50 protein-coding genes, 5 pseudogenes and 1 riboswitch (1 of these 56 cut by a window edge) are annotated in these 51,974 nt (G+C 53.0%); of the genes and pseudogenes, 12 read left to right on the forward strand and 43 right to left on the reverse strand.

Features of this window, described 5'->3' with window-relative positions; translation table 11 throughout:
* Positions 1 to 146, forward strand: partial view of a LysR substrate-binding domain-containing protein gene (locus BSZ31_RS03805; RefSeq protein ID WP_105027623.1) — the 3' portion only. 724 nt of this gene lie to the left of the window's left edge; the window shows 146 of its 870 coding nt (coding positions 725-870); its start codon lies beyond the left edge, outside the window; its stop codon occupies positions 144 to 146.
* 6 nt (positions 147 to 152) lie between these two features.
* On the opposite strand, the gene BSZ31_RS03810 is transcribed toward BSZ31_RS03805, so the two are convergent.
* From BSZ31_RS03810 to BSZ31_RS03880, 15 genes are all read right to left on the reverse strand, one after another.
* Complete coding sequence (locus BSZ31_RS03810) at positions 153 to 1,202, reverse strand: Fic family protein (RefSeq protein WP_105027624.1); 1,050 nt, start codon at positions 1,200 to 1,202, stop codon at positions 153 to 155.
* A 98-nt stretch (positions 1,203 to 1,300) separates the two neighbouring features.
* Positions 1,301 to 1,840, reverse strand: coding sequence for a DUF3455 domain-containing protein (locus tag BSZ31_RS03815; protein ID WP_105027625.1), 540 nt, complete (start codon positions 1,838 to 1,840; stop codon positions 1,301 to 1,303).
* Between the two features lie 75 nt (positions 1,841 to 1,915).
* Positions 1,916 to 2,752, reverse strand: coding sequence for a sulfite exporter TauE/SafE family protein (locus BSZ31_RS03820; protein ID WP_206018544.1), 837 nt, complete (start codon positions 2,750 to 2,752; stop codon positions 1,916 to 1,918).
* Positions 2,740 to 3,645 carry an acyltransferase domain-containing protein gene (locus tag BSZ31_RS03825; RefSeq protein WP_105027626.1) on the reverse strand — a complete coding sequence of 302 codons (906 nt, stop codon included), beginning with the start codon at positions 3,643 to 3,645 and terminating at the stop codon, positions 2,740 to 2,742. The genes BSZ31_RS03820 and BSZ31_RS03825 overlap by 13 nt, the downstream gene beginning before the upstream one ends.
* Positions 3,642 to 4,520 (reverse strand): triphosphoribosyl-dephospho-CoA synthase, encoded by an 879-nt coding sequence (locus BSZ31_RS03830; RefSeq protein WP_105027627.1) that lies wholly within the window; start codon positions 4,518 to 4,520, stop codon positions 3,642 to 3,644. The genes BSZ31_RS03825 and BSZ31_RS03830 overlap by 4 nt, the downstream gene beginning before the upstream one ends.
* Positions 4,517 to 5,215 (reverse strand): malonate decarboxylase holo-[acyl-carrier-protein] synthase, encoded by a 699-nt coding sequence (gene mdcG, locus BSZ31_RS03835; RefSeq protein ID WP_105027628.1) that lies wholly within the window; start codon positions 5,213 to 5,215, stop codon positions 4,517 to 4,519. The genes BSZ31_RS03830 and mdcG overlap by 4 nt, the downstream gene beginning before the upstream one ends.
* A gap of 18 nt (positions 5,216 to 5,233) precedes the next feature.
* Complete coding sequence (gene mdcE / locus BSZ31_RS03840) at positions 5,234 to 5,959, reverse strand: biotin-independent malonate decarboxylase subunit gamma (protein WP_105027629.1); 726 nt, start codon at positions 5,957 to 5,959, stop codon at positions 5,234 to 5,236.
* Positions 5,956 to 6,855 carry a biotin-independent malonate decarboxylase subunit beta gene (locus BSZ31_RS03845; RefSeq protein WP_105027630.1) on the reverse strand — a complete coding sequence of 300 codons (900 nt, stop codon included), beginning with the start codon at positions 6,853 to 6,855 and terminating at the stop codon, positions 5,956 to 5,958. Before BSZ31_RS03845 ends, mdcE begins: the two co-directional genes overlap by 4 nt.
* Positions 6,845 to 7,168, reverse strand: coding sequence for a malonate decarboxylase acyl carrier protein (gene mdcC, locus BSZ31_RS03850; protein WP_369907257.1), 324 nt, complete (start codon positions 7,166 to 7,168; stop codon positions 6,845 to 6,847). The genes BSZ31_RS03845 and mdcC overlap by 11 nt, the downstream gene beginning before the upstream one ends.
* Positions 7,169 to 7,180: 12 nt before the next feature.
* Complete coding sequence (mdcA, locus tag BSZ31_RS03855; protein WP_105029732.1) at positions 7,181 to 8,839, reverse strand: malonate decarboxylase subunit alpha; 1,659 nt, start codon at positions 8,837 to 8,839, stop codon at positions 7,181 to 7,183.
* Positions 8,840 to 8,859: 20 nt separating this feature from the next.
* The gene (locus BSZ31_RS03860; protein ID WP_105029733.1) at positions 8,860 to 10,203 is read right to left on the reverse strand and encodes a TRAP transporter large permease; all 1,344 of its coding nucleotides are present in this window, start codon (positions 10,201 to 10,203) and stop codon (positions 8,860 to 8,862) included.
* A 1-nt stretch (position 10,204) separates the two neighbouring features.
* Positions 10,205 to 10,756: a TRAP transporter small permease subunit gene (locus tag BSZ31_RS03865; RefSeq protein WP_105027631.1), complete on the reverse strand. Its 552-nt coding sequence runs from the start codon at positions 10,754 to 10,756 to the stop codon at positions 10,205 to 10,207.
* A 66-nt stretch (positions 10,757 to 10,822) separates the two neighbouring features.
* Complete coding sequence (gene dctP, locus BSZ31_RS03870) at positions 10,823 to 11,842, reverse strand: TRAP transporter substrate-binding protein DctP (protein ID WP_105027632.1); 1,020 nt, start codon at positions 11,840 to 11,842, stop codon at positions 10,823 to 10,825.
* Between the two features lie 98 nt (positions 11,843 to 11,940).
* Entirely contained in the window at positions 11,941 to 12,693 is a 753-nt protein-coding gene (locus BSZ31_RS03875; protein ID WP_105027633.1) for an Asp/Glu racemase, read from the reverse strand.
* 34 nt (positions 12,694 to 12,727) lie between these two features.
* Entirely contained in the window at positions 12,728 to 13,447 is a 720-nt protein-coding gene (locus BSZ31_RS03880; RefSeq protein WP_105027634.1) for a haloacid dehalogenase type II, read from the reverse strand.
* Positions 13,448 to 13,615: 168 nt separating this feature from the next.
* On the opposite strand from BSZ31_RS03880, the pseudogene BSZ31_RS03885 reads away from it, so the two are divergent.
* A pseudogene (locus BSZ31_RS03885) lies at positions 13,616 to 14,286 on the forward strand (GntR family transcriptional regulator).
* 8 nt (positions 14,287 to 14,294) lie between these two features.
* Here the strand turns inward: BSZ31_RS03885 and BSZ31_RS03890 are convergent.
* Positions 14,295 to 14,906, reverse strand: a complete 612-nt coding sequence (locus BSZ31_RS03890) for a flavin reductase family protein (RefSeq protein ID WP_240605639.1) — start codon at positions 14,904 to 14,906, stop codon at positions 14,295 to 14,297.
* Positions 14,907 to 14,978: 72 nt separating this feature from the next.
* Between BSZ31_RS03890 and BSZ31_RS03895 the strand changes: the two genes are divergently transcribed.
* Positions 14,979 to 16,316, forward strand: a complete 1,338-nt coding sequence (locus BSZ31_RS03895) for a dicarboxylate/amino acid:cation symporter (RefSeq protein ID WP_105027635.1) — start codon at positions 14,979 to 14,981, stop codon at positions 16,314 to 16,316.
* On the opposite strand, the gene BSZ31_RS03900 is transcribed toward BSZ31_RS03895, so the two are convergent.
* From BSZ31_RS03900 to BSZ31_RS03910, 3 genes are read right to left on the reverse strand one after another with little or no spacing between them, the layout of a single operon-like run.
* Positions 16,317 to 16,841 (reverse strand): YaeQ family protein, encoded by a 525-nt coding sequence (locus tag BSZ31_RS03900; RefSeq protein ID WP_105027636.1) that lies wholly within the window; start codon positions 16,839 to 16,841, stop codon positions 16,317 to 16,319.
* A 56-nt stretch (positions 16,842 to 16,897) separates the two neighbouring features.
* Positions 16,898 to 18,235, reverse strand: coding sequence for a DUF1329 domain-containing protein (locus BSZ31_RS03905; protein ID WP_105027637.1), 1,338 nt, complete (start codon positions 18,233 to 18,235; stop codon positions 16,898 to 16,900).
* A gap of 26 nt (positions 18,236 to 18,261) precedes the next feature.
* Positions 18,262 to 19,722, reverse strand: a complete 1,461-nt coding sequence (locus tag BSZ31_RS03910; protein ID WP_146106583.1) for a hypothetical protein — start codon at positions 19,720 to 19,722, stop codon at positions 18,262 to 18,264.
* 101 nt (positions 19,723 to 19,823) lie between these two features.
* On the opposite strand from BSZ31_RS03910, the gene BSZ31_RS03915 reads away from it, so the two are divergent.
* Entirely contained in the window at positions 19,824 to 20,483 is a 660-nt protein-coding gene (locus BSZ31_RS03915) for a TetR/AcrR family transcriptional regulator (RefSeq protein ID WP_105027639.1), read from the forward strand.
* 13 nt (positions 20,484 to 20,496) lie between these two features.
* Here BSZ31_RS03915 and BSZ31_RS03920 read toward each other — a convergent pair whose 3' ends face one another.
* The 3 genes from BSZ31_RS03920 to BSZ31_RS03930 are packed head-to-tail and all read right to left on the reverse strand — an operon-like array spanning position 20,497 to position 22,750.
* A complete protein-coding gene (locus BSZ31_RS03920; RefSeq protein WP_168426835.1) occupies positions 20,497 to 21,372 on the reverse strand; it encodes an FAD-binding domain-containing protein in 876 nt (291 codons plus the stop codon).
* Positions 21,282 to 21,875 (reverse strand): deoxyribodipyrimidine photo-lyase, encoded by a 594-nt coding sequence (locus BSZ31_RS03925; protein ID WP_146106585.1) that lies wholly within the window; start codon positions 21,873 to 21,875, stop codon positions 21,282 to 21,284. Before BSZ31_RS03925 ends, BSZ31_RS03920 begins: the two co-directional genes overlap by 91 nt.
* 17 nt (positions 21,876 to 21,892) lie before the next feature.
* The gene (locus BSZ31_RS03930) at positions 21,893 to 22,750 is read right to left on the reverse strand and encodes an undecaprenyl-diphosphate phosphatase (RefSeq protein ID WP_105027642.1); all 858 of its coding nucleotides are present in this window, start codon (positions 22,748 to 22,750) and stop codon (positions 21,893 to 21,895) included.
* 177 nt (positions 22,751 to 22,927) lie between these two features.
* On the opposite strand from BSZ31_RS03930, the gene BSZ31_RS03935 reads away from it, so the two are divergent.
* The 7 genes from BSZ31_RS03935 to BSZ31_RS03965 all read left to right on the forward strand — a co-directional run bounded on the left by BSZ31_RS03935 (position 22,928) and on the right by BSZ31_RS03965 (position 33,714).
* A complete protein-coding gene (locus tag BSZ31_RS03935; protein WP_105027643.1) occupies positions 22,928 to 24,046 on the forward strand; it encodes a DegT/DnrJ/EryC1/StrS aminotransferase family protein in 1,119 nt (372 codons plus the stop codon).
* Positions 24,039 to 25,184: an acetyl-CoA carboxylase biotin carboxylase subunit family protein gene (locus BSZ31_RS03940; protein ID WP_146106586.1), complete on the forward strand. Its 1,146-nt coding sequence runs from the start codon at positions 24,039 to 24,041 to the stop codon at positions 25,182 to 25,184. The genes BSZ31_RS03935 and BSZ31_RS03940 overlap by 8 nt, the downstream gene beginning before the upstream one ends.
* Before the next feature lie 24 nt (positions 25,185 to 25,208).
* Entirely contained in the window at positions 25,209 to 26,351 is a 1,143-nt protein-coding gene (locus tag BSZ31_RS03945) for a Gfo/Idh/MocA family protein (protein ID WP_105027645.1), read from the forward strand.
* A 19-nt stretch (positions 26,352 to 26,370) separates the two neighbouring features.
* Positions 26,371 to 28,296, forward strand: a complete 1,926-nt coding sequence (locus BSZ31_RS03950; protein WP_105027646.1) for a hypothetical protein — start codon at positions 26,371 to 26,373, stop codon at positions 28,294 to 28,296.
* Between the two features lie 151 nt (positions 28,297 to 28,447).
* Entirely contained in the window at positions 28,448 to 29,656 is a 1,209-nt protein-coding gene (locus tag BSZ31_RS03955; RefSeq protein WP_105029734.1) for an ATP-binding protein, read from the forward strand.
* A 9-nt stretch (positions 29,657 to 29,665) separates the two neighbouring features.
* Positions 29,666 to 31,453: a hypothetical protein gene (locus BSZ31_RS03960; RefSeq protein WP_146106587.1), complete on the forward strand. Its 1,788-nt coding sequence runs from the start codon at positions 29,666 to 29,668 to the stop codon at positions 31,451 to 31,453.
* Positions 31,450 to 33,714 carry a hypothetical protein gene (locus BSZ31_RS03965; RefSeq protein ID WP_168426837.1) on the forward strand — a complete coding sequence of 755 codons (2,265 nt, stop codon included), beginning with the start codon at positions 31,450 to 31,452 and terminating at the stop codon, positions 33,712 to 33,714. The genes BSZ31_RS03960 and BSZ31_RS03965 overlap by 4 nt, the downstream gene beginning before the upstream one ends.
* On the opposite strand, the gene BSZ31_RS03970 is transcribed toward BSZ31_RS03965, so the two are convergent.
* The 15 genes and pseudogenes from BSZ31_RS03970 to BSZ31_RS04040 all read right to left on the reverse strand — a co-directional run bounded on the left by BSZ31_RS03970 (position 33,715) and on the right by BSZ31_RS04040 (position 47,371).
* Entirely contained in the window at positions 33,715 to 34,263 is a 549-nt protein-coding gene (locus BSZ31_RS03970) for a histidine phosphatase family protein (RefSeq protein ID WP_105027649.1), read from the reverse strand.
* Positions 34,260 to 35,093, reverse strand: coding sequence for an adenosylcobinamide-GDP ribazoletransferase (cobS, locus tag BSZ31_RS03975; protein WP_105027650.1), 834 nt, complete (start codon positions 35,091 to 35,093; stop codon positions 34,260 to 34,262). Before cobS ends, BSZ31_RS03970 begins: the two co-directional genes overlap by 4 nt.
* Positions 35,094 to 35,099: 6 nt before the next feature.
* Positions 35,100 to 36,151 (reverse strand): annotated as a pseudogene (gene cobT / locus BSZ31_RS03980) (nicotinate-nucleotide--dimethylbenzimidazole phosphoribosyltransferase).
* Between the two features lie 21 nt (positions 36,152 to 36,172).
* A pseudogene (locus BSZ31_RS03985) lies at positions 36,173 to 37,635 on the reverse strand (cobyric acid synthase).
* Positions 37,632 to 38,627: an aminotransferase class I/II-fold pyridoxal phosphate-dependent enzyme gene (locus tag BSZ31_RS03990; protein WP_105029735.1), complete on the reverse strand. Its 996-nt coding sequence runs from the start codon at positions 38,625 to 38,627 to the stop codon at positions 37,632 to 37,634. Before BSZ31_RS03990 ends, BSZ31_RS03985 begins: the two are co-directional and overlap by 4 nt.
* 37 nt (positions 38,628 to 38,664) lie before the next feature.
* Complete coding sequence (gene cbiB, locus BSZ31_RS03995; protein WP_105027651.1) at positions 38,665 to 39,609, reverse strand: adenosylcobinamide-phosphate synthase CbiB; 945 nt, start codon at positions 39,607 to 39,609, stop codon at positions 38,665 to 38,667.
* Between the two features lie 11 nt (positions 39,610 to 39,620).
* Complete coding sequence (gene cobO / locus BSZ31_RS04000; RefSeq protein WP_105029736.1) at positions 39,621 to 40,202, reverse strand: cob(I)yrinic acid a,c-diamide adenosyltransferase; 582 nt, start codon at positions 40,200 to 40,202, stop codon at positions 39,621 to 39,623.
* Between the two features lie 17 nt (positions 40,203 to 40,219).
* Entirely contained in the window at positions 40,220 to 41,011 is a 792-nt protein-coding gene (locus BSZ31_RS04005; protein WP_369907282.1) for an ABC transporter ATP-binding protein, read from the reverse strand.
* Positions 41,012 to 41,016: 5 nt separating this feature from the next.
* A pseudogene (locus BSZ31_RS04010) lies at positions 41,017 to 42,001 on the reverse strand (FecCD family ABC transporter permease).
* Positions 41,998 to 42,855, reverse strand: coding sequence for an ABC transporter substrate-binding protein (locus tag BSZ31_RS04015; RefSeq protein ID WP_105027653.1), 858 nt, complete (start codon positions 42,853 to 42,855; stop codon positions 41,998 to 42,000). The pseudogene BSZ31_RS04010 and the gene BSZ31_RS04015 overlap by 4 nt, the downstream one beginning before the upstream one ends.
* Positions 42,852 to 43,421, reverse strand: a complete 570-nt coding sequence (locus tag BSZ31_RS04020; protein WP_335618673.1) for a bifunctional adenosylcobinamide kinase/adenosylcobinamide-phosphate guanylyltransferase — start codon at positions 43,419 to 43,421, stop codon at positions 42,852 to 42,854. The genes BSZ31_RS04015 and BSZ31_RS04020 overlap by 4 nt, the downstream gene beginning before the upstream one ends.
* Before the next feature lie 23 nt (positions 43,422 to 43,444).
* Positions 43,445 to 45,304, reverse strand: coding sequence for a TonB-dependent receptor domain-containing protein (locus BSZ31_RS04025; RefSeq protein ID WP_105027655.1), 1,860 nt, complete (start codon positions 45,302 to 45,304; stop codon positions 43,445 to 43,447).
* A gap of 64 nt (positions 45,305 to 45,368) precedes the next feature.
* Positions 45,369 to 45,572: riboswitch (cobalamin riboswitch) on the reverse strand.
* Positions 45,573 to 45,658: 86 nt separating this feature from the next.
* Positions 45,659 to 45,880, reverse strand: coding sequence for a TIGR02450 family Trp-rich protein (locus BSZ31_RS04030; RefSeq protein ID WP_105027656.1), 222 nt, complete (start codon positions 45,878 to 45,880; stop codon positions 45,659 to 45,661).
* Positions 45,881 to 45,883: 3 nt separating this feature from the next.
* A pseudogene (locus tag BSZ31_RS04035) lies at positions 45,884 to 46,428 on the reverse strand (lipocalin family protein).
* Between the two features lie 70 nt (positions 46,429 to 46,498).
* The gene (locus tag BSZ31_RS04040) at positions 46,499 to 47,371 is read right to left on the reverse strand and encodes an AraC family transcriptional regulator (protein WP_105027657.1); all 873 of its coding nucleotides are present in this window, start codon (positions 47,369 to 47,371) and stop codon (positions 46,499 to 46,501) included.
* Positions 47,372 to 47,580: 209 nt separating this feature from the next.
* On the opposite strand from BSZ31_RS04040, the gene BSZ31_RS04045 reads away from it, so the two are divergent.
* Positions 47,581 to 48,318 (forward strand): SDR family oxidoreductase, encoded by a 738-nt coding sequence (locus BSZ31_RS04045; RefSeq protein WP_105027658.1) that lies wholly within the window; start codon positions 47,581 to 47,583, stop codon positions 48,316 to 48,318.
* A gap of 1 nt (position 48,319) precedes the next feature.
* Here BSZ31_RS04045 and BSZ31_RS04050 read toward each other — a convergent pair whose 3' ends face one another.
* The 6 genes from BSZ31_RS04050 to BSZ31_RS04075 all read right to left on the reverse strand — a co-directional run.
* A complete protein-coding gene (locus BSZ31_RS04050) occupies positions 48,320 to 48,682 on the reverse strand; it encodes a hypothetical protein (RefSeq protein WP_146106589.1) in 363 nt (120 codons plus the stop codon).
* A gap of 50 nt (positions 48,683 to 48,732) precedes the next feature.
* Positions 48,733 to 49,191, reverse strand: coding sequence for an SRPBCC family protein (locus tag BSZ31_RS04055; protein ID WP_105027660.1), 459 nt, complete (start codon positions 49,189 to 49,191; stop codon positions 48,733 to 48,735).
* A 79-nt stretch (positions 49,192 to 49,270) separates the two neighbouring features.
* Positions 49,271 to 49,795, reverse strand: coding sequence for a nucleotidyltransferase domain-containing protein (locus BSZ31_RS04060; RefSeq protein ID WP_105027661.1), 525 nt, complete (start codon positions 49,793 to 49,795; stop codon positions 49,271 to 49,273).
* 17 nt (positions 49,796 to 49,812) lie between these two features.
* Positions 49,813 to 50,565 carry an NYN domain-containing protein gene (locus BSZ31_RS04065; protein ID WP_105027662.1) on the reverse strand — a complete coding sequence of 251 codons (753 nt, stop codon included), beginning with the start codon at positions 50,563 to 50,565 and terminating at the stop codon, positions 49,813 to 49,815.
* A 42-nt stretch (positions 50,566 to 50,607) separates the two neighbouring features.
* Complete coding sequence (locus BSZ31_RS04070) at positions 50,608 to 51,198, reverse strand: LysE family translocator (protein ID WP_206018641.1); 591 nt, start codon at positions 51,196 to 51,198, stop codon at positions 50,608 to 50,610.
* 221 nt (positions 51,199 to 51,419) lie between these two features.
* On the reverse strand, positions 51,420 to 51,974 hold a 555-nt coding region (locus BSZ31_RS04075; RefSeq protein WP_206018545.1), incomplete at its 5' end, for a DNA alkylation repair protein.

Below are 51,974 nucleotides of genomic sequence, written 5' to 3' on the forward strand. Positions count from 1 at the left end.
ATCAACTTGCCTTGCGCCGCGTAAAACGCTTTGCACTGGGTTCAGAAAAAATGGAACGCCCCTTGTTCAGGCTGCGCTTGCCACACAGACCACTGAGCAATGCAGCACTGGCGTTTGAGGCTTTGTTGGGGGCTCCCAAGCACTGATCAATTCTATTTAAGCCGGTACCACGCACCACGCCCACTGCCTAACTGCTCCAAATGCCCTGCCTCAGTCAGATTTCGAAAATGTTGTTTCAAGGTATTTCTGCTGGCGCCAGTCAAGCGGACCATTTCGCCGATGGTGACACGGCCATGTTCTTTGGCGAACTCGACAATACTTAACGACCAGGGTGGCAAAGCGGCAAGCACAATTCTTTCGCGTTCAACTTTCTTTTCCAATCGACGCACTTGCTCAGCCAAGGAACGCAAAAAAAACACAATCCAGGAATTCCAGTTCGGAGACTCGGATCGAATGGTGCCTTGAGTTTGCCGCAAGGCCAGATAATAGGCCTCTTTGTTCAGCTCGATCACACTTTCAAGCGAGCTGTAAGGAACATAGGCATAACCTGCCTGCATGAGCAGTAAGGTGGTTAGCACCCGGCTTAGTCGGCCATTCCCATCTTGAAACGGGTGTATTTCAAGAAACACCACAGCGAAAATGCCGATGATCAGCAAAGGATGCAGCTCGCCTTTTTGGCGCTCTTCGTTGACCCACTCAATCAATTCGGCCATCAAGCGGGGGGTATCAAACGGAGTCGCTGTTTCAAAAACAATTCCGATTTGCACACCACTAAGGTCAAACGCAGCCACACTGTTGGAGCTGGTTTTATAAGCGCCGCGATGTCGGCTGTCTTTGTTGCTGTGCTTGAGCAAAACCTGATGCAGTTGCTTGATGTGATTTTCGTTAAACGGAATGTCTTGCCAAGCGGAAAACACCAAATCCATCAGCTCTGCGTAGCCGGCAACTTCCTGCTCGTCTCGTGAATCAAAAGACTGAATAGAGAGATTGGAAAGCAATCGCTCTACATCGCGATCGCTCAGTTTGCTGCCCTCTATTCGAGTGGAGGAACCGATACTTTCAATGGTTGCAATTCGTCGCAAGGCGGAAAGACGGTCTGGCGCCAGTGTACCCAAAGCACGCCAAGCGCCTTTGAACTCGTCGATGCGAGCAATCAGGCGCAAAATTTCGGGAGAAATTTGAAGTGAGTGTGTGTTCAGCATTGCCCATTATTACACCCATTTACATCCAATTAATAGCCAATTACAAATTATTGGGTGCAAATAGGCTTTTAAATGGTTGTATAAGCTGATCTTTCGAATCAATTCGCCTTCCAAAATCGGTACTCCGCCTTGTAACTCACCTCGGCTTTTTCACCATCATTGTCAGCTGAACACTTTTTGGCTGGCGCCACACCGCCTTGTGTATTCACACGCTGCACATAACTGACTCCGGTCAAGGCGCCTTGCCCGCCGGCCACATCCGCTTTCACCAGTTGAAGGGGAATGTTTTTGCTACCGTTGGGCGACACAGCCACTTGCGAACCAGTGACAAAAGAGCCGTCTTTGTGGGCCCAGCGCGCTGGGGGGCCGGAATAGTCGCCAATTTTTTCACCACCTCGACTGCTCAACTCGGCTTTCGGGCCAGCCATGGTCCACTTGTAAGTGGTCAGCGGGTCTTTTTCTTTGCTGCACTGGTATTCAATGGTTCCGCTGGCTTTGGTCTCAAGCACCAAGGTGTTGGCAGTGGCCACCTGAATGAGAGCGGGCAAGCCTTTTTGCGCAGAATCGGTTTGTGCATAAGCAGCTGGCTGTGCGCAAAGCGCGGCCAAACCCAACGTTAATAAACCGGTTTTTTTCATGTGTATTGCCTCGTACTGCATTGTTTCTTCAACTATGTCTAACGTGGGCAAAACCTCATGGGTTTACAACAGGGCTTAGAACACACCCCGCATCATGTTCACCGCAATGCCAAACACCACCGCCGCAAACACTTTTCGAAGCAGGGGCGCAGGCAGAATGTGTGCCGCCTGCGCACCCCATGGGGCAAGCAACACGCTGGCCACCACCGTGAACAACAAGGCGGGTGTGTATACAAAACCGAGGCTGCCTGTGGGCAGGCCGGGTGCAGTCCAGCCATTGAATATGAAACCGATGGTGCCACCCAAAGCAATTGGAAAACCCATGGCCGATGCGGTGCCAATTGCATTTTTAATTGACACATTGCACCACACCAAAAACGGCACGGTGAGTGCGCCGCCACCCACAGCCACCAGCGAAGATGCTGTGCCAATAAAGGTAGCCACACCCATTTGCCCATTGCGCCCTGGCAATACACGGCCGGGTTTGGGCTTGTATTCAAAAAACATTTGAAACGAAGCAAGCCCCATGAACAAGGCAAAGAACACAATCAAGAATGTGGTGGACACATGCCGCGCAAGGAAGGTACCAAACAAGGTTCCCAATAAAATGCCTGGAATGAAATTTTTCACGACATCCCAGCGCACAGCACCATGAAGGTGGTGCGAACGCACACTGGAAACCGAAGTGAACAAAATGGTGGCCATGGAAGTGCCGAGGGCCAAACGGAAGTTCCACTGCCCGGGCAATGCGGCCAGCTTAAAAGCCCACACCAATGCAGGCACCAGCACACTGCCCCCGCCCACGCCCAAAAGGCCCGCCAGAAAACCGGCAACAATGCCGATTGCAATGTACGCAGCAACTGCCTGCACTGTAAAAATTTCGGCGAACAGTGCTGCGTTCAATTCAACCAATTCAATGCACCTTCAAGGGTTTGAAACTCAGATAGAGAACGCGCTTGTGCTGCGGGAAATCGCTCACGAACCATGCGGGTCAGCGTATTGCCAGGCCCCACTTCGAAGTAAACTGTGGCACCCATTTCAGAGGCCAAATCCAAAGTACGCGACCACTGAAGGGGTTCAGAAATTTGACGTGCAAGGCAATCGATTGCGCCATCGCGATTCTCTACGGGGCTTCCGTCCAGCGCGCTGAGCACCGGGCAATCGAATCTGCGCCAACTGGCCGCATCCAGTGCATTCTTGAATTGCGCACTTGCATCCCTTAACCACGCGGTGTGCGAAGGCACTTGCACATTCAAGTGCACCACATGTGCGCCCAGTTCGCGCTCCATGCCTTTGCAAATCGACTTCATCACCGCCGTGGGGCCGGCGAGCACAGCATGCTGTTCATCATTCACAATCGCCACGGCCAAGCCATGCTCCTGTGCGATTGCCCCTAGCCTGTCAATTCGAACTCCCTTCACGGCCATCATGCCGTGGGCTGCGGGTGCCGCCTGGTCCATGCACTGCGCGCGCTTTACAGCCAGGCCCACTCCGTCCAACGCCTGCAAACTGCCGGCCACCGTGTGGGCGGTTAACTCACCAATGCTGTAACCCGCGCTTAAATCAGCATGAATGCCATGCGCTTTCAGAGCCTGCGCAACTGCGGCGCCTGCGGCCACAATCAAGGGCTGGGCATGTGCGTTCACAAAACACAATTCGGAATTCTGCGACACCGCCATGGCATCAAAAGGCATGGCATCCAACAAAGGTTCCAAGTGTGGAGCAATCAATGGCTCACCCAGCAAACGTGGCAACATGTCGACGGTTTGGCTACCCTGCCCCGGGCACAAAATACACAAGGTCATGAGCGTGCAACCATGAAGTTGGGCAGCTCACAATTGACTTGTACCAAGGCCTGCACAAACAGCGCAGCAGACAACAAATCAGCACTGCCACCCGGGCTTAACCACTGCGATTCAAATTGCGCACACAGGTGTTGTGCCCGGCTTTTCCAACCGGGCGCAAATACGCCACCCTCGGCCAGAAACTGATCCACTCTGCCCTGCGCCCATTGCAAACCTTTCAAACCGCCGCGATGCGCAAGGTTGGTGTCGGGCAGCTTGCCAATGGTGCACACCAGGGCATGTAACTGCGCTTGCTCTTGCGAAAGCCCTTCAGACAAAGCCCAGCGAAGTTGTGGCACCGTGGTCCAGAACAGCACCGGGAAACCATCGGCTGCCTGCTCGCGCGCGCCGGGCAAACCAAAGGCATCTTTCACCCGCCTGCCGTGCGTGGGCGAGTCGCTGTGCTGTACCTGGTCTTGCACCCCGGCCAACAATATATTCACGCCCCATTTGGCCGCCACCAACCTGCCCAGGCTGATCGGGTCGAAATACCCATGTTCACGAAACTGGGCACCCGCTGCACCCGCCAACAACCCCATCAGGAAAATGGCGCCTTTGTGGGTGTTCACACCTTCGGTGGCCTTGAACATGGCTTTCTCGGCGGCCAGGCCATGCGCCTGCAGTGTTCTGAATTCTGCACCCTCAATACCCGCCGCAAAACAGTTTCCGAAGTACCCCTGCAAAGCGGCAATGCTGCGGTAGAAGGTGGTGCAATTCATGTCAGCATGGCTGCCATTGTTGCCGGGGCACACCAAGCCAGGTTTGTACTCCAGGTCCACTTCCTGTCGAAGGGCTTCGCAGGCTGCTGCATCAATTCGCGCGACCAGTTCTTTCATGCAGCACTCCCAACCGGGCACCGGAAACCGGATCGGTAAATGCTCAAACCAAGAAGTTTCACGGCGTGATTGGTTTTCACCATCAACTTCGAATTGGGATCGGAAAAGCTTCGATGCAATTCACGCCACTGCACAGCCTGACCACTTGGGTTGAGCACTTCGCCATCCACCTTAAACTCGGGGTATTCAGTTTGAAGTGCAATTAGAAAAAGACACAGCTTTTCAGCCTCAAGCCAACTCACTGGTTTGAACAGCACATCAAGATCAGAACTCTCAGTAAGGCATGGCGAACCGGTCAAGACCTGCACAGCACTTGAACCGTACACATGTGCAGCAATATTGTGCTTATCCAAAAACCCCAGCAAGGAAACAGCCCCCGCGTGCCAATACTGTGGCAAGCCTGGCAACACACTGGTCAGGTTTGGTCCTTGCTGGTGCTTTTCAATGCCTTGACTATTCACGATGAAGGACAAGCGCTTTTTGCCCCAAGAGGGTGGCTCGGCCAAACCCACCCGCAGACAATGCGGCAAGACATCCTCTTGACGCGCCACAATCAACGGGTGTCCACTGAGCACCCACCGATGCAAAAGCGACAATGCGCGGATGGGCTCCATAGGTGCTGGCCCGGCATACTCAGCATGCCTTACTGCATCCAGTTTTAACCACACCAGGTCGTGGCGATTGAATGTGATCATGGGGTGCTCATCGGCCTGTCATCGATTGGCTAAAACACGCTCAACAACCACACCTGCGGCCTGTCGCCCACCGCGTTCCACGCCCCGTTCAATGCGAAGGTCTTTGCCAATTTCCTCGCGCGATTTGGCCTGCAAACTTGCGATGGATGCAGCCAGCTGCGCCGCATAATCACCTTGCCACACAGCGTCCAGGTGACCCATGCGCAAATAATTTTCCACACCGGGCGAGAACACGGGCGACTGCTTGGCCAGCGCTTGCAAATGATCCAAAGGAATTTTGGTAATGCGCGACATGGCAGGCAAATTCATCACCTTGATTTCCGCATCGGCCAAGGCATAGCAAGCGTCTGCCATCATGCCAGTGCTAATGTAACCACCGCTCACTGCCTCGCCATACACCACACTCACAATCACATGGCCTCGCTGGCGTGCCAGCTCAACTGCTTTGGCTAGGTGTGCCATGTAGCCATTCAAACCCATGAGTTCATCCCGGCGGCGAAGGCGTTGGCCCTGCGTATCCAGCAAAAAGACAATCGGTTCGCCCGGGCGCTGCTTGATGGTTTCAATCACCACACGCGCCATGGTCAGGGCCATGTCTGCACCCACTTCGGCTTTCTCAGATGTGCCAATCACGGTCACTTCCTGATTGGCAACCCTGGCGCGACCGTAAAAATGATCCGCCTCGAGGTAATCCGCTTTCCAGCCATCGGCAAACAAGGCATTCAATACCTGGTCCCTGTTCATTGCACACCCCTTGCTACGTTGCGTGCGCTGTCAGTTGCGCGTACGAATTCATCTGCTGGCATCAACGCCAGTTCTTCGGCGCTGGGTAGCCCCAAGCGTTGCCAGATTTCCTTCGCATCCCGGCAGTCACCAAACTGTTCAAGCCGTTGCGTCAACATGGCATGTTCAGCTTCCAGATTCTCAAGATCAAAACCAACCTTGCCTGAATCTAGTGCAGCCAAAGCGGCGTCGCGAAACGCATCCACTTCATCGACCACCAGGGCTTGAATGTCGCCCATCACATAACGATGCTTGCCACCGCTGACCCGCCACACCAGGGCGCGATCGCGTGAATCGAATTCTTCCACGCCATACACTGTTTCAATCACCTCGGGGCCGGACATCGCCAGGCGCCCTTCTTCAGACATGATCAACACATCGCAGCAACGGGCAATCAAGCCGGTACCACCAAAGCAACCTGCAGCACCACCAATCAAACCAATGAACTGCACACCTTGTGCACGGGCTGCGCACACCGCACGCATAATTTCAGACACGGCAATTAATCCGGCATTGGCCTCGTGCAAACGCACACCGCCGCTTTCAAAAATCAACAGCACTGCGCGGGGCTTTTCCTCAATGGCCTTGGCAATCAACGCAGTAATTTTCGCGCCATGCACTTCGCCAATGGCACCGCCCAGAAACTCACCTTCCTGGGCAGCGACCAGCACAGGTGCGCCACCCAAAGTGGCTCGCCCAATGACCACGCCATCATCAAATGCTACGGGTTGTTCCAGCAGCGCCATGTGAGGGCTGCTGATGCGATCCGACGGTTTCAGGATTTCCTGAAAACTACCCTCGTCGCACACGGCCTGCACACGCTCGCGTGCACTGGCTTCCAGAAAACTATTGGCCATGCTGGTTCTCCCATGCCTCTATGGCTTGATCCAGGCGCAGACTGACCACAGCGGGTGTTGCGCCCACATCGTGAATTTCAATTTTCAAACCGCCTGCATTTTTGCGCTCTGCAAAGTCGTTCAACACAGCCTGCCAGATTTGTCCAAATCCGCGTGCTGAAGTTTGAATGTCGACTGAACAATGTGCGGTGTCCTCTCCTTTTTCGAGCAACACTTCGCAATTGCCACTGGCAGTGACGCCCACCAGCACTGCGTCGCGATGTGTTTGCTGAACCTTGCTGGGCAAGTTGTATTTCAGTTGTTCCATGCTCATGATGAAAGCCCCTTACCAGTTGCGGAAACGGCTGGGTGGGTTATACAAACCGCCCGAAGCACGCACCAAGTCTTTCACGGTTTTTGCGGCCAGCAAATCGCGCGTGGCATCGCGCCGGGCAATGCCCAAATCTTCAGCGCGTTTAATCACGCCTCGGGCACGCAGTTCTTCCACCTTTTTTTTGTCGCGGGCCATGCCCACTTCGGTGTAGCCCGCCACGCCACGAATGGCCTGTTCGCGCTCCTCTTCACCACGGCACAAAAGCAAATTCGCAATGCCTTCTTCGGTCACGATATGGGTCACATCATCCCCAAAAATCATCACTGGCGGGTTGTTCAAACCCATGCTGTCGGCCAGGTCCCAGGCATCGAGGCGTTCAACAAATGCGGGCGCCATGTGCTCGCGGAATGTTTCCACCATTTGTACCACCAGCTTTCGGCCGCGCGGCATGTGCTTGGGGTTGGCTTGCGCTTCTCGCCCCGCCTTCACCCAGGCTTCACTTTCATGGCGACGACCACGCGCATCAGCACCCATATTGGGTGCACCACCAAAACCTGCAATACGCCCTTTCGTGGCCGTGCTGCTGTTGCCGTAGGTGTCAATTTGCAAAGTAGAACCAATGAACAGGTCGCAGGCGTAATGCCCTGCTGCCTGGCAGAATGCGCGGTTGCTGCGCATGCTGCCATCATTGCCAGTGAAAAACACATCGGGCCGCGCAGCAATGTATTTCTCCATGCCCAGTTCACTGCCGAAGCTGTGCACACTTTGCACAAAACCGGCTTCAATGGCGGGTATCAATGCCGGATGCGGGTTCAGCGCCCAGTTGGTACAAATTTTTCCCTTCAAGCCCAGTTGCTCGCCATAGGTGGGCAACAGCAACTCGATGGCTGCAGTATCAAAGCCAATGCCGTGGTTCAAACGCTTCACACCGTACTCGGCGTAAATACCCTTGATCACCATCATGGCCATCAACACCTGTATTTCAGAAATCTGTGCAGGGTCGCGCGTAAACAGCGGTTCAATGTAATTTGGGCGCGGCGCATGAATGACAAAATCCACCCAATCCGCGGGTACATCCACACGTGGCAGTGTGTCGCGTATTTCATTGACCTGCACAATCACAATGCCATTCTTGAATGCAGCTGCTTCCACAATGGCGGGTGTGTCCTCGGTGTTCGGGCCGGTGTACAGGTTGCCCTGTGCATCGGCAGCCTCTGCAGCGATCAGGGCGACATTGGGCGTTAAATCTACAAAGTAACGACCAAACAATTCAAGGTAAGTGTGAATCGCATTGATCTTGATTTTGCCAGCCGCCACCAAGTTGGCCAGGCGGGCACCTTGCGGACCAGAAAAAGAAAAATCAATTTCCTTGGCAATGCCTTTGTCAAACAAAGCCGTGTGTTCGGGCAAAGCCACCACCGATTGCAACAAGTGCAAATCATGCACCTGTTGCGGATTCACTTTGGCCAAACACTGCGCCAGAAAATCAGCTTGCTTCTGGTTGTTGCCTTCCAGACAAACCCGGTCACGCGGCTGAATCACACTTTCAAGCAAAGCCACTGTTTGCTCAGCGTTCACCACCTTGCCGGAACTTCCACCGACAAGGTGTGAAGCGCGGCCCAACCGGGCCGCCTTGGATTGTTGCCCTTGGCGCCACGCAGTGTTGGTCATGCTCATTTTTTATTTCCTGCTTAATAGTCGTAGAACATGTCGGGCAAGAACATCACCACTTCCGGAAACACCGACAAGAAGGCGATGTAGCCTGCAATGATCAGAATGAACGGAACAATGCCGCGGAAAATTTCGCCGAACTTGATGTCGGGCGCAATTCCGTTGATCACGAACAGGTTCAAACCCACAGGTGGAGTAATGAGCCCCAGCTCCATGTTGATGGTCAAGATGATGCCGAACCAGATTGGGTCGAAACCCGCAGCCAGAATGGGTGGCAAAATAACCGGTGTGATCATCAGGATAATGGCCACGGGTGGCAGGAAGAAGCCCAGCACCAGCAACAACATGTTCACCCAGAACAACAAGGCCCACTTCGACATTTCCAGTGCCACCAGCCATTCCGCCATGCTTTGGCTGATACGCAAATAGCTCATCACATAAGTGAACAGGAACGACATGGCTATGATCATCATCACCATGCAGCTTTCTTTCGCAGTGCCCGTGAAAATGGCGCGAAGATCGTTCCACTGATAGCACTTGTACAGCGCAATCACCAAAATCAACGCAGCCACTGCACCCACACCCGCCACTTCAGAAGGCGTACCAAAGCCGCCGTACATGGCTCCCATGATCAAGCCAATCAGCAAGAGGAAAGGCAGCAGTCGTGGCAACGACTCCATTTTTTCCTTCCAGGTGAAATGTTCCTTTTGGGCTACCTTTGCGATTTCTTCCGGGCTTGCGGTTTTCATCCATTCGTGGCGATCACGAATGAATTTGAAAACAACCCAAACAGAGAACAACACGGCCAGCAAAATGCCAGGCACGATACCGGCAATGAACAACTTGCCAATCGATTGCTCGGCCATCACACCATAAATAATCAACGTGATGCTGGGCGGAATCAAAATGCCCAACGTGCCGCCTGCAGCAATCAAGCCCGAGGCCAAAGCACCGCTGTAACCACGTTTGCGCATTTCCGGAATACCCATGCCGCCAATGGCTGCACAGGTGGCGGGGCTTGAACCACACAAGGCTGCAAAAATGGTACAGCCAGCCACGTTCGCCACGCCCAGGCTACCCGGCATGCGATACAACCAGCGGTATGCCGATTCATACAAATCAACCGCTGCCCTGGTTTTGCCAATGGCCGCACCCATCAAAATGAACAGCGGAATGGTGAGCAAAGTGAAGTTTTCAAGTTCACCGAAAATGGTTTCTGCAATCAAATGAATATTGGTTGCAGGCATGAAAAAATACATGATGATCACTGCCGACGAGCCCAATGCAAACGCAATGGGCATGCCAGAAAACAGCAACACCAAGGTGAGGGCCGTATAAATCAGGCCAATTTCGACAACACCCATGTCAGCCCCCTTGTCCGCTTGTTGTAGTTGCATGTCCGTGTGAAGGAAGATCAGGCTCTTTGCCCATCAAACCTTCAACGATTTGCACAATGAATTGCAGTGTCAGCAGAAGCATGCCGAACGACATGAAGAAGTACGGTATCCACAATGGTGGGCCCCAGGTGGAACTGGTGGTCCAACCCTGATCCCAGGCTTCGTGGCAATACACTGCCGACAAATAAGCCACCAAACCACAGAACAGCATCGAGAGAATGTCGCCGAAGAGCAAACGGATCCGGCTGGCGCGTTTGGACATCACTTCGTCCAGAATTTCAATGCCCACATGCCCACGCTCGCGTTGCGTGTGCGCCGCTGCCAGAAAGGTGGCTGCGATCAACATGAAAATGCTGAGTTCGATGACCCAGTCATTGGAAATATTCAGAATGTAGCGGGTGACCACTTCGTACACCAGCACGAGTGAACACACGAGAATCAGGGATGCAGACAGGTACGCCATGGCCTGGTTGATGCCGCGCACGGTGCCGCTGAACAGTCGCCACAATGGGTTGTTCATAGTTGTCTCCGAATGGAACTTGAACACCAAACCCTCATCAGTGGGGAGGGTTTGGTGCGCTTTGCTTTACTTAACTGCAGTGGCCATGTCCAGCCACTTCTGGCCGTCTTTCACTTCTTCAGCGAAATCTTTCCAGGCTGACTTCTCTGCAACTGCGCGCCACTTGGCAAATGTTGCATCGTCCATGGCATAGGCTTTCTTGCCTGCTTTCTTCCACACTTCGGCAGCCATCATGTCGTCTTTCTTGGATTCTTCAATGGAGAACTTCTCAAGGCTCGCGCCCACTTCCATCACGGCCTTTTGCTGTGCGGGTGTCAGGCGATCAAAAGTAGACTTGGCCATCAAGAGGGGTTCGAACATGAACCAGAATGAATTCTGGCTTGCGTCTGTCAGGTGATCGCCCACTTCTTCCAGACGGAAAGAAATGATGGACGTGCTGGATGTGACAGCAGCGTCCAACACGCCAGTTTGCATGGCGCTGTAAACTTCGTTCGATGGCACGTTGGTGATTGAACCGCCTGCGCCCTTCAACATCAAATCCATGTGCTTGGACGCACCACGAATTTTCACGCCCTTGACATCATCAGGTGCCAATACTTTTTTCTTGGAAGCGATACCACCCGCTTGCCAAATCCATGTCACCACTTTCACACCTTTGCTTTCCAGAAGCTTTTCCAGCTCCTTGCCGATTGGCTGGCCTTTCCAGCGGTGGCCTTGTTCGTAGCTGGTAATCAAGCCTGGCATCAAGGTGATGTTGACTTGTGGAATCTTGCCGCCTTCGTAGGCCAGCGGGTACAAAGTCATGTCCACTGAGCCGTTTTGCAAGGCACCAAACTGCGCAAAGGTTTTGACCAGCGAGCTGCCTGGGTAAATTTCAAACTTCAGGCTGCCATTGGTTTTCTCAGCCACTTCGCGCGCGAACTTGCGCACCAGGCGATCACGGAAATCGCCTTTTTCTTCGGTGCCGCCTGGGAACTGGTGCGATACCTTGATGGTGGTTGTTTGCGCTGAAGCGGTGGTTGCAAAACCAAAGGTCAGTGCTGCTGCAGCCATGCCGGCCACGAGGGGTTTGAACATAAATCGCATGAGTAAGTCTCCTCTTTGCTTCTAATAATTGAACGTTGTTGAATCAGGTGAGTGATTCGCAAACGCTTTCCACATCCGAACGAAATTTCTGGGTTCGTTCAATATTTCCCGGACAACAGCGAACCGAAGCCCGGGGCATAGGTCTTCAGACCCAATTTCTTTAACATCATGTAGGTGGTGGCCACCGAGGATGACAGCACCGGCATGCCCGCGCGGTCTTCAATCGGCTGAATGGAACCCAGCGATGGCATTTGAACGCAGGCTGACGCCACAATCGCATCTACATTGGCCGTGTTCAGTTTCTTGGTGTGTTCAATCGGCGCCAGCGGGTTGAGTAAACCCACTTCCAGATTGTTCGACACCTCCAGCGAAATACTGTCGAGCACTTCAATGCCCTCGTTTTCGATGTAATCAATCACCAGGCATGTCAGCGGTTTCATGTAGGGCGTCAGAATGGCCACTTTCTTGGCGCCGATCGCTTTCAAGCCATCGACCAAGGCACCTGCACTGGTCACCACAGGCGCAGGGCCACCGGCTTCCACGGTGCGGCCATGCAAACGTTCTTCCGATTTTTTGTGATAACCCAAACCCATGCTCATAATGGCCACCAGGCAGGCATATCCCAGTACATCCACGCGGGCGTCGGCCAACTCCAAGGCACACCGATCCGAATCGGCGTCCATCTTGGCCAACTCTTCTTTGGTCACATGCTGCATGCGCATGCGGCTGGAGTGAAACGTGAAACGCTCCGCCTCTACGGCTTCGCGGGCCCGCAAAATTGCGGGAATTTCCGTTTCCATGGTGGTGTTTGAACTTGGCACAATCTGGCCAATCCGGTAAATCTTGCTCATTCAATGCTCCGTGTAGGTGGACCTAAGTTGCCAACTAAGTAGCCAGTTGCCGGGCCAGGTCCACAAAGTCTTGTGCGACAAAATCAAATTCGCCCGCTTCCACTTTGGGCAAGGGCACATGCTCGCCAAATTCAAAGGGGCGCATCACATAGGCTGTTCGCATGCCTTGCGCCTTGGCAGCACGCAAATCACTGGGGTGGCTGGCGCACAGCATCACTTGCTCAATGGGCAAATTCAGCAGGCCGGCTACACCGTGGTAAGTTTCGGGATCGGGTTTGTAATGCTTGAACAGTTCGGCCGATACGATGCAGTCCCACGGCAAACCGGCATTTTTTGCCATCGCGGTCAGCAAAGAAAAATTGCCATTGGACAGGGTGGTAATCGTGAATTGTTTTTTCAGGGCATGAAGGCCTGCAACAGTGTCGGGCCAAGGGCTAAGGCGGTGCCACACTTTGTTCAGGTTTTCGCGCTGTTCATCGTTTAATTTGGCAAGGCCAAACTGCTCAACGATTGAATCCAGAATCATGCGGTGCAGGCTGTCAATGTGCATCCAGGGCAGCTCACCCTTGCGCACACGGTCCATGGCTGGTGCATAACCCGCGCGCCAGGTATCGGCAAACGCCAGCGCATCCACCTGAATATTCATGTGTTTGGCAATCATCGCAACTTCGCGTGCAACACTGCCGCGCCAGTCTACAACGGTGCCAAAAACATCAAATGCAAGCGCTTTGACTGCGCTGGCTGCGTGATTCATTCCTGTCTCCTCGAGGGGTTGCCGAAACTGATTGTGTTTGGGCGGGCGCTCTCTTATGATTGTATGTAGAGCATCGCATTTTGCATGCGTTATTTGATTTCTTGTATACAAGACTAATTGCGGTCGTATACATTGTCAATAACGCTGATTCATTTTTTTTATTGCCCCATGAAGAAAAAACTGTCAGAAGACGTACGGGACCAAATTGAAGAACTGATCGCTTTTGGCAAACTGCCGCCTGGCGACCATCTAGACGAAACCGAACTGGCAGAGCGATTTGGCGTGTCCAGAACCCCAATCCGAGAGGCTTTGAACCAACTGGCCACCGCTGGCTTGGTCGAGCTGCGCGCACGTCGAGGCGCTGTGGTGGCGCAATTCACAGCCCAGCAGCTGGTCGAAATGTTCGAGGTGATGGGTGAGTTTGAAGGCATGTGCGGCAGGCTTGCCGCCCGGCGACTGACCGATGAAGAGCAAAAAGAACTGGTGGCCACGCACGAAGAATGCAAAGCGGCAATGGCCAAAGGCGGAGACCCCGATGAGTACTACCAGCTCAATGACAAATTTCACGGTGTGATTTACCGGGGCAGCCACAATGAGTTTTTGATGGAACAGGCCTGGGGCCTGCGCAGAAGCTGCGCCCCTATCGCCGCTTGCAGTTGCGTGTGCGCGGCCGCATCCCGACCTCGCTGGATGAACACGACGCAATCGTGAAAGCGATTCTGGCCGGAGATGGTGACACAGCCAACGAATTGCTGCGCAGCCATGTGATGGTGCAAGGCCAGCGCTTCGCTGACCTGGTGGCTTCATTGCCCTTGCTAAAAGCGCGCTCGGCGGCCTAAAACCCGGTTCATTTAAACCTTCGGCCTGGCCAAATCAAAATTGCTGCGGGTGGTGCAATACCCATCACCGCCAGTTTGCCCACGGCATCCAGTAGGTCATTGGCGATTCGACCCTCTCGCATCGCAGTGTCGCTCACCTCCACACCCAACACATCCAGCAACATCATCGAGCCGCCCATGGCGCCTTCGCCAATCAGCTTGACCTCGCGCAAATTGCATTCAAAACGCACCATTGCATCTTCCACACCGGGTGCTGTCACCGCTTTGCTCAGCGATTTTTTCAAACCCGCCTTTTCGAATTCATCGACTTCGGGTGGGTAGTCGCCGCAACTGGTGTTCATCGCATCCACCAGCACATGACTCACAATATTCACCACGCATTCCTTTGTGGTTTGCAAATTGGTCAGGGTGTCTTTCTCGCTGCGGTCGCGCGGGTTCACCTGCACCACGCACAGCACGGGTGGCTTGCAACTGGCAACTGTAAAAAATGAATAAGGTGCCAAATTGGCAATGCCTTGTTCACTCAGCGTGCTAACCCAGGCGATGGGTCGTGGCACCACTGCACCAGTCAGCAACTGATAGTTTTCACGGGGGCTGATCTGGGTCGTATCAAAGTACATGCAGGGCGTCCAAAATGTTGATTTTCCATGTGCTGTTATAGTTTAGCCTGAACTAGCAAGTGGAGTGGGAACATGAACCTGACAGTCAAAGTGATCGTGGGCATGGCGCTGGGCATTGTTGTTGGCCTGGCAATCAACTTTTCTGGCCTGAATTCAGAGGGCAGTTTCGTACAGGAGTTCATCACTGGCGGACTGTTTCATGTCGTGGGCAAAATGTTCATCAATGCATTGAACATGATGGTGGTACCACTGGTTCTGTTCTCCCTGATTTGCGGAGTGTGCGGCATAGGCGATGTGAAGTTACTGGGGAAAATTGGCACCAAGTCGTTTGGTTTCTACGTGATGACTACTGCTGTGGCGATTGCCAGTGCCATTTTGATAGCCGGGGGATTGGGTATAGGCGAGGGCATGAATGCCAGCAGTGAAGCAAACTTCACGGGACGTGAAGCACCGCCACTCAGTGACGTGCTCATTAACATCATTCCCACGAACCCCATCAATGCAATGGCGCAAGGGGAAATGTTATCAATTATTTTCTTTGCAATTCTTTTCGGTATCAGCCTCTTGATGGTGGGGCGGAAAGCCACCAAGCTCATTGAACTGATTGAAATCCTGAATGAGGCGATGATGAAGATGGTGACCATCATCATGGCCCTCGCACCTTACGCTGTGTTTTGCCTGCTGGCCAAAGCCATGGCCGAGTTGGGCGTTGAACTTTTCACCCAACTGATTGGTTATGTGGTGGTGCTGGCTGGGGTATTGATGTTTCACCTGTTTGTCACCCTGTTGCTGTTTCTCAAGGTTTTTTCTGGTCTTAGCCCTGCGACTTTTCTGAAGAAAATTCGCAATGTGCAGGTGTTCGCATTCAGCACGTCCAGTTCCAACGCCACCATTCCAGTGACTTTGCGTACCGTGACCGAACGCATGGGTGTGAACAATTCAGTGGCCTCTTTCACGGTGCCATTTGGTGCCACCATCAACATGGATGGTACGGCCATCATGCAAGGCGTAGCCACCGTGTTCATTGCAAACATGTACGGTGTCGACTTGGGTATAGCGGGCTACCTCACCGTAATCATGATGTCGGTACTGGCCTCAATCGGCACAGCGGGAGTGCCCGGTGTCGGGCTGATCATGCTGTCGATGGTGTTTTCACAAGTGGGATTGCCACTGGAGGGCATCGGCTTGATTCTGGGTGTTGACCGGCTGCTTGACATGCTGCGCACTGCGGTGAATGTCAGTGGTGATGCCGTGGTGTCACTGATCGTCGCGAAGAGCGAAGGGAAGCTGGATGAAGATGTCTTCAACAACAAGAATCTTGAAGACAGCGACAGTGGCAACATTCATGTCAGCAGTGAAATTGGCCGTGATTTTGCACAGGCGATTTCAACTGCTTACAAAGGCAAATAATCAGGGCTTCAGGATGACAGGCTGCACCGCAGCCTCTCCCAGGTACACCATGCCTTCCTGAATGGTACAAGCCAGGTTCATGTTGCGTTGTGCAAGGCTTGCCAGCGTTGCGCCATCTTCCACGCTCAGCTGCAGCACCTGGACTTTGTCCAGTTTGTACAACCAGTCCTGATTTTGTTTCCACCACACTTCTGCTGAGCGGGTGTAGCAGTAAATCACCACACGGTCTGAACGGCCACAGGCTTTTTTAATGCGGCTTTCATCGGGCTGGCCCACATCAATCCATACCTTGATTTGACCAGTGGGGTCGACCTCCCATACCGCAGCTTCGTCTTCCGCCGACAAACCCTTGCCAAACTGAACATCCTGCCCGGCATGCATGGCAAAGGCCAGCAAGCGAACCATCATGCGCTCTTCGGTTTCGGAAGGGTGCAAGGCAAGCGTGAGCGGGTATTGGGCGAAATGGTTGCGATCCAGGTCGGACACATCCAGTTGAACTTTGTAGACAGTGGCTCTAAGGGCCATGGGGCGACTCGCGGTTTGAAACATTCAAACCGCGATTATCGCTGATTACTTGCTACTTAACGACCCATGCGGCGCAGGGCTGCTGTCGAGAAGTCGGCAGGCGTGTACTTCTTGCCAAACTCGGCAAACTTTTCCTCGTTGGTCAAACCACCCACCAGGTAGCGGCGAGACTGCAAGTCGTAAATAACCTCACCGGCAGACGCAAACGCAGGTGCATGGTAAGCCTGTGTGCCGTACACCTCACGAACACGCCACAGAGTGTTGCGGCTGTCGTACTGGTCAGCGTGCAATACACCCCATGAGTCTTCATCAATGTAGAACACGCGTTTGGCATAGATATGGCGCTTGCCGGGCTTCAGTGTGGCCTCAACCACCCAAACGCGGTGCAACTCATAGCGCACCAAATCAGGATTCACGTGGCTTTTCTGGATGATGTTGCTGTACTTCAAGGTTTGATCAGCCAGCTTGTAGTTGTTGTAAGGCACGTACATTTCTTTCTTGCCCACCAACTTCCACTCATAACGGTCTGGGGAGCCGTTAAAGCCGTTCAAGTCGTCGTTGGTACGCAGGCCATCTGCGCCAATACCGGGTGAGTCGTAAGCCAGTTCAGGCGCACGAATGACACGACGTTGTCCGGGGTTGTACTGCCAGGCCAAACGCGGCTCAGCCACCTGATTAATCGGTTCATGCACCAAAGCAACTTCACCGGCCGCGTTGGCTGGCGCAGTAATCTGGTTCATGAAGTACAAAATCCGGTTGGGCTCTGGGCTGTCCATGTGAGAGGCCAAGGACACGGTCTCGATTCGCTTGCCCACTGTGAATGATCCATCGGTCTGAACCGGGAAATCTGCGGAGTAGCGAGTGAATGAACCACCCAAATCGCGGAAGTTATGATTCCAGATCACCTCAACACCGCTCTTGGGCACGGGGAAAGGAATGTTGGACTTCTTGATGCCTTCCACGCCATTGCCGCCATCGACCAGCTTCACATTCGGTGCTTCAGCCTTTGCGTTGTCATAGACTGACTGGCGATACCCGGCTGTACGGTGTGTTTTGTACACATTCATTTTGTAAGTGGGGTAACGCTTCATCATTTCCATTTGGCCCGGTGTCAAATTGGCTGCGTACTGCGCCATGTTTGCCGCGCTGATGGTGAACAGTGGTTTTTCATCTGCAAAAGGATTGATATAGCCTTTTGCCGGATCAAACCCTTTGGGTACAGTGACCAGACCACCAGTCCATTCCGGAATGGTGCCAGCCGCATTGCCTTTTTTCTCGGCGCCCACTGGGGTCAGGCTTTTGCCCAGTTCAGACAGGTCATTGGCCAGTGCTGCGCCACTCCCCAAAACGATCGCTGCGGCCAGCAACCCGTGTTTCAACTTTTGCACTGCCATTTCGTAGTCTCCTCAAGTATGAGTGGTTATCGATTGGTGTTTTGATCTTGTTCACACAGGGCGAACACCTCGCCACTGCGATTGCTTTGTGTAAAAACGTTTGGGTCGCAATAAATGCCGACAGGCGCGAAATCTTTCATGACGTCGGCCAATGCCTCACCCTTCTCCACATTCTGGATCGCCTCAGCGAATCCCGGATTGTGCAGCATGTGGCGATACAACAGGAGTTGATCAGGATACGGCCCCCAAGGCAACCACAGGAATCCGTTCTCGGCTGTGGCATTGGCCGGTCGATCAGCTGGATCGGAAATCACCACCGTGAAAAATCCCTGGTCATCCAATGGCACTTGAAAATCGGCTGCGCAATCGGTGAAGCGTTGTGTGGCAAATTCATTGCCGCACAATGACCAGTACCGCAACTGCTCTTGCCCAAACTCCACGCCGGGCTGTCCACGGTAGGTGGGGGCTTTGGCTCGCACCATGGCAATGCTGCCGTAGCGGCGGGCAAAACCAGTGCTGGTGTAGGCATTGTGTACATTGCTCAAAAAGCCGCCCGAGCCTGAATCGACCCGGCCGCCCAGCATGCTGGTGTCTTGACCGGTTACATTGCCTGCAATTCGAAATGCGGTGTCACCCAGGCTAAAAAATTTCAGTGTATTGGGCGGATTGGTGGCCGTTGGGAAAGGTAAAGCCAACTGATTGGGGTAGTCCAGCCCCAGCAATACCTCATTCAGGCCCAGGGGTGGCGCAGCACCTCCAAAATTCGGCAAGAATGGTTCAGCACAATTTGGCAGTGTTCCCAACTCACGACTGCCGTCTGCAGTTTCCAGCGTGAGCGCGGGCAAACCCACACCACCATCAAAAAACTCGCCGGCATTCGACACATACACCCGATAAATGAACACCGCCAAACCGTTTGGAATATTCAATGGGCCCAAACCAATTTCACCGGTGTAAAAGGTGTTGGGTTTGCGTTGTACCTCCGGGTTTTGAACCGGAGATGCACCATATTCCAGATAAGCCGTGTAAGCACCACCTGGCTTGGCACCCTTGCGCGCGAAGGGATTGCCTTCACGACCTTGATCAGAAGGTGTGAGTTCAAAGTCGGCCACCGCATCTGTTGGGCGCAGCGCCGCATCGTATGCGTTGTAGGAAAAATAACGGGCATCCGGGTAACGGCCATCAATCCTCAACCGGGTTTGGGGCGACACAGGGGCAGCCGCCACCCAGTACTTGGCCTCACTGTCAGGAAACGCAATATTCGCTTTGTCGGGATCGCTGGCCGCAATCCACCCGCACCCCAGGCCCAAGGGAGTCTCGCTGCCACCCATGGCCTGGGCCAAGGATTCACTGCTAAGCACATTGCTGCTGGCCGATGACGATGCCGAGGGGCCAGTTGCCACAGTCCCGTCTTCAGACGAACAGGCACCCAGCAAGCCAAGAGCTGCACCTGCAACCACCGCCGTGAATACTTTTGAAAGTTTCACGCATGTCTCCTGATTTTATGGTTATATTGTATTTAATCACTCTAGATTAATACTTTGGTATTAAATCAGGCAAGCGGAAATTTACTCACAAAAACAAACACATGAACAAATCTGCCGACGCCGCACTTCTCATTGATACTCGCGAACAGCTGTTACGGATTGCGTTGAATGAATTTGCACAGCATGGCATTGAAGGTGTCACCTTAAGCAAAATTCGGCAGATTTCAGGTCAGGGCAACCGGTCGGCGTTGCACTATCACTTCAAAACCAAAGATAGATTGGTGGAAGAGGTGGTGGATTTTGTGACAGGTCAGCTTGATGTTCACTGCAAGCAGGCCCACACCGAATTTGCACGCAACGCGCCCGAACACAAAGAATGGACCCGCCTGTGCGAACTGATTTTTGATCCCTTTGTGCAACTGTTTTCAAGCGGCGAAACCGGTGCGGTGTGCATACAGTTTTTGTCCCGCCTCACTTGGCAAACCGGCGAACAGGGACAGCGGTTTCTGACCCGCTACTTCAACCCCTACATGGATGTGTTTGCGCCCACTTTGCTTGAATTTTTCCCGCAATACTCTGAGGCACAGCTGCGTTTTAAGGTGCATTTGGCCGTGAATACGGCCATTCATGGTCTGGCCGACTTTTCAATGGTGATGCACGATGAAAGGCTATTGCCCTTGGTCAACCAAAGCGGTGGTTTGAAGGAAATGCGACGGCTGTTTCACGAATATATCAGTGCGGGGCTGAAGGGGTACTCCTGACGCACAATCCTATTTAATCGAGCCGGCTCTGGCGCATGGCATGCAAGCGCGCCTTGCCCAGCTTTAACGATTCCGCATTGTCGACGATAGGCGCTGGGTAATTGGCAGTGCCATGTTCCGGCAACCAGCGCTTCACAAACTCGCCTTTGGGGTCTTGCTCGGCCTGTTGTTTCAAGGGGTCGTACACCAGCATTTGCGAAAAGTGGCTGGTGCCACTTGCAATGCGCACCTGACCATAGTGAATGGCGGGCTCGAAATCGAGAAACTGCTGTGCCAAATACAAAGCCACGGGCTGCCAGGGCAAACCCAATTGCACGCACGCAAACGACACCAACATGGCCCGCGCCCGCATGTTCAGCCAACCGGTTTGTTGCAAAAAGCGCTGGCAAGCGTCTACGTAGGCAAAACCCGTTCGGCCCTGCTGCCAGGCATTCAAGAATTCCTGATTCACCTCTGCTGGTTCATCGCAGTAAAAAGCATCGGTTTCCAAACCCGTGTGGTTCTCCAACTGCTGCAAATAACCTTGCCGCCAAATCAGCCTGTCCACATAAAACCGCGCAGCATCTTCAACCTTTGCAATGTGTGTCGCATCACCCTGCCCATGCACCCTGTTCACCAAGGCATTGAGTTTTTGCAGCACCTCGCGGTCGCTCACTACACCATAAGCCAGATAAGGCGACAGGCGTGAACAACCACTCCATGCTTTCAAAGGGCTGGAAATTGAGAAGGGATAACTTCTCAACTTGGCGGGTGTAAAAAATTTCGCGGCCACTGCCCGGGCCTGCGCACGGCCACCTATCATGCGCAATGGTTTGTCATCGCCCACAGCCTGCGGCACAGTGGCACGGTTGAGTTCAACAGCGGGTTGGGGTGCGAAGAAGGCCTGCAAATTTCGCCCGGCCGGGTTTTTGATTTCTTCTTGGGCGGCCCGGTCCAGGTAAGTTTGAAAATTAATTTTTCAGCAAACGGATTGGCCATGAAAGTGGCACGCTGCACATTGTTTTGGGGCAATTCATGAAGCGCCACACCCATGCTTTTGCACCACGCCGCCACGGCTTGATCGCGTCGGTATTGTGCAAGCTGCGTGGTTTCCTGGTGTGCCCAAACGTGGGTAAATTTGAACTGTGCATGCAGGCGGGCCAACACATCCACCGCCTCGCCCAATTCTTCATGCAAATAACCACCCACCTGTGCAAACTGCTGCTTCAAATCATCAAGGCACTCATGCACAAACAACTGGTGTTGGCGCGCGGTGTGCGCATCTACAATTTGGCTGGGTTCGTGAATGTACAAGGGCAGCACAAGCCCGTGATGCTTGGCATTGCGCATGGCTTCAAACAGCGGAAGGTGATCGCTTAAACGCAAATCCCGTTTGAACCACAACACCTGCATACTGCGTTCCTGCAACTTTAAAGCGGCTGCAACACCCCGGCAGCCAACAGCGCCAACACCACCACACCCAGCACCACACGGTACACCACAAACAGGCCGTAGCCACGCGTACTGACCAGCTTGAGGAACCACACAATGACGGCATAGCCCACAAAGAAGGCAATGAAGGTTGCCAATGCCGTGTTGGCCGGGCTGACCGGGCCGGCCACGCCCCAGCTTTTGTACAACTGGTAAAAACCGGAAGCAAACACCGCGGGCACCGCGAGCAAGAAGGAATAACGCGCGGCTGCCTCTCGGGTGTAGCCCATCAGCAAACCTGCGGTGATGGTTCCGCCTGAACGGCTCACACCGGGAATGAGTGCCAAGGCTTGCGCAAAACCAAACACAATACCGTCGCGCCAGGTCATTTCCCTCAGCTCGGTTTGGCGCCTGCCCACCTTGTCGGCAAAACCTAGGATGAGGCCAAACACAATCAACATGATCGCGGTGAGGTACAGGTTGCGCAGATAGGTTTCAATCAGGTCTTGAAACAACAGACCCAAAACAGCGATGGGCAAGGTGCCCACAATTACCAGCCAGCCCAAGCGGGCATCGGGACTCATTGGCACACCACTGGCGGCATTGCGTTTGAAGGACCCACACCAGGCGAGAAAAATTCGGGCGATGTCCTGCCGAAAATACACCAGCACCGCGAGTTCTGTTCCCAGCTGGGTAATGGCCGTGAAAGCTGCGCCGGGATCGAGGCCTGAGGGCAACATGGGTCCAATGATACGCAAATGCGCACTCGATGAAATGGGCAAAAATTCAGTAAGCCCCTGGATAAGCCCCAAAATAACGGCCTCAGGCCAACCCACACCGTTGCCGGCAACAAACATGGTGAATTCCCGGTAAATAGATCAATAAAGGCCGTTTTCAAGCCAAATTCAATGCGAACTATAGCAAGCCTGAATGGGGGAAAACATTTTTCTGAAGGGGAAAGAGGCCTGATATTTAACAAATGATTGTGTAATCCAGCCGGGATAATGAAGAAAATCAAATAGAAAGGCTTGGGTATGGATCATCGGAAAATTTATGTGACGCAGCCAGCGCTGCCGCCGCTTGCGGAGTTCATACCCTACCTGGAACAGATTTGGGACAGCAAAACCCTGACCAACAACGGCCCCTATCACCAGCAGCTTGAAAAGGCGCTGTGCGAACATTTGGGTGTGCCTTTCATTTCCCTGTTTTGCAATGGCACCATTGCTTTGATGACTGCGTTGAAAGCCTTGCGCATTCAAGGCGAAGTGATCACCACGCCCTATTCATTCGTGTGCACCAGCCACTCGCTGCTGTGGAATGACCTGCAACCGGTGTTTGTCGATGTGGATCCGATCACTTTGAACCTGGACCCCCGCCGCATTGAAGAAGCCATCACGCCGCAAACCAGTGCCATTTTGCCGGTACATTGCTATGGCCTGCCCGCCAACACCACCGAGATTCAACGCATTGCGGATGTGTATGGCTTGAAGGTGATTTACGACGCGGCCCACGCCTTTGGCGTGAAGCAAAACGGCGAGAGTATTTTGAATGCCGGTGATTTGTCAGTGCTTAGCCTGCATGCCACCAAAGTGTTCAATACCTTTGAAGGCGGTGCCATTGTTTGCAAAGATGCAAAAACCAAGCAGCGCATTGATTACCTGAAAAACTTCGGCTTTGCCGACGAGGTCACCGTGATGGCACCGGGCATCAACGGCAAGATGAGCGAGCTGAATGCCGCCATGGGCATGCTGCAATTGAAGTATGTGAACCAGGCCATTGAAAAGCGCCACCGCATACAGGCCCTGTACCGCGAATTGCTGGCCAATGTCCCCGGAATCGAACACATGGCCGTGCCCGAGAATGTGGAATGGAACGGCGCTTACTTTCCGATTTTCGTGAATGCCCACTACCCCATTACGCGCGACGCGCTGTACGCCCGTTTGCAAGAGCACGGTGTCAATGGTCGCCGCTATTTTTTCCCATTGATCAGCAGCATGCCCATGTACCGCGGTTTGTCCTCGGCTGCGCCACGCAATTTGCCCAACGCCCACAAAGCAGCGGAACAAGTGCTGTGCCTGCCGATTTACCCTGACCTGCCACTGGAAGATGTGGCGCGCATTTGCGTGATTATCGACGAGGCCAGCCGTGGCTAAAGTGCTGTTGGTGGACACCAATTTCTCGTCAGGGCCTATCCTGAATTACCTGCGCAACGCCGGGCACACAGTGATGTTTGCGGGTGGAAAGCCCAACGACTTTTTGGCAAAAGCCACGCCGGGCTACCAGCAACTGGATTATTCCAACCCCGCTGAATTGGCCGATTTATGCACCCAACTGGGCATTGAGTACCTGGTGCCGGGTTGCAATGATCGCTCGTATTACTCCTGCGCAGAAGTGTCGGAAACCTTGCACTTTCCCGGCATTGATCGCCTGGAAGCCACAGAGACCATCAACCACAAGCAGAAGTTTCGCAGCTATGCGCAACGCGAAGGTTTGTCGGTGCCGCGCGTGTTTGACAACGATGAAACACCCGCTTGCGCCGTGATTGTAAAACCGGTCGATGCCTACAGCGGCCGCGGTATAACCGTGGTGCAGGCCGGCGAAACCAGCCAGCTGCACAAGGCGATTGACACAGCCAAAGCCGAATCGAGAAGTGGCGATTGTTTGGTCGAAGAATATGTGGAGGGCCAGCTGTACAGCCATTCTGCATTTGTAGTGAATGGCCGCGTGGTGCAAGACTTTGTGGTGATAGAACATGGCTCGGCCAACCGATTTGTGGTGGACACCAGCCACCTGGCCATCGACTTTCCGGTGGAGGTGCACACCCGTATTCGCCGCGAAATTGAACATTTGGCCCAAAGCCTGCGCCTGTGCGATGGTTTGGTGCACACGCAGTTTTTGCTGAAGGGCAATGAATTCTGGCTGGTTGAAATTACCCGCCGTTGCCCTGGCGATTTGTACAGTCAGTTGATTGAACTTTCAACTGGCTTTCCCTATGTGGCCAGCTACGCCAAAGGCTTTTTGGGGCAGCGTGCTGCGCCTGGCCCCTTGAAGCAGAATTTCATTTTGCGCCACACACTGACCCTGCCGCACGAAGGCTTGTTGCAACACCTGCACTTTAATCACCCGGTGCACATGGAGCGTTGGGTGCCCATTGCCGCCACTGGCGACTTCATTGCGCCAAGCCCGGTGGGCCGCATGGCCCTGCTGTTTGCACGCTGCGCCAACGCAGCCGACCTTCAAACACTGGCCAGCCTTGCCACACAGCGCAGGCTTTACACCTTCAATGGTTAAAGCCACACGCAAAGGACATTGAACATGAGCAAATACAACACACTGAAACCACTGCACAAACCCATCAAAGTGGCCATGATAGGCGGTGGTGTAAATTCAGCCGTGGGCCGCGTGCATGAAATTGCCATGAAAATGGACAATGAATTCGACCTGGTGGCGGGGTGCTTTAGCCGCAACCCGGAATTCAATGCCGAGTCTGGCCGCCAGTACAATGTGCCGGCCAACAAACTGTACCCCAGCGCGGAAGCGCTGATCGATGCTGTAGCGCACGAAGTGGATGCGGTGGTGATTGCCACGCCAATCAAATCGCATGCGCAGTACATTCATTTGGCACTCGACCACAACTTGCGGGTCATCTCCGACAAGCCCCTGTTGGCCAATGTGCAGGAATGCAAGGAACTGTTGGCCCGCATTCACCCCGACAACACCCAGGTGTTTTCAATTTTCAATTACACCGGCTACCCCGCTGTGCGCGAGATGAAACGCCGCGTGGAAAGCGGGGCGATTGGCAGCGTGTTCAAGGTGATGGTCGAAATGCCGCAAGACTCCTACATGCGGCTGAGCAACCAAAACAAAACCCACGCTATTCAGGCATGGCGGCTTGAAGACGGCGACATCAGCTGTGTGTCGCTCGACCTGTTTGTACACCTGCACAGCCTGGTGAATTTTGTGTGCGGCAATACGCCAGTTGCCGTGAACGCCTGGCAACGCGCAATCACCAACGTATCGCCGGGGCTGATTGATGAAGTGGATGCTGTCATTCAATACAGCAACAACCTGATGGTCAACGCGTGGTATGGCAAAGCCGTGTTGGGTTATCGAAACGGCTTGCGCATACGCGTGTTTGGTACCAAGGGCAGTTTGCAATGGCATCAGGAAAGCCCGGAAATGATTGAGGCTGCCGATGAAGCAGGCAACCGCATGTTGCTCGACCGAATTTCAACGGGCAGTGAAATAACCGCACAGCCCCGCTACAACCGCTTCAAGGCCGGCCACCCCTCGGGTTTTATCGAGGCGTTTGCCAACTACTACGCCGACATTGCGCAAGCCATGCGCGATGAAAAGCTGAATGCCTACACTTTGTCGACTGGCGTTGCTGCAGAAGGCCTGGCCTTGAGCCAGGCGATTGCACAAGCCTCGGCCACTGGCCGCACCGTTCAACTTTAAGTTTGAGATTGTCTAAGCCATGACCACAGCCAGCCTGGAAGAACAACTACAACCGCTGTTTGATGACATTGATGCAAAACTGCAAAACATCGAGAGTGGGGTATTCATTCAACAGCAGGACGCAGAAAAAACCATCAACCAATTGGCACTGCTGGTGAATGAATGCCAGAACAAACCCTATGCCAGCTTGATGCAATTGAACATACAAGGCACAACCGAATTGTGTACGCGGTTTGCCGCGCTGTACGTGAATGTGCTGACCGATCTGAAGCACACCCTGAGCCTGAACAGCCTGTTGGTGCTGACCAAACAAAAGCGCTTCATGAGCCATGTGTTTGAAGTTTCCGGCTATGGCAACAGCCGCGCCGTGCTCAAGCTGTTGTTGAACAAAGCGCACGAGCGCAAAGCCAAACAACTGACTGACAACCCCGCCTTGGTGCGCGCCCTGCTGCTGGCCAGCGTGGGCGACCTTGACCCAGCCGACCTGGTGGAACTGACCCTGGAAAGCACGGAAACCTCGGCACTGCTGGCGATTGGGCTGTTGCTGGACCGCCTGCCCTTGACTGTGACAGGCGACGCTGGCCGCACCTTCCTGCTGGAAGAGTACAACCCCTACAGTGCGCTGCGCCCCTTGGACCAATACCGCGCATTGATATCGAATATCTGGATGCTGTGCAGCTACAGCACATCGCCTAAAAAACATGAAATCAAAAAACACCTGAACCAGTGGTTCAAACGTGTGCACAAGGCCAAAGGCATACAGGCCAAACCTGCTGGCAGCGTGCGGCATGCAGGCAATATCGACAACAAACCCGTGATGGTGGTGATTGCCGAAACGTTCAAGTCGGTGCACGCCATGTACCGTTGGTATGCCCCCATGATCAAACGCCTGAAACGCGATTACTACCTGGTGATGGTGTCAATGAAAGCCGATGTGGATGATCAATCCATCGGCCTGTTCGATGAATTCATTGAAATACCCGAAGAAGAAATGAACTTGCAACCGGTGTTGAACCAATGCACCCCCGACATTGCCTGGTTCATGAGTGTGGGTATGCGCTCTTGGGGAATTTCACTCGCAAACCTGCGCTGGGCCCCACTACAAGCCATGAGCTTTGGCCACCCGGCCAGCAGCTTTAGCAGCGAGATGGACATGGCGTTTGTAACCACCCGCGTATTTGGTGGCCCCGGCGTGGTGAATGAGAACATGCTGATTCTGGAGAGTGAAATTGGCAATGTGGCCGAGGCCCACAAAGACTTGAAACTGCCACCACCCGCAGTGCTGGATGACGCTGTGGTGTCGATTGCGGTGCCCTGCAACACCATGAAGATCAACCTGGGCTTCATGACTGCGCTGAAGGAGATTGAACGCCTCTCGGCCAAGCCGATTCGCTTCACCTTCTTCCCCAATGAATATGGTGTTGGCCACCTTTCAACCGAGAAACGCCTGCGCAGCTTCTTCCCCACCGCCGTGGTGGCCCGCCGCACGGGCTATGAAGCCTACCTGAACATGCTCAACCAGCACCACCTGGCACTCAGCCCCTTCCCGTTTGGCAACGCCACCAGCACCATCGATTGCATGGTGTTGGGCCTGCCCGTAATCAGCCTGATCGGTGCCGAACCCCATTCGCGCAGTGACTACGACATTTTGGCTTCGCTAGGACTGGCTGAATACTGCGTGGCCGATTCAGTTGAAAACTACGTGCATGGCGTGGTGCGTTACATCAACGAGCCGGGCCTGCTTGAGGAATTGCGCGCCATGGTGGCATCCAAACAGTTCATGGATTTGCATCAGCAACACGAAAACGAGTTTTCAGATGAAATGTGCAAGGCCTTGAACTGGGCCTATGCAAACCAGAATGAAGTGCGTGGGCCAAAGGGTTTGGTCTTTGAAGGGGCCGGTAGGTGGGTAGAACGGACAACGCATGGGAAACAGTCAAAATAAAATACTCATTTAGAAACAACTCCTTATAAGATATTTTAATAAGCGGAATTTTGTATTACAATACTGAGTAAATTTACTCAATATTGTCAAAATGTACAGTCGCCATCAAATATCAACACTTCGGCAAAGGCTTCAGGAAACACCCAAGTTCATGATTGCCGTCACCGGTCCCCGGCAGGTGGGAAAAACCACCATGGTCAATCAGCTTCTTGATGAACAGCCAGCTGCCCACAGGTTGTTTGTGGCAACAGACGAAGCGGAAACCATTTCAACCAACTTCACACAGTTCGACTTCGATTCAAATGATGGTTCAGATTACGCCCCTCCACGTAGGTCAGAAGAATGGCTTGTTCACACCTGGAACAAAGCAAGAGCCATGGCGCGGCGCATCAACGACGGTACACACTATATTCTGGCAATTGATGAAATACAGAAAATTCCGAACTGGTCAGAAGTTGTAAAAGGGCTGTGGGACAAAGATCGAATTGAAGAATTGCCAATGCATGTGGTGCTACTAGGATCATCGCCATGGCTGATGCAAAAAGGCCTGACAGAAAGCTTGGCAGGCCGTTTTGAGCGCATTCATTTAAGCCACTGGTCGTTTCGTGAAATGCAAGAAGCATTCGACTTCACACTGGATCAATATATTTATTTTGGTGGATACCCCGGCTCAGCCAGCCTGATCGGTGACGAACAACGCTGGAGGGCTTACATACGGAATTCGCTGATTGATCCGATCATCGACAAAGATATTCTTGAACACAACCGGATTCACAAACCCGCATTGCTGAAGCAACTGTTTGAGCTGGGTTGCGGGGCCTATTCAGGTCAAATTCTGGCACTTAGTAAAATTGTTGATGGAGGGCTTCTGCAAGAAGCAGGCAATACAACAACGTTGAGCGATTACATTGGTCTGCTGTCGGCCGCAGAACTGCTCAGCGGGCTTCAAAAATACGCCAGCAAAGAGCATCGCAAGCGAGCCTCACCGCCCAAATTCAATGCACACAACACGGCGCTGATGTCGGCACTTTCTGGCTACACTTTTGAGGAAGCCAAGGCTGACAGAAGTTATTGGGGGCGTCTTGTAGAAACCAGCGTGGGAGCACATTTGATGAATACGGCACACGACGAGTGCGATGTTCATTATTGGCGTGAAGATGGACATGAGGTGGATTTTGTTTTGAGCAGACCTGCAAAGCTGCTGGGCATTGAGGTAAAGAGCGGAAAAACAGGAATAGCGCATAAAGGACTGCAAGCGTTCAGTCAAACCCACACTGGATCAAAAACACTGCTGGTTGGCGATGCTGGAATTCCTGTCTACGAATTTTTGAGTGCGTCCGCAAATCATTGGTTGGGGTAGAAAAAGCGCATGTTCATTCCACGCACAGTCACCGAGTATCAGTTGAGAAACGACTCTCCGCACTTACAACGTAAAGTCATACCGCTGGCCGAACTTCGAGAAGTGAAGTCGTGGGTTCTTCTGGGCGAGCCGGGATCCGGGAAAAGTACTGCATTCGAGACGGAATGCGAAAGTACCGGTGGAGAAGTAATGCGAATTGGCATTTTTCTTGAATCAGAAATTACAGATCTACAAAAACTTCCGGTGATTTATCTGGACGCCTTAGACGAAGAACGGAACACCACGACAGAAAGCAGAAATCTACTAGGGAAAGTCGCCAAGAAACTGATTAATTTAGGCTGCCCGCAATTCAGAATTTCATGCCGCGCGGCAGACTGGTATGGCGAGCTGGACCATGACCAACTAAAACGGGTTAATCCGGCACTGCGGGTGTTCAAGCTCGATGAACTGACAATCGACGATGAATTCGTGCAGCAATACATTGCGGAGGCATTGGATTCAAAACCGGGGAATATGCCAGCCCAAGAATTTCTGAACCGGGTTGAACAACAGAACTTGAATCCCTTACTTTGCAACCCCTTGTTAATCAAGCTGCTGATAGAGGCTATTCACGAAAAAGAATTTCCAGAATCCAGGCGCGAAGTTTTCGAATTCGCCGCTGCGAAACTGGCCAAAGAACACGATCCCTATTACCAACAATTCGCTCTAAATGAAAAATACTCCACTGAACGAATAGTAGATCGAGCTGGCTACTTGTGCAGCATCATGCTGTTCAGTAAACGCGCTGGCTTAGCCATCAACGATGGTAAAGGAAACCGCAGTACCCATTTACAAACCGATGAACTGGGTGGGCTTGACCAACTAAGCTTGCGCGCACTGCGAAGTGCACTTTTTCGCCCGTCGAACTTACAGGACACTGTTGAACCTATTCACCGAACAGTTGCAGAATTTCTGGCAGCACAATGGATAGCAAAACAGATTGAACAACACGCCTTGCCAGTCGGGCGCGTTTTGCGCTTGTTTGAAGGGTTCGATAAAAAAACAGTTTCCAGCCTGCGGGGATTATTCGCCTGGGTTGCCACGCTTAGCCTGAGTGCTTTTCAGCGCATGGTTGAAATTGATCCGCTGGCTATTGCAATTTATGGCGATGCGGCCTGCCTAAGCACAGCACAAAAGAAAGAAGTGATTCTAGGGCTCCAAAGGGAAGCTCAGTCTTATTTTGGCTTTAACTGGCAAGTGCAATTCAAAAGCCCACTTCAAGGCCTTTGGGATCCGGAATTTGAATCATTTTTTATCGAAAATTTCACAAATACATCCCGAGAGAAAACCCACCAAGCATTCATACGTGAGTTACTCAACATATTAAAAAATAACAATATAAGCGAGGAATTGGCATGTGCTTTAGAGAATATTATCGCAGACCACAGTTTCTGGGACAGTATTCGAAGCGCGGCGCTTGATGTACTGTTGGTTGCACCCGAACAGCAAAGCCGTGTTTTGTCATTGCTTGATCGAATTAAGAATGATGATATCGAAGATGCAGAAGACCAATTATTGGGCACATTGCTGAGTACACTCTACCCCTTGGCAATACCCTCAGCATCGATTCTTGGTCACCTTCATCGTGCCAGAAATCCAAATTTAATCGGCGACTATCTTTATTTTTGGGAACATGAATTACCAAAAATGTGCCGAAGGGTGATCTTCCAGTTTTGCTGGACCAACTGGCCAAACGACCTGATTTGCCATGGTCGAGAACAGAAAGCCTTAACCTGCAAAGGATGTGCGGCAAGTTGATATTGCGCGCACTGAATGAAATTGGTGATGACGTAAATGATGAACAATTATTCACATGGCTTGGTATTGGCCAGGATGAATATGGTCATGTACAAAGAAACGCAGAAAACCAAGAGCAAATTGGCAGGTGGTTTGCTGAAAGGGAAGGTCGATACTTTTCATTCCTTGGAAAAGCCGTTGAGAAATCACTTTCAAAAAAACATCCTTACCATGCCTACCACAAAAAAAAAGGGTGGGTTTGCATCAATCAATTGCCCACCCAATTGGGCTTATGGCATTTGAAACAAGCGCAGTCCGCAGCCATCCGCGCTGCCGTTGAAATTCACCTGACAGAAGCCATACGCTGCATTTCATTCCAGCAGGGCAATGGAGGGCTTTCGCTGGAGATGATCGAAGACTTTTCGTTAAAACACCCAGAGCACCATAACTACATTCAATCGCACTTTTTTCATGAACGCTCAGACGCAGAACTTGAGCTGGCCAAACGTCAAAATAATTCAATACATACAGCCAATGAAAGAAAAGCTGAAACCACGAAAACACTTTCAAGCAATTTAGAAGCAATTAAAGCTGGCACCGCCAATTTAGGAATTTTTTATAACCTTGCAATTGTTTGGCTGGACCTTGCCACTGATGTACGTGGCAGCAACCCACAACAGCGATTCGACAGCCTTTGCTTCAATGGCACGGAAGTTTATCAGGCAGCCAGAACAGGATTTACAAAATTCATTCTGAAGTCGACTTTTGCAAACTACACTGAAATTATCGAGTCGTATGCAAACAGCAAAAGGCCTTGGAATCACTTCCCTGTAATTATTGGCCTGGAAGTTCTTTTCGATGAAAGCCCAAAAGCCTTTACATCAATCGAAGAAGAAAGATTGAAAAGTTTTGTTGCCACGCAACTGGCTTATGGCTTGGAAGAAAAGCCCACGTGGCTGGCATATCTTGCCCACATCAATCCACAACTGGTTTCAGAAGTTTGGGTTCGTTTTATGCTGGCCAGCTTCAAGAGGGTTCAACTTCAAGGAGCAAACATTTCCGGAATTTGCGATTGGCCTGAATACCGGGAAGTTGCATTAATTGGTGTACCCCAGGTGCTTGAGAAATACCCGGTTAAAAGTCGTGTGGATCAACTTGGCAATTTACGGCGTTTGCTTTACTTTGCCATCCAAAACCTGCCCGAAAAATTGCAGCCCATGCTCAAAAACAAGTTGAACAGCAAAAGTATGGATGCTGGCCAGCGTATTTACTGGATCATGACTGGTCTGGCAATTGACACGCCTGCCCATGAAAACCTGTTGATCGCTGAAGTAACAACTTCACAAACCAAGGCGAATTATTTTTTCCAATTCATAGAACACAATTCAAACGAGAACAATTACATACCAAGTACGTCGGCCATGTTTTTATCCCGTTTGGTTGAAGTGATTGCAACGAATACGAACCCTGAAATTGAGAATGGGGGACATACGACTAGCCGTTCTGGTGAGTTGTGGTGGAGCTTGCGCCGCTTGATTACGCAGCTTGGTGAAAGCGAAGACCCTACTGCGCTGACTGAACTTCGACGGCTACAACAATTGCCTGAACTTGAAAAAATTCATTTTTATCTCGAACACACTGCGTACGATACACAAATTCGCATTCGGGAAAAGTCATTTGAATTCCTGAAACCGGAAAGCCTGATCAAGGTGCTGAAGAATCGCGAGCCTGTTGATGTCAAAGACTTACAGCAATTGGTTGTGGAACATCTGGATGACTATGTAGAATCAATCCATAAGGACAATGCCAACATTTACGCGCGCTTTTGGGATACCTATAAAGAACGCCGCCCGAAAGATGAAAACGATTGTCGAAATATTATTTTCAGTGAGCTAAAAAGCAGGCTGTCACCGCACGGTGTGGAATGTTCACCTGAAGCCCAGTATGTCAACAGCAAACGTGCAGACATTCGGGCCTCTTTCAGCAACAAATTTTCTGTTCCACTAGAATTCAAATGCGACTGGAACAAAGACCTTTGGACTAGCCTGCGCGACCAATTGATTAACAAATATTCAATTGAAAAAAATGCGGATGGGCACGGCATTTACTTGGCGCTTTGGTTTGGAAAACATTCGCGGGGAAACATACCGAAAACACTCAATGGCTCACCAACACCTCAAACGCCCAACCAGATTGAAGACTATCTTTTGAGCCTGCTGAACCCAGAGGAAAAACAACGAATTCTTGTGCGTGTAATCAACCTTGAATGGACAAGCATCTAATTAACCCCGAATTTCCACACTATACAACCCACCTGGCTCCACCACCGTTTTCGGCCAGTTTTCAGCCTTTTGAACAGGTTCAAAACCGTGTTCAACAATCCACTGCACCGCACGAATGACGCCAGCGTGGGTAATCCACAATTCATCGTTCTGCACGCCACTTAAAGCTTTCCCCACGCGCTGCAACACCAAATGTGTGCTTTCAGTACCGCCAAAACAATGGTGATCAAAATCAGCCAGCCAGGCGTCGAATTCGGTTTGTGGAATTGCGTCCCAAGGCTGCATTTCCCAGCAACCAAAGTTCATTTCATTTAAGCGGACATCTACAATTGCGGTGGGGAGATCGGGCCGTAGCGCCGCCAAATGGTTTGCAAGTTGTTGCGCGCGCAGCAGGCCTGAAACACGCACAGGCAAGCCTGGCGGCAATTGTTCTGCTGCTTGCCGGGCCGATTGCAGGCTGGCCGCATCATCGGCCAATACATCGCTTGCGCCGTAGCAAATTCCTGCAGGTAACAGCACCGGGGCATGGCGAACCAACCACAGCTTCATGACACAGCAGCCAGCGGCCAAGCCAACAACAAGCCCAGGTAAAAAACCACTTCACACACTTGTTGTGTGGCCCCCAAACCGTCGCCAGTAAATCCGCCCAACCTGCGTTTTAGCAAGCGCCACATATAACCCAGTGCCAATACGGCGCCCAAAGCAGCTGCCCACCAGGGTGCGCCCGGTGCAAGCGCATACAACACACCAAAAACCATTGCAGCCCACACCGTGGCGACCGCTAAACTACGGTTGCCAATTTGATCAGCCAGTGGCTTTGATTTGGATTGATGTGTGTCGCCCACATGCGGCAAACTGCGAATAATTAACAAGGGCAAGAAGCGCGACACCACATGCGCACCCAACACGCCCACCGCTGCAATCGTCAAGGTTGCGATTTGCAACAACATGGTCAGCAGGCTGATTTTAAGCAACACCACCAGCACCAACGCCAGTGCGCCATAGGTGCCCACCCGGGAATCTTTCATGATGTCGAGCGCGCGTTCGCGGTTCATGCTGCCACCCAAGCCATCAGCCGTGTCGGCCAAACCGTCTTCATGAAACGCACCCGTCAACATTACACTGAACACGGTGCACAACACGGCTGCCACCCAGCTTGCAGCGGGTACTTCAGGCAAGGCGCACACCAAGCCCCACAACACGGCTGCACATGTTGCTCCCACTAGCCAGCCCACACCGGGAAAATGTGCAGCACTGGCACGCAACATGGCGGGCGAGAAGCCCACCCACTCAGCCAATTTTCCGGTAATGGGTATGCGTGTGAAAAACTGCACTGCAAGCAGGTAGTGGCGAATGAATTGAGTGAGCAGTTGAAGCATGGGAAATTACGCCTGTGTTGAATCGCCTGCGCGCGACACGCTGGCTGAATCGAAACTGGCCATGTCGCGCAGTATGCTACAAGCCGACACCAGCAAGGGCCACGCCAAAGCTGCACCAGAGCCTTCACCCAAACGCAAACCAAGATCAAGCAAGGGTTGTGCATTCAAGAATTTCAGCATCTTGCGGTGGCCTTGCTCGCCCGATTGATGCGCAAAAACACAGTACGCCAACACCTTGGGGCACATTGCATGCGCCACCAACACCGCTGCAGTGGCAATAAAACCATCAACCACCACCACACGGCGTTCACTAGCGGCCTGCAACACCGCACCCACCATCGTTGCAATTTCAAACCCGCCAACGGCTGCAAGTATTTCAAGCGGTGTTTGTGCTTGGCATGTTGGCTTAAAACCTGCCGCAAAATACTTGTTTTGCGCTGAACAGCTTCGGGATTCAAACCCGTTCCCGCACCGGTGCATTCAGCAATGTCGTACCCGGTGAAACACGCCATCAAAAGCGCTGCAGCCGATGTATTGCCAATGCCCATTTCCCCCAATAACAGCACGTTGCCAGGCAGGCTGCGAAGCAACTCAACACCATTGAGCAGCGCCTGTTCGCATTGATGAATCAACATGGCCGGGCCTTCAAGGCTGTCAGCCGTGCCATATCCAATTTTGCGAATCAACAAACCGGGGCGCGCCGTGAATTCATGGCGCACACCGCAATCGACCACGCCCAAATTCAAGCCATGCTGGCGTGCCAGTACACTGACCGCCGCACCACCAGCCAGAAAATTTTCTACCATTTGCCAGGTCACATCGCTGGGGTAGGCGGACACCCCGCGCTGTGCCAAACCATGGTCGGCTGCGAACACCAGCATTTGCGGCTGTTCCAGAGCAGGGCTCTCAGTGCCCAAGACCAGGCCTATTTGAACGGCCAGTTTTTCAAGCCGACCCAATGAACCAAGCGGTTTGGTTTTGTTGTCAAGCAAGGCCTGGATCCGTGCTTGCAAAACAGCACTGCAGGGGTTTTGAACAAGGGGTAAATCAAATGGCATGGGTGCTGTGTACCTGAAAAATTAGGGTTCGATAAGTGCGCTCAATACGCCCGGTTGTACATGCTGTTCCAGAAAATCTGCCAGCCCGTTGAATACGCTTTCCAGCGTGGGGGCTTGTGCGCCAAACAATGCGGCCAACACTGCGGCATCTTCAAACAGGCCGTGCACGTAAACACCCAGCACATTGCCCGCTGTATTTTGCCAACCCAAGCCGGGCAGCACTTCGCGCGCAAGCTGCCCGACTTGAGCCAGCGCCGGGTGTTGCGCGGTTTGACCATGGTGAATTTCATAGCCGTTGACCAGTTGCTGCGCCAACGCGGCCCAAGGCCCTTGCACGGCACCAAAAAGCAGCGTGGTACGGCGCACTGTTTTGTCGGGTTCAAAGCAGGTCACCAAAGGCAAAAGCCCCAGCCCCGGTGCATTGCCATCAATGCCGTGCGCATCCACCAGTGCCTCACCCAACATTTGCAGGCCACCACAAATGCCCAACACGGGTTTGCCTTGTTCGGCATGCGCGGCCACAGTTTGGTCCAGCCCCTGTTCGCGCAACCATGCCAAATCGGCTGTGGTGTGTTTTGAACCCGGCAGAATAATCCAGTCAGCGCCTGCACAATCGGCAGGTGTGCGGGCCCACACCAAACGCACACCGGGCATATTTTTCAGGGGCTGGAATTCATCCAGATTGCTGATACGCGGAAAAGCCAGCACAGCAATGGTGATGTGCACGCGGCCAGTGGAACGGCTGCGGTCATCGAACACCCCATCTTCTTCCGGCAAACCATGCTGAAACCACATGGGCAGGGTGGCCACGGTGGGTACACCGGTCAACTGCTGCAACAGTTCGGGCGCGGGAGCCAGCAAGGCCGCATCACCTCGAAATTTGTTCAACACGAAACCGCGAATCAAGGCACGTTCCTCGGTGGGCAACAAAGCCAGGTGCCATACAGGTGGGCAAAAGCCCCACCACGGTCAATGTCGGCAACCAGCAGGCAGCGCGCCTGCGCGTGCACGGCCACGCGCATGTTCACAATGTCACTGGCGTGCAAGTTTATTTCTGCCGGTGAACCTGCCCCCTCGATCACCACCACATCATGGTCGGCACGCAGTGCATCCAGTGATGCCATGATGTGCGGCCACACCTGGGCGCTGCGTTCCCGCCACGGGGTCTTGCTCAACGCCATGTCCACTTGTCCCAACACGACCACTTGGCTTTTGGTGTCGGCTTCGGGTTTTAACAACACCGGGTTCATGTGCACATGCGGTTCGCAACATGCGGCCAGCGCCTGGAAATACTGGGCAGAACCAATTTCCCCTTCACTGCCATGCAAACCCGCCACCACGCGGGCATTGTTGCTCATGTTTTGTGCCTTGAAGGGTGCCACCTTAAAACCCAGGCGTGCATAGTGACGGCACAATGCCGTGGTCACCCAGCTTTTACCTGCACCGCTGCTGGTACCCAGAACCATCACACACACTGCGGTCATTCGTGGCCCTGCCTTGCAGGATAATATTCAAGCGCACTTGAAAGCGCAGCCATGGCCTGTGGCCCTTGCGCGCACAAGCGCCACCAGCCGGGCAAACCAAACGAGGTGGCATCGCGCAGCTTGATGCCACGCGCGCGCAGGTGCACCTCATCAATTCCGCAAGGTGCTTTGGCACACACAAACGAGGCAATGCTGGGCATCGTTTCCCAACCCCGCTGGTGAAGGCAATTCAGCAGATCCAGTTTCCATTGCGCCAGCACGCTGCGGCTTTCAGCCAACCAGCCTTGTGTTTCCGGCAAGGTCCAGGCAAGCAGCATTGCTTGCCCGTGCGTGCCGATCGGCCAGGAAGGTGCCAGGCTATTCAGTGCGCACACCGCTCGGCTTTCACCCACGGGTGCAATGGCGTAAGCGCCGCGAATACCTGTCATGCCCAATGCCTTGTTGGGCGACCACAATTGCCACAAATGGTCTCGTTTTTGCACGGCCGTGCGGGCCTGTTCATCAAGGCACAAGGGTTCATAAGCACAATCAAGCACGGCAACCACATCGGGGTGGGCCTCTACAATTTTCAAGAGCTCGGTCGATTCAGTTTGCCCCAAGGGGCTTGAAGGGTTGCACAACCACACCAAGCCAGCCTGACTTGGGTCATCAACCAGTTCCATGTCCCACACCTGCGCGGCGTGCGCATAATCGCCATAAGCGTGTTGCGGCACCCAGTAAGAATTGCAGCCCTTGCGCCACTGGCAGGTGGTCAGGCGTTGAATGAATTCGCTTGCACTGCCCGCAACCACAATTCTGGATTCATCCACTTGATGAAAGTCGGCAAGCGCAGTGCGCAAGGCCGTGTAATTCGGATCGGGGTAACGCAGTGCGTCAGCCTGCTGAACTGCGTTCAACACCACAGGGCAAGGCCCAACTGCATTGGCATTGCTCGAGAAGTCAAAGGGCACCGGCCCGTGCTCATCGGTACTGCCATGTATACGTGTGTTCATGTTACCCCCCACGAAACAGCCACCAAGCAAAGCACCGCTATGAATACCACCACTTGTGCGCAGGCATGCAAGGCGGCTTCGATGTGGCACTGCGTGGCGCCTCGCCTTGCCTATTCAAACAATACACGCCTTTCTTTTCCAGACAAATATTCATGCCCAAAGCCAAGGCCCCCATGGGCCAACCGCCATTCGGTGAAGGGGTTTGTTGTGCAATACCGGGTAATTGAAACAGGCCACGACCTTTGAACAACAGGCAAATCAGCACGGCGGTGATGCGGGCAGGCAACCAGGACAACACATCGTCTGCGCGTGCTGCCCACTTGCCTGCCCAGGTCCAGTCGCGCCCTGCGCGTTCGCCAAGATAGCCCCACATGGCGTCGGCCGTATTGGCAAAGCGATAAACTGCAGCGCCTGGCAAACCCAGCACCGCAAACCAGAACAGCGGGGCTACCACAGAGTCATTTAAATTTTCTGCAAGTGTAGAAATGGCAGCCTGCCGAACCTGCGCCTCGCTCAGGCCGTTCACATCGCGGCTGACCAAACGCGCCACCTGCTGTCGGCCTTCGGGCAGTGAACGTTGCAAGGCTTTTTCAACTGCGTGTACTTCATCGCGCAGCACCCGCCAGGCCAACATGGGTTTGAACAACAGGCCCAGCAACAACACTTGGAAAACCCAATTCGCCTGTGCCACCCACTTTGAAAGCAACGCAGCCAGAATGAATACACCCGCAGCACCCGCGCACCACGCCAAGGCACCGGCTGTGAATGGGGCCATCACTTTGCTGGGCACAACACCCATTACAGGTGCAAACAAACGACCGACCCACCCCAGATAATTGCCCATCCACACCACCGGGTGCCAGCGAACCGGCGGTTCGCCGAAACAATAATCGACGAGCAAAGCCACCAGCATGGCACCAGCCAAACCGTCAATGGATGTAAAAGACGTGGCGAAAATCAAAGCGGGGCTGGCATTGTCCATTTGCGTTGCGTTTAATCTTCGATACCGCGCTGGGCCGGTATGCCTGCCTTGAAAGCATGCTTGACCATGGTCATCTCTGTCACCGTGTCGGCCATGTCGATTACTTCCTGCGGGCAACGCCGCCCGGTGATTACCACATGCACATCCTTGGGTCGTTCGCGCAGGGTTTGCAACACATCCTCCAGCGGGATCCAGCCGTAAATCAAGCCGTAGGTCAGTTCATCCAGCACCACCATAAAATGTTCGCCTCCCAGAATGGTGTCGCGGGCTTTGGCCCAGCCGTCCCGGGCCAGTTGCGCTGAATGTTCGATGTCTTTGCTTTTCCAGCTAAAGCCATCACCCAGCCCTTCGATGGACAAACCCAGTTGCTCGAAGGATCGATGTTCACCAAAACGCGCACTGGGCACTTTCATGAACTGGTAAATTTTCACGAGCTTGCCATGCACATGGGTGCGCCCAAATGCACGCAAGGCCAGGCCAAATGCCGCAGTGCTTTTGCCTTTGCCATCGCCGGTGTTCACGATGATCAGGCCACGCCTTTCGCCTTCGGGCCGGTCGTAACGTTTTTCAGTGGGGGGCGTTTCAATTTGCATGGGGTTTTCTCTCGCAGTCAGGTTGGCAACACAAGCCAACGGTTGTTCACCTGGTGAATGGAAAGTCGATGATCAAAAACAGTTTGCAGGGCGTGGTGTGCCGTCGGCTCGTGACTGGGGCCGGCGTAGTGCAATTGGCCTGCTTGCAACACCAACAGGTCGTCGGCAAGCAAGGCCAGGGAAATTTCATGCAACACGGTCACCACCGTTCGTCCTTGGGCCACCAGGCTACGCACCAGCGCAATCCAGTCGGCCTGGTGCGGCGGGTCGAGGTTGGCCAAAGGTTCGTCCATCAACACAATGTCGGCCTGAACAGCCAACAGGCGCGCCAGCAGCACGCGCTGGCGTTCGCCCCCGGAAAGACTTCCAAACAAACGGCTGCGCCATTCCCACACACGGGTTTGTTCCATGGCCTGCTGCACAGCGGCGTGGTCGGCTGGGCCGGGCGGGCTTAACCAGGGCAAATGGGGAAAGCGGCCCAGCATGACGATGTCGTAGGTACTCAAGTCATCAGCAGCCTGATCGGCCCCGCCCTGGGCCAGCCAGGCCACAGTTTTGGCGCGTTCGCGGTGTGCATAGCTCTGCAAGTCTTTTCCATTCACCTTGACACGGCCTCGCTGCGTGGGAACAAGCCCAGCCAAGGCACGCAGAAAAGTGGATTTTCCCGCGCCGTTTGGGCCCACCACACAGGTCCAGCGGCCAGCCGCAATACGAGTATCAAGCTGGTGTATGACGGGGCACGCAAAGCGGCCCGAACCCAGTGAAACCGAAAGGCCTTTTACCTCGAATGCGGCAGTAGTCTGGTTCATGTTCATTACCCCGCCCTCCTGTGCATCAGCCACAGCAAATAGCCGCCACCCAGCGTGGCAGTCAACACGCCCACAGGAATTTCCTGAGGCGCAATCAAGCCACGGGCCAGAATATCGGCAGCCAGCAGCAACACCCCACCCATCAGGCTGGCCAACACCACCAACTGTGCATAGGTAGTGCGCACCGCAGCGCGCACCAAATGCGGTGCAGCCAAACCCACAAAGGCAATCAGGCCGGTGTGTGCAACGGCAGTACCGGTGGCCAAAGCGACCACAGCGATCAATGCCATGCGTGCGGGGCGCAAGGGCAAACCCAGACTTTGCGCGGTGTGTTCTCCCAAGGTAAGGGCATCCAGCGTGCGGGAAAAAGCCCAGGCCACAGCCAGGCACAACACGCCGGAAAGCAGCATGATTCCCAGCGATTGCCAACCCACAAAACCGGTAGAACCCAGAATGAACGCTTGCATGGCCTGCAAGGTTTGCGGAACCGCAATCGTGATTAATGATGTCAGCGCACCCAACACCATGCCAACCACCACACCTGCCAGCAGCAGGCGCAGTGTGTGTTGCACGCCTTTGGCCAACGTCAGGGTCAGCAGCACAGCGCCCACCGCACCCACAAAAGCAGCACCGGTTAGGCCCAGCCGCACCACCCACGCCTCGGCAAATGGCGACACGCCCAGTACAGCCAGCGACACTGCCACCGCCAAGGAAGCACCCGACGCGCTGCCCAACAAAAACGGATCGGCCAAGGGGTTGCGAAACAGACCTTGCGCAACCGCACCCGCCAGCCCAAGCAAGGCACCGGCGGCCCAGGCACAGTGTGCGGGGTGCACGAATGTCGAAAATTATTTGATGAGCCACCGGGTCACCCCACATGCGCCACACCGATTCAAGACCTGTGCTGCCCACACCCAAACCAATGGCGCACAACAACAGGCTTAAGGCCAACAACAAAACACCCAGCCACAGGCTTGCGCGTGTATTCATAAGGCACCACCTCGGCTTGTTGGAGTTACATTGCTGTGTTTCAGAATGCACTGCGCCAGCAGGCGGGCACCTTCGGCCATGCGGGGGCCGGGGCGCACAATGGCGTCCTCATCGTCACTGTTGAAAATGCAAATGCGTTGTTCGCGCACCGCAGGCAGGCGCTGCCAGCCGGGCCGCTCGGTCATGCCTTGCACATTGCGTTGCCCCACCATGATCAGGTCGGGGTTGGCACGCACCACAAATTCCGGGTTCAGCTTTGGAAACGGCCCCAGTTCAGCAGGCACCACATTGCCCACACCAAGGCGCTTGAGTGTTTGACCGATAAAAGATGATTCACCTGCGGCGTAGGGCGCCCGGTTCACTTCAAAATAAACGCGAATACCGCGCGCATGTTCCGGCAAAGAAGCTGCTGCGGCAGACACACCCGCATCCACATTGCGCCACACCTGCTCGGCCTTTGCCGGTGCAAATCCCAAGGCTTCGCCCACTTTGGCCATCACCACCTGCACCTGTTCATGTGTTTTTGGCTCAAGCATCAGCACTTTCAGGCCGAGTGCCTGCAACCTTTCGGCTGCACGTGTCGATTCTGCCATCAACACAAGGTCTGGCTTCAATGCAACAATCGCTTCAATATTCGGATCAATCCCGCCGCCTACACGGGGCAGTTGTTGAACCGATGCTGGCCAGTTGGAATATCGATCTACACCCACCAAGCGGCTACAGGCCCCCAATTCACATACACTTTCAGTGAGCGAAGGCAACAGGCTGACAATGCGCTGCGGTGCTGCGTGTGCAGCCCATGCCGACAATGCCAGCAGAAAAGCGATTGAATGCCGCACGCCAAATATTTTCATGCGGGTGCCCCTTTCACATACAGCGCCTGCCCGGCCACCATCAAGGTAAGCCGTTCACATGCATCGGCCATGGTTTGGTTCAAGCGCCCCAGTTCATCCACGTAATGGCGCACCTCCTTGCCCATGGGCACAACACCCAAACCAATTTCATTGCTCACCAACACCACCGGCCCTGGCAAGTTGTGCAGCGTGTGAACCAGTTGCTCGACCGTGTGGTGAAACCCTTGTGCAGGTGCAGGCGCACCGGGTGGTGGCATCAACCAGTTAACCAACCACAGGGTTAAACAATCCACGATCAGCAGGGTGTTGCTGGTGCTGTGCAATTTCAAGGCTGCAGGCAGGTACAGGCATTCCTCAACCGCCACCAAACGGGGCACGCGCTTTGCGCGGTCAAGCTGGTGCTGCTCAATGCGTTGCTGCATTTCATCGTCGCCAATATGGGCTGTGGCCACGAGTACAGCTTGCCGTTGTGGATCGGCCTCAAGCCATTGAATAGCCAGGTTTTCAGCGCGGCGCGATTTACCGCTGCGCTGGCCACCCAATATCAGTTCAGAACGGGCAAGCATGTGCATCAATCAGGTTTCACCCTTTAAAAAGACCAGTTGGCAGACACAAACAGGTTTCTGCCCGGTGTGGTAAAGCCATTGGCCAGTGAATAGGTTTTGTCGGTGATGTTGTTCAAACGGGCCGACACGGACAATTCCTGATTCACCTTGCGGCTTACACCGGCGTTAAGCAAACCATAACCACCCAGTTCAATGTTGGGGTCGCTGAAACGAATCGCCCTGTCTTCACGGTCACTGGCCAGTTTCAATTCTCCATAGTACCGCCAGGGGCCAGTTTCACGGCTCAAGTTTAAATTGAATACGTGGCGGGCAATTCGCACAATGCGCTTGTCATCGGGTTCGGTTCTGGGGTCGGTGTAATCATAGGAAGCTTTGACCAACAGTGTTTCAAACTGGCGATCTACCGCGAATGTGGCACCACGCAATGTTGCGCGGGCCGATTGCACATTGGTAGAAGGGGTGATGAAGCCTTGTACGCTGTTGTGATAAACCACCGCGCTTGCAACAATTGTTGGCGCAGCATACTTCAGGCCCACCTCTTTGGCACGACTGCGCTGAGGTTGTAATTCGGGGTTACCAAAACCCGGAAAGTACAGCTGGTTGAAGGTAGGCGCCTGAAAACTGCTGCCCGCACTGCCCACCAAACGCCATTGTGAATTCAGTTTGTAGCCAGCTGAAAAGGCATAGTTATTGAAACGCCCGAACTGGGAATTGTCGTCGCTTCGCAGCACCCCAAGCGCGTCCCACTGGTCGCGGTTCAATGCGTACGATGCCATGAACCCATCAATGGTACGGGCCTTCACGGGGTAGTTCGTGGTGCTGTCCACTTCTTCGCTGCGTTGCTCGGCCAACAGGGTAAGCACATCGCTGCCAAAGCCAATGTCGTTTTGCCAACTGTACTGGTCGCGCTTGGTGTTGAACCGTGCGACACCTGCGTCTGCGCCATCGGACAGGCGGCGATATTCAGTGACCGACTTGTCATCGGACTGCGCAACCAATATGGTGGACTTCCAACGAGGAGCCCACTTTGCCACCCATTGCAGGCTGGACTGGTTCACTTCTGGATTGGCTATTGCCTCGCTATTCATGGAATTCAAACCCAGCGGGTTGGGCGATGGCGTTCCGTCAAAACCATACCGGCCTTTGCTGTACAGCGATTGAAACTTCAACTGATGATCCGTATGTACGTCGGCCACCAAACTGAAATTCAGGCTGCTGGTTTCAAAACGATCTTCATCCGGATTCAAGCCGGTTGCCTCGGGCGTCTTGGCATCAATGCCGCTGCCTCGCTCATGCGAGAAGCCAAGGTTGTAGCCAAAAATACCGCTTTTACCACCGAAATGAGCGGCTCCCAGGCGCTGGCCATCGGTGCCCACACCCACACTGACAGAACGCCGGGGAACACCCGCTTGCCGCGTGATGATTTGAATCACACCGCCCACTGCATCTGGGCCATACAAGGCTGAAGCAGCACCACGCAAAATCTCGATGCGCTCGATGGATTCAAGCGGAATGGTTTCCAGCGAAAGGCTACCATTGGTTGCAGAACCCACACGCACGCCATCCACCAGCAAAATGATTTGTGTGGCCGATGCTCCTCTTAAAAGAATCCCCGTGTTAGAGCGGTAACTGCCGTTGGAAGACATTTGCACGCCCGGCTGTTGGGCCAGCAATTCGCGCAGCGACGTTTGCCCGGCGCGGCTTAGCGTGTCGCGATCAATCACCGTGACATCGGCCAACACATCCGTGACAGGCTGTTCGGTGCGGGTGGCGGTGACCACCACGGATTCGAAAGTTGGATTGGTTTGTGCAAATACAGGAGCGGCCGCAGCAATGGCGACCGGCGTGGCAAGCCATAGCTTTCCCAAGCGAATTGAGTTCATTGTAAGTTTGATTGACGAGTACCCTCACCGCCTTCCCCGACAGTGCATGGGACACAGTGTGCAAATTGCACACCCCGCTGTTGGCCGGTATCCGGGCTGGCAGACGAACCCTCATCACCTTCTCAGGCGTTTAAAACACCCAATGGTTTTTGATGAAAGCCAAGCACAAGACTTGTCTGCGTACCGTTGCGGGGGCAGCGCCAAAGGGCTTCCCGTTTAACTTCAGAACATGGACTGTTCCAAGAGCACCAACAGGCGCATTGTAACGCAGCAGCGCGAAAGCAATTGGGTTTTCTGTCGGTAGGGCCACGATTGATTTGCTTGTTATAAGTACCAATCGATGGTTAAACGTGGTCACTTCCACCCCTGCAACCACTGCGCTTCGTCTTGCAAATCCCGCCAGTGAATAATTTGCGTTCTGCCTGAATGCACAGCTTCCAGCTCAAAGAGTTCAATGGGCAAATCTTCGCTGGCAGGCTTGACCACGCTTCGAACCAGAAAATGTTTTTCCTTGTTCACGGGCTTTGCGGCGGTCCACTTGCTGAGCAGCAATTTCTTCGGGTTTAACTGGCGCATGGTTTAACTGCCTTGCGGCGACAGTTCAAGCTTGTTCAAATCAAAACCTTTGGCTTTCAGGCGTTGCAGCAGTGCATTGTATTTTGCTTTGTCCACTTGTTGCGTGCGGGCCAATACCCACAGGTATTCACGGCTGGGTTCGCTCACAGCCACCAACTGGTATTCCGGATCCAGGTCGATCACCCAGTATTTACCCCACACCATCGGCAACCAACTTAACCACGCAGGTGCAAAACGCACTTCCAGCTTGGGCGACTTTAAACCGCCAATTTGACGAGCTTGGCCCTCGCTTCATCCATGTCGCCGCTGGCCAGTTGGCAACGGTTCAATACTTTCACGGTGCCGTCATTTTGTAATGAATATTCGGCGCTGGTGTTGCGCACACATTGCTTCTGAAAACGGTTGGGGTATTTCGCGATTTCAAACCAGGTGCCCATGTAACGGGGAACATCCAGCGATTGAATGGTTTGCAGAGGTGGCGCAGTTTCAGCAGCAAAGGTAGGGAATACAGCACTGATCGAAATCAAAAAAGAAAGCACCAATTTCATCGCGAACCCCAGGATTAAATGATTGGAAAGTTTGGCACATTATTCAGTGCATTTACGAAAAACCAGGAAGTTACGACATACTCAAAATTGACTGACCATGCTGAGTTTCCTGCACAGGTGTACGACCAAAGTACCGCTTGAATTCCCGACTGAATTGTGACGGGCTCTCGTAGCCCACCATGGCCGACACCTGGGATGCATTCACACCTTTCCTGATCATCAATAGCCGAGCCTGATGAAGCCGGATCGCCTTGATGTACTGAATTGGTGTACTGGAGGTGACCGACTTGAAATGCACGTGAAATGTCGGAATGCTCATATTGGCCTCTTTGGCCAAGGTAGCCACATCGAGTGCACGATGGTAATTTGAATGAATCAGTTTCAATACTTTTGCCACCCTCGACAAATAATGGTCAGAGGAGAAAGCAAGACGCAAACTTCGGCCTTGCTCGCCCGTTAAAACCCGGTAGGTGATTTCCTTGATGATCGAAGGACCCAGAATCGTTGAATCATTCGGGGACTCCAGTATTTCAAGTAACCTGAAGACAGCATCATCAAGCTTGGCATCCACGCGGGAAGCGAACAACGGCGGGAGCTCTTCACCTTGGTCTAAAACAGACTCTTTCAGGTTTAGCATGAGTTCTGCCGCCAATGCAAAATCCACTCGAATGATCAAACCCAGAAGTGGCTCTTCAGCGGTGGCTTGGGTTTCAACTTCAAAGGGAAGGGGGACTGACACCACCAAATAGTGGTTGGCATCGTAGGTGTAAATTTTTCCGTCATGAAATCCACGTTTTGTGCCTTGGACGACAATCACAATACTTGGCTCGTAGAGGGCCGGCATTCTGGCCAATGCGCCGTTGCAACGCATGAAGGTCACCCCATCCAGCGCGGATTCGGAATATCCCTCAGCGGTCGCCATGCGCAGAATCATGGCAACCATCCGAGTCTGCCTTGACCGAGAAAATGTGTCAGTCATATTAACCACCTTCGCCAACTTACCAATGTCCTGTCAAAGATATCACTCGCAGTCCGCAGGAATTTCAAAAACATATTTATAGGCAATATCCCAAGAGGAATCTGTATTTCCGAAACCTGATGCGGTGCCCAATATTGAGGCTCATCTTTGAATGTGATCGAGGAGATTTTGTGATGCAACAATCATTGGCAACGAAGACAGTTTTAATCACGGGTGCAAGCAGCGGAATTGGTGAAGCCACAGCAAGGTTGCTGAGCGAGCAAGGTCATCGAATAGTCATGGGCGCGCGACGCACAGACCGACTTCAATCGCTTGCAGACAACTTGAACTGGAACGGCGGTCAGGTGGTGTATCAACAAGTCGATGTGACCAAACTGACCGACCTTCACAAACTTGTTGAATTGGCAATCCAAACCTATGGCGGCGTCGATGTCATCGTCAACAACGCCGGAATCATGCCGCTTTCTCACCTGAATGCCTTAAAAATTGACGAATGGAATCAGATGATCGATGTCAACATCAAGGGCGTGCTGAATGGAATTGCAGCTGTCTTGCCGGTCATGAATGAACAGAAGAGTGGTCAGATCATCAATATTTCTTCAATTGGTGGACTTTATGTGGTTCCAACCGGTGCGGTGTATTGCGCTACGAAATACGCGGTCCGAGCGATTTCTGATGGCTTGCGGCAGGAGAACGACAACCTGCGTGTCACTTGTGTTTACCCGGGTGTGGTGGAATCTGAATTGACCAACACGATCAGCGACCCCACTGCGGCCACTGCGATGAAAAGCTTTCGGAAAATCGCATTGAAGCCCGAGGCAATTGCAAGGGCAATCGCACATGTCATCAATCAGCCTAGCGATGTGGACACCAGTGAGATTGTCGTGCGCCCCACAGCGTCGCCGGCTTGAATCAGATCCAGCGATTCACCGCTTCGGCGGTGTCACCGGGATTGGTATTGAAGCAGATTTTCGCACTCGGCGCATGCGCATGGATGGAGTTGATGATTTTCTCAAACAGCAGATCTTGCCTGGCGCGCAGTTGGGCAATTTCATGGCGCTCGGCATAACGCACATTGCTGGTGAAACCCTGAAGTACCCAAGTACCGCGCTTGCTTAGCTGGCTTGCAGGGCTGTTCACCACGTTCAGCCTTTGTACGGCATCAACAGGCGCCCACAATTGCGTGGCAACGGGTAACTCGCCATGGGCCCTCGTGGCCGCCGATGAATGAGTAGTGATTGTGCATGTGGGGAGCGGGATATCAGTTTGAAACATCAATATCCCAGCATGCCCCACGCCGGTCAAGCACTTAACGACAACTTTCCTTAACCGTGGTCTGGAATGTCAGGCTCAACCAGCTTTGCCAGTTGCTCAAGCGATTCTTGCCAACCCAAATAGCACATCTCTACGGGGATGACTGAGGGGATTCCTTCCTGCACAATGCGTAGCTCCGTTCCGCATGACACTGTTTTCAAGTCAACGGTGACAACCATTTCCCCTGGCAGATTGTCGTCGTCAAAACGATCTGTGCTTCTGATTCGCTGATTGGGCACCAATTCAAGATACTTCACTGCAAAAGTGTGGCTGCTGCCGGTGCTGAAGTTGGTAAATGACATGCGGTAGCCACCACCCTCGCGAACATCGATTTCATGAATGGTGCCCGTAAAACCATAAGGTGGGCTCCAGTACTCCAACGCACTTTGATCGGTGAACGCCTTGTAAACCCGTTCTGCTGGCGCGCGCAATACCCTGTGCAACTTTACTGTGCCTGTGTTGTTCGACATCGTCATCTCCTTGAAAATTGTACCTACCTCAATAGTCGAATGGGGTACGGCGAAATCGACAGGTGCACAACAAATTTGTTTAGCGGGTATCGAACCGATTTCTCAAACTGCTCACAGTGTTGTCACCTAACACCTCACAAACAAGCGCGTAGGAGAAAACATGTTTATGTGGCCATTGCGCGAATGGCACTTCATCTTCGTAATAAAAGTAGTCCCAGAGAATTGCTGCCCAGCTGTTGCAGCGAATTTGTAATTGATCAATCACTCCTTCTTTTGCCATAGGACAGGAACCTGCAGGTGTATCCTCAATCTCGTAAACTGAATGATTGAGATATGCGGGTTCGCAATCAAGAAGCACCTTTTCGACAGTTACCAGAAAACCGTATTCGGTGAACTCTGTAATGCTACCGCCCAATTGATGAATCAGTGTGTCGAACTCATCTCGTCTATCTGCAGGAAAGGTTAGGTCAATATCATCGTGCTGTCGGGTTACTCGACCCAAACGGGCATCAATTGCCCAGCCACCGCTTATCCAAAGAGGCAAATCAACAACATCAGCGGATTCAAAAATTGTTTTGATTAAAGGAATGTGCAGATGATTCATTACAGGCCATCACCAATTCATGCTGCCCCAATCGCAGTTTTCTTCACCTTGTTTCGGACATAAATTCGAGTTTCTCGACGTTCCATATCAAATAAACCTATTGCTTGAACCAGATCGCTCAATTTCGAGAACCCATAATTTCTAGCGTCAAAGTCGCTCGCTGTTTTAATCACATACGTGCCAACCGGCCCCAAGTGAGTCCATCCCGACTCATCAGAACATGCATTAATCGCAGAGCGAATTAAGTTCACCAGTGCAGAGTCACAACGAAGTTCTTTAGCTGATTTTGGCACTAAAGCGAGTTCTTGCTGACCCCCCAGCTTCTTGGCAAAAACCTCTGTGTAGATAAATCGATCACAAGCTGATACAAAGGGGCGTGGCGTTTTCATCTCACCAAACCCGTAGACCTTCTTGCCTGCCTCTCGAATTCGCGATGCCAAACGGGTAAAGTCACTGTCACTGGATACAAGACAGAAGCCTGCGAAATGTCCAGTGTAGAGTAGGTCCATTGCGTCAATAATCATTGCGCTATCGGTTGCATTCTTGCCTGTCACGTATCGAAACTGTTGAATGGGCTGAATCGAATGTTCAAGTAGTACCTGTTTCCAAGGCCCAAGATTGGGGGTGGTCCAATCACCATAAATTCGCTTGACACTGGCTACACCCAAAGTAGCAACCTCGGCGAGAAGTCCCTCAATAATTGAAGCATTGGCATTGTCTGCATCGATCAGAACAGCCAGTGAAGGATTTAAATCAGTGTGGATGCTCAAGAGTTATCCTTGGATTGAAACCTCAATTTTATAAAAGGCTTACTACATCGCCTTTCGTTGCTCTGCTGCCAAGCGAATGGCCATTGCAGCCAGGACAGTGCCCATGACGTAACGTTGCACATTCAACCAGCGTGGATTTCTTGCGAACCAAATTGAAATGCGGGCAGCCGAGAGCACTATCGCAAAATTAACAGAGAAGCTAACCACAATCTGTGTGATTCCCAAGTGAATACTTTGCGTAAACACTGAACCATATTCAGGGTGAACAAACTGGGGAAAAATCGACAAGTAAAAAACCGCTATTTTGGGATTCAATAGATTGGTTACGAAGCCCATGATAAATAATCTTCTCGGTGAATCCTCATTCAAGTGTCGAATTTCAAAGGGAGACCTCGCGCCAGGCTTGACCGCTTGCCAGGCAAGGTACAACAGATAAGCTGCACCAATCCATTTCAGAACTTCGTACGCAAAAGGTATAGCCAAGAACAGTGCCGTCAAACCAGCTGCAGCGGCAAGCATATGAACTAAAAATCCTGCGATCACGCCAAGTAATGACAACACCCCAGCTCTTCGCCCTTGGCAAATAGATCTTGATATCAGATAGATCATGTTCGGACCAGGTGTCAATACCATGAGCAGTGCAGCACCTGCGAACAAAATCAGTTCATTGAAGGGAATCAATTTATTACCTCTTCTCTGTATATTTACCGATAATTACACACACCAACACCGACGGTGCAAGCGCTGTTGCCGCGTAATTGTGCCACGTGCAATCCACTGTTGCCGCTTGATTCAAAATTTTAAACTTTGTAGATAACCTTCATGTTACGCAGTAACCCAAACATGGTCTAAAGCTACACTGCCTTCGCCCTGCTCCTGATTTCCAAAGCCCGGGCATCGCCCTTCTTCGCATGGTAACGCACCGCATGGCGCACCACCCACTTCAATTCATTGGACGCATTCGCCTTCAGCCAACGCTCACAGGTGGAAAAGGCAATCTCTGGGTGGTCTTTGGCGATATCCCCAAGATGGTTGGCCACACTGCGTCGCACATACAACGACTCGTCGTTTTTCAGGTATTCGAGTATGGGTAATGTGGGCTGCGGGTTTGCGACAAACGACTGAATCCGCCTTCCCCACGGCAGCTTGGGGCGTGTGCCCTCACTGCACAACCGCCTCACATGCGGGTTGGGGTCACTCAGCCACTTGCTAACCTGTTCCAGGGTGCGCATTTGATGGTGAATGAGAAAAGGTCGAATGGCAAATTCTGCCGTAAACCGCATGGTGAGTTCACGCAAGGCTTGCATGGAGATATCGAAGGGATCGTTGCCGTCGTTGTAACCCGGGTCCAAACCGAAATCGGCAATGAAAAAACTGTGTGGCAGGTAGAAAAACCCAGCCAGCCCGGT

It is taken from the genome of Limnobacter sp. SAORIC-690 (assembly GCF_002954425.1).
GTDB classification, from domain to species: domain Bacteria; phylum Pseudomonadota; class Gammaproteobacteria; order Burkholderiales; family Burkholderiaceae_B; genus Limnobacter; species Limnobacter profundi.

Coding starts and splice junctions, on each gene's coding strand:
- BSZ31_RS03810 (WP_105027624.1), bottom strand. CDS start 1,202: ATGCTGAACACACACTCACTTCAAATTTCTCCCGAAATTTTGCGCCTG.
- BSZ31_RS03815 (WP_105027625.1), bottom strand. CDS start 1,840: ATGAAAAAAACCGGTTTATTAACGTTGGGTTTGGCCGCGCTTTGCGCA.
- BSZ31_RS03825 (WP_105027626.1), bottom strand. CDS start 3,645: ATGACCTTGTGTATTTTGTGCCCGGGGCAGGGTAGCCAAACCGTCGAC.
- BSZ31_RS03830 (WP_105027627.1), bottom strand. CDS start 4,520: ATGAAAGAACTGGTCGCGCGAATTGATGCAGCAGCCTGCGAAGCCCTT.
- mdcG (WP_105027628.1), bottom strand. CDS start 5,215: ATGATCACATTCAATCGCCACGACCTGGTGTGGTTAAAACTGGATGCA.
- mdcE (WP_105027629.1), bottom strand. CDS start 5,959: ATGAACAGGGACCAGGTATTGAATGCCTTGTTTGCCGATGGCTGGAAA.
- BSZ31_RS03845 (WP_105027630.1), bottom strand. CDS start 6,855: ATGGCCAATAGTTTTCTGGAAGCCAGTGCACGCGAGCGTGTGCAGGCC.
- mdcC (WP_369907257.1), bottom strand. CDS start 7,168: ATGAGCATGGAACAACTGAAATACAACTTGCCCAGCAAGGTTCAGCAA.
- mdcA (WP_105029732.1), bottom strand. CDS start 8,839: ATGACCAACACTGCGTGGCGCCAAGGGCAACAATCCAAGGCGGCCCGG.
- BSZ31_RS03860 (WP_105029733.1), bottom strand. CDS start 10,203: ATGGGTGTTGTCGAAATTGGCCTGATTTATACGGCCCTCACCTTGGTG.
- BSZ31_RS03865 (WP_105027631.1), bottom strand. CDS start 10,756: ATGAACAACCCATTGTGGCGACTGTTCAGCGGCACCGTGCGCGGCATC.
- dctP (WP_105027632.1), bottom strand. CDS start 11,842: ATGCGATTTATGTTCAAACCCCTCGTGGCCGGCATGGCTGCAGCAGCA.
- BSZ31_RS03875 (WP_105027633.1), bottom strand. CDS start 12,693: ATGAGCAAGATTTACCGGATTGGCCAGATTGTGCCAAGTTCAAACACC.
- BSZ31_RS03880 (WP_105027634.1), bottom strand. CDS start 13,447: ATGAATCACGCAGCCAGCGCAGTCAAAGCGCTTGCATTTGATGTTTTT.
- BSZ31_RS03890 (WP_240605639.1), bottom strand. CDS start 14,906: ATGTACTTTGATACGACCCAGATCAGCCCCCGTGAAAACTATCAGTTG.
- BSZ31_RS03895 (WP_105027635.1), top strand. CDS start 14,979: ATGAACCTGACAGTCAAAGTGATCGTGGGCATGGCGCTGGGCATTGTT.
- BSZ31_RS03900 (WP_105027636.1), bottom strand. CDS start 16,841: ATGGCCCTTAGAGCCACTGTCTACAAAGTTCAACTGGATGTGTCCGAC.
- BSZ31_RS03905 (WP_105027637.1), bottom strand. CDS start 18,235: ATGGCAGTGCAAAAGTTGAAACACGGGTTGCTGGCCGCAGCGATCGTT.
- BSZ31_RS03915 (WP_105027639.1), top strand. CDS start 19,824: ATGAACAAATCTGCCGACGCCGCACTTCTCATTGATACTCGCGAACAG.
- BSZ31_RS03925 (WP_146106585.1), bottom strand. CDS start 21,875: ATGCAGGTGTTGTGGTTCAAACGGGATTTGCGTTTAAGCGATCACCTT.
- BSZ31_RS03930 (WP_105027642.1), bottom strand. CDS start 22,750: ATGTTTGTTGCCGGCAACGGTGTGGGTTGGCCTGAGGCCGTTATTTTG.
- BSZ31_RS03935 (WP_105027643.1), top strand. CDS start 22,928: ATGGATCATCGGAAAATTTATGTGACGCAGCCAGCGCTGCCGCCGCTT.
- BSZ31_RS03945 (WP_105027645.1), top strand. CDS start 25,209: ATGAGCAAATACAACACACTGAAACCACTGCACAAACCCATCAAAGTG.
- BSZ31_RS03950 (WP_105027646.1), top strand. CDS start 26,371: ATGACCACAGCCAGCCTGGAAGAACAACTACAACCGCTGTTTGATGAC.
- BSZ31_RS03955 (WP_105029734.1), top strand. CDS start 28,448: ATGATTGCCGTCACCGGTCCCCGGCAGGTGGGAAAAACCACCATGGTC.
- BSZ31_RS03960 (WP_146106587.1), top strand. CDS start 29,666: ATGTTCATTCCACGCACAGTCACCGAGTATCAGTTGAGAAACGACTCT.
- BSZ31_RS03970 (WP_105027649.1), bottom strand. CDS start 34,263: ATGAAGCTGTGGTTGGTTCGCCATGCCCCGGTGCTGTTACCTGCAGGA.
- cobS (WP_105027650.1), bottom strand. CDS start 35,093: ATGCTTCAACTGCTCACTCAATTCATTCGCCACTACCTGCTTGCAGTG.
- BSZ31_RS03990 (WP_105029735.1), bottom strand. CDS start 38,627: ATGAACACACGTATACATGGCAGTACCGATGAGCACGGGCCGGTGCCC.
- cbiB (WP_105027651.1), bottom strand. CDS start 39,609: ATGGACAATGCCAGCCCCGCTTTGATTTTCGCCACGTCTTTTACATCC.
- cobO (WP_105029736.1), bottom strand. CDS start 40,202: ATGCAAATTGAAACGCCCCCCACTGAAAAACGTTACGACCGGCCCGAA.
- BSZ31_RS04005 (WP_369907282.1), bottom strand. CDS start 41,011: ATGAACCAGACTACTGCCGCATTCGAGGTAAAAGGCCTTTCGGTTTCA.
- BSZ31_RS04015 (WP_105027653.1), bottom strand. CDS start 42,855: ATGAAAATATTTGGCGTGCGGCATTCAATCGCTTTTCTGCTGGCATTG.
- BSZ31_RS04020 (WP_335618673.1), bottom strand. CDS start 43,421: ATGCTTGCCCGTTCTGAACTGATATTGGGTGGCCAGCGCAGCGGTAAA.
- BSZ31_RS04025 (WP_105027655.1), bottom strand. CDS start 45,304: ATGAACTCAATTCGCTTGGGAAAGCTATGGCTTGCCACGCCGGTCGCC.
- BSZ31_RS04030 (WP_105027656.1), bottom strand. CDS start 45,880: ATGCGCCAGTTAAACCCGAAGAAATTGCTGCTCAGCAAGTGGACCGCC.
- BSZ31_RS04040 (WP_105027657.1), bottom strand. CDS start 47,371: ATGGTTGCCATGATTCTGCGCATGGCGACCGCTGAGGGATATTCCGAA.
- BSZ31_RS04045 (WP_105027658.1), top strand. CDS start 47,581: ATGCAACAATCATTGGCAACGAAGACAGTTTTAATCACGGGTGCAAGC.
- BSZ31_RS04050 (WP_146106589.1), bottom strand. CDS start 48,682: ATGTTTCAAACTGATATCCCGCTCCCCACATGCACAATCACTACTCAT.
- BSZ31_RS04055 (WP_105027660.1), bottom strand. CDS start 49,191: ATGTCGAACAACACAGGCACAGTAAAGTTGCACAGGGTATTGCGCGCG.
- BSZ31_RS04060 (WP_105027661.1), bottom strand. CDS start 49,795: ATGAATCATCTGCACATTCCTTTAATCAAAACAATTTTTGAATCCGCT.
- BSZ31_RS04070 (WP_206018641.1), bottom strand. CDS start 51,198: ATGGTATTGACACCTGGTCCGAACATGATCTATCTGATATCAAGATCT.